Here is a 57,220-nt window from a genome sequence, read left to right as displayed (position 1 = left end):
AAACGATGAACCAGCTTGGCCTGGAAGTGCCCCGAAGCGAGGCAACGTATACAGTAGAAGGCGCTGAAAAGATCGCCAAGGAGATCGGATATCCGGTTGTGATCAGGCCTGCATATACCATGGGAGGAACCGGAGGCGGGTTCGCTTATAATATTGAGGAACTTCAAACCATTGCAGCCCGCGGCATTGCGGCCAGCATCATCGGGCAGGTCCTCATTGAAGAATCGGTGCTTGGCTGGGAGGAACTCGAACTCGAAGCAGTGAGGGATGCAGATAATAACAAGATAACAGTCTGCTTCATAGAAAATGTGGATGCTATGGGCGTGCACACTGGCGATAGTTTCTGCACAGCGCCTATGCTCACGATCAGGAAAGAACTGCAGGAACGATTGCAGGAATACTCATACAGGATAGTTGAAGCGATCGGCGTGATAGGGGGCACGAATATCCAGTTCGCCCATGACCCGGTGAGTGACCGCGTGGTAGTTATTGAGATCAATCCACGCACATCACGCTCATCAGCGCTTGCCTCCAAAGCAACAGGATTCCCGATCGCACTGGTCTCGGCAAAACTTGCAGGAGGCTTGCTGCTTCGTGACATTCCTTACTGGCGAGATGGAACGCTTGATAAATATACACCATCCGGCGACTACGTCGTGGTAAAGTTTGCAAGGTGGGCATTTGAGAAATTCCCCGGGTCGATCGACAAGCTTGGCACACAAATGCGGGCTGTGGGCGAAGCCATGAGTATCGGGAAAAATTACAAGGAAGCATTCCAGAAGGCTATCCGTTCACTTGAGACCGGACGCTACGGGCTTGGCTTTGCAAAGAATTTCAATAAACTTTCTCTTGAAGAATTGCGAAAGCTTCTGAAAGAACCTTCGTCTGAGCGCCAGTTCATCATGTATGAAGCGCTGCGAAAAGGAATGCCAGTAGAGGAGATGTATAAACTTACACACATCAAGCCCTGGTTCATTGGTCAAATGAAAGAGCTTGTTGAACTTGAAGAAAAGATCGTTTCATATAAGGGAAAAAGACTGCCTGATGAACTTCTCATAAAGGCCAAAAAGGACGGCTTTTCTGACAGGTATCTTGGCAGGATCCTCAATATCCCTGAAAAGGATATCCGGGAACATCGTCTTTCAGTCGGTTTAAAGCAGGCATGGAATATCGTACCAGTCAGCGGTGCAAAGAACGCGGCTTATTACTATTCTACATATAACGCCCCGGATGAGGTGCCTGTATCTGACAGGAAGAAAATCATGATTATCGGTGGCGGGCCAAACAGGATCGGACAGGGTATCGAGTTTGATTATACCTGCGTGCATGCGGCATTTACTCTCAGGGATATTGGTTATGAATCTATCATGGTCAACTGCAACCCGGAAACGGTTTCTACAGATTACGATACTTCTGATAAACTTTATTTTGAGCCTGTTACTGTTGAGGACGTGCTCAGTATTTACGAAAAGGAAATGCCTGAAGGGGTAATCGTGCAATTCGGGGGGCAGACACCCCTGAACATTGCAGCAGAACTCAAAGAGGCTGGCGTAAATATCCTGGGAACTTGCGTTGATAGTATCAACCTTGCAGAAGACAGGGAGCTATTCGCACAAATTATTGATAAATTGGAAATACCTGCGCCAGAGCACGGCACTGCAACTTCGCTGACACAGGCGCTTGTCGTTGCTGCCCGCATTGGCTATCCGCTTATGGTCAGGCCTTCTTATGTGCTTGGCGGACGCGGTATGGAGATCGTTTATGATGAGGAAATGCTCAGGAAATATGTGGCTGGCGCAATTGAGATCACGCCTGAGAAACCCATGCTTCTTGACAGGTTCCTTGAAGATGCGCTTGAATGCGAAGTTGATGCAATATCAGATGGCACTGATGTAATAATACCTTCGATCATGGAACATGTCGAACTTGCAGGCATCCACTCCGGTGACAGCGCCTGCGTGTTGCCTCCGATCGGGATAAAGGAGGAACAGATTAAAACCCTTGAAGAATACACAAGGCGAATAGCAATTGAACTTAAAGTTATCGGGCTTATAAATATCCAGTACGCAATACAAAATGGCAAAGTTTACATTCTTGAAGCGAATCCGCGTGCATCGCGGACTGTGCCCCTGGTGTCGAAGGTTACAGGCATATCAATGGCACGCCTCGCAACGCAAGTCGTGCTCGGTGAAAAACTGGAAAATATGGATAACCACAAGCGCACATATTCTCATTTCGGGGTCAAGGAAGCTGTTTTCCCGTTCAACATGTTCCCTGAGGTCGATCCGGTGCTCGGGCCTGAAATGCGCTCAACAGGTGAAGTTCTCGGAATGGCGGATTCGTTTGCCATGGCTTTTTATAAATCGCAGGTTGCAGCGGGGTTTACACTGCCGCTTGAAGGCTGCGCGCTGATCACCGTAGCGCCGGTTGACAGGAAAGGCGCGCTATCTATCGCAAAAGAACTATCACAAATGGGCTTTAAGATAATCGCAACTGAAGGTACTGCTGATTTTCTCAGGGAAAATATGATAGAATGTGAGTATGTCAATAAATTGCAGGAAGGGCGGCCTAATATCGAGGACCTGATGAAAAACAGGGAAATCCAGTTCGTACTTAATACTCCACTTGGTAAACAGAGCGTTCAGGATGACAGCTATATCCGTAAATCTGCTATTAAATACAAGATACCCTATTTTACGACCACGGATGCAGGCCGTGCAGCTGCCAAAGGGATCAGGGCTGCCCGTGAGAACCGTATCGAAGTGAAATCATTACAGGAATACCATAAAGGCGTCAAATAGGGTAATATATAAACAAGAATGTCCATCTTCGGGATATGGCTGGTGTAATATGCGAATTCTGCGGAAATAAGTTCGATACACGAGGGTTAGGCAGGCATCGTGCATCATGCCAGAAGAGGAAAGAAAAAGAAGAGATATCAGCCGGGAAACTGGATGGTAAAGCTGCCCAGAATGCAAAGATCAGGGACATATTCGAAAAGGTAAAGACGTTGGAGAACATGCTTGAGGACCTGTCGGACCAGCTTGTTAAGATGATCAAAGAGATTGAGTGAGGAATATGGAAACGGTTTTGAATAAAGACAGAACTCGCTTCAATTTATGTTGCTAATTATGTAAGGATACAATATCTTATCCTATAATAGTGATGCATAGACCTTACGTATTTAGAATAATAGGAATAGGGAAAATATCAATTTATTTCCCTAATTTCTTCAAACAGAAGAAGAACCCAAAGAGATTGCATCTGAAACTAAAGTCCCAAAAGCTATCAAGACAAAGGAAATAACATCAAAGCCCGAAAAGCCCGACAAAATCGCAAGTGTCAAACTATCATCTCCGGCACTTTGGGCTTGGGAGGTTTGGGCGGACTATAGACCCAGACTTTTTGCCTTCGTTTCATTGTATATTCGATTTATTGCTCATTGTACAAATACGATAGCTTCTTCCGTCTCTTTTAAATAAAAATCTTGCAAGGAATAAAAATTAGGATGCGTTCATCATAATTAAATATCTAATTATAATTAAATTTTATTAGTTTTGGCGGAAGGTTTTTATAATATAATGGACTCGCTTAAGTGGCAGGTGGTTTTACTAGATAATATAGCAGTAGGAGCCATCACATAATGGATAGGTGAAAAAATAGTTCTCTTAAAAAAGTAAAAAAATAGCTAAAAGGAATACCTGCATATGGAAAAGGTTAATGTGCGAATCTAAGCTTAAGGAGATAAACATGGGTAATATGGGTATTGTAAAATCTGTGCTTTTTATTTCAGTACTTTTTATTTTAGCAGTGGCATTTTTGTATGGATTGTTTGTGGCGATAATTTTGACAGTTGCAGTTGGAGCTGAATACGGTTTTTTAGCCGCACCGGTGCTTCCTCTATACATTGGAGTATCTTACCTCACATATCGTTTCATGATGAAGATATTTTTAAAGACTGGATAATAATTTAAAAAATCTTTTTAGAGATAAACACAAAAGACAAATAAGTCTGAAATGTAAAAACTATATCTGGATATCGAAATACGACTTCCAGATTTTTTTGCTCAAAAACGATAAAAAAGCTATAATAAAGAAAGAACTAACCAATGATCAATTTTCAAATAATAAGTTACTACGCTGTCATTTCTCAAATGCGGTGCGCCCAACTTGAAGGTTTGCCCTGCGGGAATGCTTGACCGCCTGCGGGCGGGAATAATATATTTCTGCGAGGGCGCAGAGAAACAAACCATCAAGAGGCGCACCGCATTGGTATGATAAGATTCCTTGAATTGACTTTCGTGAATAATACCCATAACTATATCAAAGAACCTGAGAAATAGGATTCCGGTTTCATTGGTTTTTTCCTAAAAAACGCTAGCGAGACAGGATAAGTGAATCGTATGTTAAATCCGGCATTCAATACAACTGATATTACGTTTATAATGATAGCGACCATCCTGGTCATGGTAATGACACCAGGACTTGCCTTCTTCTATGGAGGTCTTGTAGGTCGAAAGAACGCGATTACGATAATGATGCAAAGCTTTGTAGCACTGGGTGTCTCTACGATCATGTGGGTCCTCGTGGGCTATTCCCTGAGTTTTAGCGGAGATTATTACGGAGTTATCGGAAATCTTGATTATGCGCTCCTTTCGAATATCTCTGCTTCCACTCCATCACCAGTAAGTCCTGCATTGCCTCTTTATATTTTCCTTGCCTATCAGTTGATGGTAGCAGTCATTACGCCGCCTCTTATTACCGGGGCTTTCACTAATCGCGTCAGATTCAAGGCATACATCGTATTCCTTGTTCTCTGGCAGCTCCTGGTCTACTACCCGCTTGTCCACATGGTATGGGGAGGCGGCGCCCTGATGCAGTGGGGTGTTAAGGATTTCGGGGGAGGTATTGTCGTCCATGCAATAGCCGGGATGAGCGCTCTTGCAAGTGTTATTTATCTTGGAAACCGCAAAGTCAAAGACCTGCCGCACAGCATTCCCCTCATTGCTATCGGCATGACGATCCTGTGGTTTGGCTGGTTCGGATTCACAGCCGGGAATGCTTTTGCAATGAATGACGTTGCAGTTGTAGCATTTCTCAACACCGCGATCGCCGGGGGTTTTGCTGCATTTATATGGATGATGATGGATTGGAGCATGGAAGGCAAGCCAAAGCTTGTCGGATTCCTGACAGGGGGTCTTGCCGGGCTTGTTGTAATAACTCCCGCTGCCGGATATATTACGCCTGGCTCATCAATATTATTCGGTATTTTTGCAGGGACCATCTGTTACCTCGCAGTAATGTTAAAGAACAGGCGCAAATGGGATGACGCGCTGGATGTATGGGGTGTACATGGGATCGGCGGGTTCCTTGGCATAACGCTTCTTGGCGTATTCAGCACACTTTCGGTTAACAATGACGGAGCAAACGGTCTTTTGTACGGGGGGATCGAGTTCTTCAAAAAAGAGGTCGCAGCGGTTGCCTTCGCATCGCTTTATGCTTTTCTGATAACTATTCTGATATTCTTCATCATTGACAATACCATGTCGCTTCGCGTGTCAAAAGATATAGAAGAGCAGGGACTCGATAAGCATTTACATGGCGAGAAGGCTTATAATAAATAGCAATAAGTCGGTATTATCTTTTTTAGCAATTTTTTATACCGTTGCTTTTTTTTCAATAACAGGATCATAATAAAGGATATTACGGACTATTTTGAAATTATTATTAACAATATATAGTCCCTCAATTTCCTTTCCAGTTAAACCTGCTTTTAATAATTTTACTCTTTCTTCAATAGTTTCCAACATGAATCCTCAAGGTTACCAATTTTTTTTCAACAGTTTCAATTTTCAATTTTTCATTTTTAGATTCTCCGCATTATGTGCGCAAAACATCATCATCATACAGATTATCACAGATATTCGTCTATCTGCGATTGATATAAGTATACTGAAAGTTTATACAGTTATTAAGGTTTTAAAATCAATTATACGGTATATTATAGCATTTTTTAGTTTTTTATCGTTCAATAATTAGTTAATTCAATAAAACCCTATTTAGGCATCTTGATTGCTGGATCAACCCATAACCCAAAGCACCATTATGCTTGCACTGGAAGAGACATGCACACCCTCTCCATCCCATTCCAGACCTGCCCCCGGGGCTCTCTTTACTCCATTAAATATTTTTTACCTTTACCTGATCCCCAGAGCATTCGCAATCGGCGCCGGAGGTTTTATTGAGCTTCCCGGGGCTACTTCAACATTCCTTGCCCACAGGAAAAGGCATGTATGGTATGTTGTCGTGACATACATGGAAAGCGCGATCACAATGACGATCAAAATGGCTGCCAATAATAATGCTATTATCGGACCTGCGATATTGACCAATGAGAAACCGATAAAGATTGCAATTATAATGCCGATGAACGAAATAATTCCTGTAACAAGTCCTACCGCTATTTCACCAACTCCTATGGGAAGAAGATTCCTTTTGATGATCTGGGTTGTTCTTTCTACAGCGCTTCCAAGCTCCCTGTCTTCAATAACTATTGCAGGGATCATGAAATGAGTGCCAACAGTCCAGGCTTTTTCTATAAATCCCAGGATCATACCGGATAAACCCCCAACTCCAATTGCACCTTGTCCTCTTTGCGCCTTGCCTCTTAATACTCCCAGGATTATATTGACAATAGCTGAAATTACTGCAAGATATAATATAGTAAACTTATTTTTCTCTGTTGCAGCCCATGCCTCTGACATAGTAGCATCGCCGTCTTTAAAATAATCATAAACAAGAAACGCTGTCATTCCTGTGAAGAAGTATGAGATGAAATAATTTCCGAGTAAAACAAGAAAGGCAAAGAGATAAAATATATTTCCAAGCTTCAAGCCCGATTCAAGGAAAAGCATGATAATAACTGAAAATATAGTAAAAAACACCCCTACGAATATTGAATAGAATGAAGGTTTAATGACATCTGCATCTTTGCCTATTAAGCTGAAACTCTCCTTTATAAAGGAGAAACCTTTGAATACATTTTCAAACATAATTTTTCACGTTCCTTTTTTCAGATAAGTTAATTAATAATCATTTGTCGCAACCGACATCACTGTAATAACCAAGGTTGCAGGCATCTTTTTCGAATTCAGTCTTTTGTTTTTGCCCTGGTTTAACTTTTACTTTTTTGTCCTTCCCTATGACTGTCCCGTTATGTTTTCCACTAACCGCATCAATGATATTTTGCGGATTCTCTCCACTAAGTATAATGGTTTTAATATTACTTCGTTCGATGATCTTTGCTGCCAGAAGGTCTATCGGGGAATTGGCTCCTGCAACCATTTCAGTCTTCATTATGATTTCAATAAGCTGATGAGGCGTCATGGTTCCAAATTTTTTTGCATCTTTGTCCTTTTTCGGGTCACTCGTATATACACCATCAATGGATGTCGCGTTTATGAGCATATCTGCGCCGATATATTCTGCAAGGACAGCAGAAACAGCATCAGTAGTCTGTCCCGGAGTTACGCCTCCCATTACTATTATTTTGCCGGTCAAGCTTGCGGTTCTTGCTTCTTTATAGTTCAATGGAGGCTCATAATAGGCTGCATCGCCAATGGCTGCGATCAGAAGCCGGGCGTTTATGCGCGTAATATCAATACCTATAAAATCACAGGTGGCTTCATCAGAACCAAGATCTCGCGCAACTCCAATATATTCACGCGCAGCTTTTCCTCCCCCCGTAACAATAAACACCGCGTGATCCTTTCCAATCTCTTTAATCGCATTTGCATAGCTCTTAAAATTTTCAGGCTGCAATTCCTTTGCGAGAACTGATCCACCAATGGAAACAACGATCTTCATGAGCCCTCTCATTATTCTCTGGGGATATTAAATTTCTTATACAAAAGCCACTCCGAACAAATGGAGTATTATTACAATAATTGCACCTGGAATTCCCGCAAAGGCGCAAACAAGTAATGCTGGAAGAGAATAACTTATACCGAGATTAAAAATTACGTTGGCAGCAACAAGAATAATAAGCCCCAGCACAGCATTTATTATGAGATGAGTCGCAGTTTTTAATAAATAATATGCAACAATAACTCCTATTATCGCTAATAATACGATTATAATTTCAAGTGCCACAGTAGTTAAGTGGCTCTCCTTTTAATTAAACATTTCGATTACTTTTCTGGACTTGAAACTTCCAATAAATTCATACCAGTTTTGTACAGCCAATATGAAAGATATCAAAAAGACCATCTGGGCAAGATCAGCCAGATGATACACATTGAGGATCTCTCCTTCTGATATAAAGTTAATAATGAATTTGAATACATTATTTAATGCAAATGAAGCGCCTGCTATTGAAATATATATCCAGGTCTTCTGGATTATCGAATTATTGAGGAATAACCGTGCCCTCAGCAATTCTTTGTCCACTTTGCGCATCATTATAAGAATTTGTCCTATCATGAATATTATTATGAATGCTGCCCCGGCATTGTATAATACCATGAATGTGTCAACAAAATCCATACCGAATGAAGTAATCATAACGCCTCTTTTTCTAAACTGAAGTCATACTTAAGGTGGTATGTATATATGATTTATTGAACAAAACGTGTGAAGCATTAATCTTTAAGCCTTATTTCCCCCAGGGTCTCATATACAGGACCAGCTGGTGTCAGTGTACTTTTCTTGAGTAGAATGGATCCAACATTCATCATGCCAAGATCTATATGTTCCAATTTTTTCAAATTTCCAAGAAGTAAGGACTTGTCCCTTAATTGTTTAACACGGGCAAGGGTTGCATGGGGCGAGAAATGGTGATCTTTTTCGAATTTAAACAGCGAAAGTACACGTTCAACTTCGTCATGCAGCACATCAAAATTACCTTCTGCCCCAAGCCATATAACTTTTATATAAGCAAGTTTCGGGAACACTCCCACCTCTTTTATTTTCGCTTCGAATTGCCTGCAATTTATCTGTGATAACGCGGATAAAATGGAGTCGACATCACTTTCCTTGATATCCCCCAGGAATTTCAGGGTTATATGAACCTGTTCTGGCTCAACGAGTTTTATTCCAGGCATATCCAGGGCAGATCCGATTTTTTTTATTTCAGGAATAAATTTATCAGGCAACTCAACAGCTATGAATGTCCTTATCATATTGATCAATGTAAATACTCATTTAAGCAATAAAAATTATTTGATTCGATAGCTTGATAATAAAAAAGGTGTTTAAAGGATAAAAGGTGTAATAATAATGAAAAGAGATCTGATGGATATCCTGTGCTGTCCAATGTGCAAAGGCGACCTCGTACTTGAAGTTACAGAGGAGAATGAGAAAGAGATCGTTAAAGGGACGCTTTATTGCGGAAAATGTAAAGAGTATTATCCGATCGACGATGGTATTCCAAACATGCTGCCGCCGGAATTGAGAGAATAATTGTATTAAGTAATTACATATCAGTAATACTCATTCCTTACCACTCTTCAGATTGCGTTCTTCCTGATACACTAATTACAGTCTTCAAACCAATTATATCAACAACTAAAATACTGACTCTTACCAGAACTGAGAAGGCCATTCCCAGAGCCGGTGAAATTCCAAAAAACGAAAATACAAGGATTATTCCTCCTTCCATAAGCCCCAGGCCAGCGGGTGATAATGGAACAAACATCAGGATTGTAATAAGGGGATGAAGCAAGAAAAAAATAAAAAATGAAATTTCAATCCCGATAGCTTTTCCTAAAAAGTACCACTGCAATGCAGCAAATATCCATCCCATCGTATATAATATCAAGATTATATTTAAGCTGTCCTTGATCAGGATGCTTCTATCTTTAAAAGAAGAGAGATTTTCAGTAAATTTGTTAAGAAAAGGGATCCTAACCAGGAACTTTGATGTCATTTTTTCATTATTCCATGATACCAATAGCATTAATATCCCGACAACCAGGAGAATTACCGAACCTATTCCTGCATAAATAATGAAATTTTTTTCAATATTCAAATAAAAAGATAAATAAATTATAGCTGCAACAGCCCCTGCGACCTTAAGGATGAATTCAATCCCCTGTGGAGCAAAAATGCATGCCATTCCTTCTGTAATAGGAACGCCAGATTTTTTTCTTAATATTAAAGGTGTTAAAAAATAACCGCTTCTTCCAGGGGTTATATCTCCAATAATCATTCCTCCCATATGTGAAAGAAAAACGTCCTTTAATTTCATTTCGTGCCCTATTTTTTTAAGCAGATAAGATAAACGTAATGCAAGTATCAAATCCAGGAAAAGGTATGAGAGGCATGCCATGATGAAATAGCTTAAATCGGTTTTTTTTAGAACCTCAAATATCTCATTCAGGTTCAGTTTATTCAAAATAAAAGCAATAATGGATACACCAATAATGATTTGAATGAATAAATGAAGCTTCTTCATCTTGGGTTAATAATATCTTGAAGTGTTAAATGTTTCCCATGGGTTTTTGAAAAGATACATTTTTTGAACGCGGAATACGTATCATATCCCCATAGATCGCCCCGTATTTGCGCTTAAGTTCATTATATTTAAATTTTAGAAAAATGCTTAACTCAGGATGGGCTGTAGCATGGATATATTCGTCAGTATAAATACTTACCAGACTATCGAAATCCTTGCGTGAATTGCCGTGAGCATAATTTTTTCCTGAATACCGCCTTATATCACCATTAAATAAAGGAGAAATGTGATGCAATTCGTGCAGAACGGTCACCAGTTTTGTCTTTTGATCCCCGTGATTCAGGAAACGCGGTAAATGAAAATAGACAATGTACAGGATATTTGTTCCATTTATCATAACTTCCGGCGCTGCATATTCAATTCTCCTGACGGTTTTTGTTCTTGAACCTCCTTCAAAAAGCATAGGCCGCAGTTTTGCAACAACCCCATTCCTGTTGCCATTTGAAGGAGACATTGCAATAAGAATATTCTTAACCTTAATATGTTTGAAAAAAGGATGTGTTTTAACAATATCATCCACAAGCAAGGTCATATTGCCTGTGAAATCAAAACCTGTAACGCTATTTTTGCCTGTATTTCCTTGCAGCATCCTTTAATGCCTCAATACCTGGCAGTTTTTCACCGGCCAGGAAATCAATACAGGCGCCTCCACCTGTACTTACGTGGGAGAACTTGTCTGAAATACCCATCTGTTCTGCTGCTGCCGCTATATGACCGCCTCCTATCACGGAGAAACCCGATTTCGATCCTGCCTTGATTAGTTCACGAGTTCCCAGGGCGAAAGGTTCATTTTCAAATACGCCCGCAGGCCCATTCATTACTACGGTTTTGGCATCACTTATTTCCTGTGAGAATTTGACCATTGTTTCTATACCGATATCGTGGATAGGCAATTCAGGCCTCAGGTTACTTATTTTTTCTTCGATGCGTTCATCATTCTTATTCAATGCAACATCTACAGGAAGACCGATATTCTCCGGGAAACGTTTGAGAAGACTTTTTGCTATGTCTATCTGGGGCAGGTAACCCTGCTTATCGATAAAATTAATATTCGCATCTCCGATATTTACTCCGGAAGCTGCCAGGAACACATTAGCTACAACCCCTGTAACAAGCACCCTGTCTGCACATCCCCGCTCAAGCACGTTTTTTGTGACTTTTATAGAATCATCAACTTTTGTTCCCCCAAGAACATAGACGCACGGGCGCTCGCTGCATGATAATCCCCTGTTTAATGAATCAATTTCTTTTTCCATAATTCTTCCAGCTATACTTGGTAATGATTCTGTAAAACCTGTTACGGAAAGATGCGACCTGTGGGATACCGAGAATGCATCGTTCAGAAATATATCACAAACAGCAGCAAGGCGCCTTACCATATGGGTTTTCTTATGGTCTTTTGGCGCGCGTTCAATCGATTCTTCCGAATAGAAACGCGTATTTTCAAGCAGGATTATATCGCCCTTACTCATTTTTTTTATAGTATCAATAGCATGTGAACCAAAAATATCATCAATATAATTAATATTACGCTTCATCAATTTTGACAATAGCCTTGCATGAGGCTCCATCGTGGTAAAATCGCTCTTTCCGGGTCGGCTCTGGTGGGAAAGTATTACAACTTTTGAGTTTTCCAGTTCCTTCAAGGTTATATGGTGGCTCCTGAACCGGCTGTCATCAAGAATGATCCCGTTCGGATCCATTGGCGAGTTAAGGTCAAGCCTGCATAGAACCGTCTTCCCTTTTGTATTAATGTCATCGACAGTGAGGTAGTCCCTGGTCATATTGAGGTTGTTTAATTCTAAGAGGATAGCATTATAATTTACGGAATGATTTCATCATCAAAGATAAATTAGGCGGAAAAAAGAAATATATAATAAGTATTCTATATATGCGTATATAAACGTGGTTCATATTGAATAAAATGCAATTCAAAAGAACCAGCAAAAAATATGATAAAAATATCTTTAAGATATAAGGTCGCACTGGAACTTTATGCCAGCCTGTCTTTCTTTATTGCTGTTATAATACTTATTTATGCCAGTATTTATAGCTGGTTTGACGATAATATATTTATTCCATCAGTAATTATCGGGATTTTTCTTATCGCTTTTATTTTTTTCCTGAGAAACCTGATCCTGGATGTTAATTCCGTTAAATTTGAAAACGACGAAAGCAAAGAGGACCCGAATTTTGTAGAAATAAAACTAATTGATAAGATCACATTAGAACTTATATCCAGCATTTCAAATATTATAATAGCTACTGCAATTTTCATAATCGGAAATGTAACATCAGGAGGAGCTTATCCGGAAGTCGTTTTGATATTGTTCATAATAATTCTTTTTCTCCCATCGATAGTCTTATTGAAATCACTCATATTTGACTTCAATTTGATTTTCATGGACGTGAAACATCGTGAGAATTTTTTAAGTGAATTTGTAAATCGAAAAACCCTTGTTTTTTTTGTTATTGCTATTATTATAATTATTTTAGTATTTTCAAGCAATAAATTGGTCACATCAGTGGATAATTTATATCAAAAATCCATGTCAAGTGGTGAGGAAGACATAACTGATATATCCTCTAATTTATATATCACCTCTATTGCAGGAGAAAGAAAAAATATATCCAGAGGTCCTATTACTGGCCTTTCCATATATCTTGAGGCAATGGATCTGGATTTCAATTTTAATTCCATAACAGTGAAGTTTATAGACAAAAAGATCTCATCAACGTTGGAATACGGTACAAATGCTGATGAATCGCATTTTTATTATGAAGGGAAAAAGACCGGAAAAGGGAATACAATACTAAAAAAGGGTGATGTGGGAATTATCACGATCAACCTGTCATCGACAAAACAGGAGCTTTATTCTTATGAAAGGGGAACGGTACAATTGATCCTGGGTACTGGTAAAATAATTTCAAGGGATTTCAAAGTCCCGGAATTCAAAGGAGAGTCCATGATTTTATTGTATTCTTCAACTTAACCTATATATCGATCTCCACGCCATACACTTTCTCCGGGTTTTCTTTGTGGACCTTCCAGAATACATCCTCTCCCCATTTTCCAATGAGTTGTTTTGTCCTTCTTGGGACTGTTTTTGGTCCCAACACAGACCCTGGTCTTTCAAGGTCATCGATGTAATCGGTTTCCATCATGAAACGTGTTCCCTCGCCAAGGGCTGTTTCAATCGCATTTTCACCCGCCAGGACGCTGGGAAAAATTCCATGTTTTTCGCATATTTTAACCATGGGCGGTGAAAAGTGCTTGATTACTCTTCCATCAGGCAATCCCACGCTTCTTGCAATTCCCGCGATCCCGGCGAGCCCTTCTTCTGTCGCGCTTTCTGTATGAAGCTGCACAGCGCATCCTGCATCCTTTGCAAGCTCAAAACCGTAGCGCATTATATCATTTGATGCATCCCAGATTCCGGGCTCAACTTCATAATGCGGGCGCCCGGATTTTAATCCAACAGCCCGTCCTTCAACCACATATTTGCGCGCAATCTCAAGCCCGCCCCTCATTATCTCAACAGAGCGCGAAAGGCCAAGGCGCCCGTAGTATTTCGTAAGTTCGGCAGGATGCACGCCAAGAACCACAAAAACTTTTACTTTTTCAGCTTCCTGGGCACGCCGGGCGATTTTCAGGATTTTATCAAATACTTTCCTGTAATCTTCGGGTGAGTTAATATCGATACCCAGTGACCAGGGCGGGAGTGAGACAAGAACTATATGCGTGCCGCCCGCGCGCGCGAATTCGCGGACTGCGTCAAGGCATCGGCCTGAGGGGTTGAGGTGCATGTGGTTGTCGAGGATGGGGAGGGTCAAGATTAAAATTCCCCCGCCCATATCTCCATCTCCCCTGCCATCCGCGCCGCCTCCTCCACACATGCATCCAGGTCGCTGCGCTCGATGCAGGGCGCGAGTTTCTTGAGGAATTCTTCGGTTTTGTTGTTTTCTGGCATAATTTTCAATATTTGTTAAAACCCATATTAAGATTTAAATAGATAACCATCCTATAAAGATATCGAAATGGCTACAGTGTCCGCAATTGGAAAACATCAATCAGGATGGATTACAATATCAACAGATGAATATGAATCTATGAAGGAAACCATTGAAGTTCTGTCGGATATCTATATCATGGAACAGCTTGAAAAAGGTACGAAAGATGGCACAAAAGCCAGGGATTTTGAAGAATTAGCTGAAGAACTGGGGATTTAGAACTTATCTTTATTGTTCTTCACATATAAACAAGGATCAAAATGAAAATAATATATGACCCACAAACCGATTCACTCACTTTGATTCTAAGGGAAATGGCTGTCAAAGAAAGCGATGAGATTCGGGAAGGTCTCATAATCGATTATGGGGAAGATAACAAAATTGTGGCAATAGAAATGCTTGATGCTTCTGAAAATATATCTGACCCACAGGCTATTCTATACGAAATCAAGGGACAGAAAGCTGCACATAAGGCAATTGCATAAATCCGGTGATTCCATCTCCCTCGCCAGCCGCGCCGCTTCCTCCACGCATGCATCAAGGCCGCTGCGTTCGATGCAGGGCGCGAGTTTCTTGAGGAAATCTTCGGTTTTGTTGGTGTCTGGCATCAAGCCATCATTTTAGCAGACATACAAATTCATCTATAGTCAAGCCAGCATCCTTTATAATATCCCGTAGCATTCCCTTTTTTAGAAAGCGCTTTTACCGTTTCTTTTCCTGAAATAACAGGAAGCTTAGACACATTACACTTCCACTTCTACTGCTGCAATTGTCGGCATTGAAGGCGATGGCAGATTATCTAATTCAAGACTTTCCAAATAAGCTTCAATAGCCTCTTTAATGTTAGCCAGTGCTTCTTCCATTGTATCTCCTTGTGAATGACAACCCTGGAGAGCTGGACAACTAACTACATATCCTCTGTCTTCTTTATCTTCTCTGATTATAACAGCAAATTTCATTTATGAATTATATGAATACTGTTCGATATATACTTAACCAAAGAACATAAATGTCACGTGAACCAACGCATGGGAATAAATCTAAAAGATTCTACGCCCCTACCTCAATCTCCCTCAGCCCCATCACGCACACAACATATGTCCTCCAGATCGCCACGCTCGATGCAAGGCGCGAGTCTTGCAGGAGTTCTTCGGTTTTTTTTACATCTCACATTATTTTATAGATTTACATATTATTTCTTTTGCCTTTTCCGTAAATTATAAGTTCATTAATAAACTCTTGGAACATGATTAAGAGCATGGACCTTAACAAATACAAAAACCTTACTCGCGGTATCTCTGACACTTATGTGAACGTACATCCCATCCAGCGCGGGGGGGTATTGACAGCAGAAGCGCGAAAAGCCCTTCTTGAATTCGGGGACGGTTATTCGGTATGCGATTATTGTTTCGAATCAAGGGTAGACCTTGTTGATAAACCGCCAGTTCACGATTTTACCGGGGATGTCGCAGAATTCCTTAACATGGACGATGTCAGGTTCACGGCAGGCTGTCGCCATGCGAAATGGGCTGTAATGCACATGGTTTGCGAGCCAGGCGATACCGTTGTAGTAGATGCGCTTGCCCATTATACTTCATATCTTGCCGCAGAGGCGAACAAATTATGCATTGTTGAAGTTCCGCATAATGGTTATCCCATGTTTGAAATTGACCCGCAGGGATATGCCGTTAAATTCGAAGAGATAGAGCAAAAGACAGGAAAACTCCCTTCGATCGCGGTGCTCACGCATGTTGATTACAGGTATGGTAATATCGCTGATGCCGAAAAAGTTGGGGAGATATGCAAAGAATATGGTGTCCCGTTCCTCCTGAATACCGCTTATTCATCAGGAATAATGCCAGTTGATGGCAAGAAGCTCCATGTGGATTTCCTGTGCGGCTCAGGACATAAAAGCTGGGCGGCATCTGCCCCTATCGGAATACTTGCAACAACTTACGAATGGAGCACCAGGGTGTTCAATAAATCAACATGCCGCGGGGATTGGAGCGGGCGCGGATTCTCGAAAAAAGAAGTTGCATTGTTCGGCTGCTCGCCAGTGTTCGGGGCGCCAGTGGCAACGCTCATGGCCTCATTTCCCGCAGTTGTAGAACGGGTAAAGCATTGGGACAAAGAGGTCAGGAATGCACAGTATTTTGTAAACGAGCTTGAGAAAATCGAAGGGTTCCACCAGATGGGTGTCAAGCCAAAACAGCATCCTCTTATGAACTTTGAAAGCCTGCCGCTTCATGAGATCGCAGAGAAGGATAAGCGCAGGGGATATTTCCTGTATCATGAGTTAAAAAAGAGAAAGATCGTTGGTCTTCACCCAGGCATGAGCAAGAATTTCAAGATCAACACTTATGGCTTGAAGCATGAACAGATCGAATATGTAGCTAATGCTTTCAAGGATATAGCAAGAGAAAACGGAATAAAAGTCGAGGAATAACGATGAAATATGCAGAATTGTCAATGAAATTCAGGAAATTTTTTGAACTTCCTTCTTCACCAGTAGCTGTCAGGATCATTAATGACTCTTCAGAGAAAAAAACAAGCAGCCAGCCAATGCGCTTTTGTGAAATGGTAAGAAGAAGCGCTTTTTACGGGGAAAATTTCGTTTTTAGCGTAGAAGAACTCACCTGCACAAGCGCTGAACTTGCTCTTGGTTTCACGGAGCCAAGCTATGGCGAGGTCTATCCGCGAATAAAGCCTGCAAACACGAAACTCGTAAGTGTCAGCTCCCTTGAAAAGACTGAAAAAAAACCCGATGTGGTGATAATAATCGGAAATCCGCGAAAAATAATGCGCGTTTCCACAATACTTGCGCAATTGCATGAAAAACGACCTGTTGAAGTTAAATTCAAAGGAGAGTTCGCAGTATGTGGTGAATGTACTGCAATCCCGTTCATGGAGAAAAAAGTAAACCTGTCGCTTCTTTGCAATGGAGCAAGGATGTTCTCAGGCTACAGGGATGACGAGGTAGTAATGGGTTTTCCACTTGATGATTTTGTCCGGATCGCAGAAAGTACGGAAGAAAAAGAGATAACAAGCGCATTGTGCGGCTGCATAATGGATGATATTCCCGCAGGGGCAGTATCGGCAATCGAAAAAATAGGATTTGGAAAAGGAACAGACCAGTTCTTCGGCCGCTTCGGGAGTGAGATCGTACGATTATACACGCCAAAGGAAAAGGATGGAAAGATCACATCCCTCACACTGCATGTACCAATAAAATTCAAAGATAGCGAGACTGCGTCTTCTGCCAATGAAAAAGCAAAGGAAATCCTTGAGAAACCATTGCTTCACAGGGTAAGGGATAACTGGGTTGATATTGCGCTTCCCCTCGATCTCGGGGAAACGCTCAACAGGGCAAGCATGCGTGGTGAAAAGTTTGAAGCGCTTGTAAAAAGCGGCATTGACACGATATTAAAGGAAACCGGGAAGGTAAAGAGGAAAGCAGCATAATACTTTCACTTCGCACTTTAAAATAGTATATCATCTGTCCTGTCGGTATAGCGTTTTGAAACATTAAGGAGAGATAGCTATAAAGATTGTCATTGACCACCGTGAAATGCGTTCCAGGGTACCAGAAGCGCTTGTAAAACTTGGCGCAGAAATTGAGATCAGCACCCTGAAGACAGGTGATTATGTTGTAAGTGATCGCGTGGCATTCGAAAGAAAGACGGTCGATGATGTTTTCGCAACCCTGATCGAACGCCGGGAGCTTTTTTCACAACTTACGGACCTGGCGAAATCGTACAGGAAACCCATTCTGATCATTGAGGGTGAAGATATATTCTTCTTTTCAGGCAGAAGGATGAACCCCAAAGCGATACAGGGTTTTCTTAATTCCATTGCCCTTATGCGTATCCCGACTATATACACGCTTAACGAGGCAGAAACGGCGCAGGTTATCACGATGATCGCTGCAAAAGAGCAAATAGATAAAACCAGGTCTTTCAATTTACACGGAAAGCGCAGCCGTCTCTCACAAAGTAAAGCTAAAGAATATATTGTATCGTCACTTCCGGGTATAGGGCAGGTTGCTGCAAGGAATCTGCTAAAACACTTTGGCAGCGTGGAAAATGTCATGACGGCGCCGCTTGAGGAACTGATGAACGTGGAACGTGTTGGCTACAGGACCGCAAAAAGGATCAGGGAACTTTCAGGAGGGCGGTATGGATCAGAGTAAAATGAAAATAGAATTCAACGATAATGAAATAATCCTTTACAAAAAATTATCAATTATAGATTATTTGGTCCTGGATTTTTCGGAAATACTCGCAAGAAATAATATCCGTTATGTGCTTTTCTCAAGATATGTTTCTATTCTATTCGGTAATAATGAAACAAATGAAGAAAAGGAAGAACGAAAGGATATTGATATCCTGATCCAGAACATCTCATTTGAGAAATTTTTGAAATTGTGGCTTGAAATCGAAAGATCATACGAATGCAAAAACACAGGCGATCCCATTGATGCATACAATGCCTACCTGAAAAACCATCATGCTGTGAGGATTGCAAAGAAAGATAATCAAATTCCGGAGTTCAGGATAAAGATAGTCAAAAATGAAATGGACAGATTTACACTGAAATACCGGAAAAAGATAATACTGGGCGACAGGAATTTATTTATTTCACCTCTTGAAATGCAAATACCATATAACTTATTCAAGGGTTCTCCAAAAGATATTGATGATGCAAGATACCTGTACAAATTATCCAGGGAAAAACTTAACATTACAATGATGGAGAGGTTCCTTGGCGAATTGAAAATCCCCAAAGAAAGTATCGATGCATATCTCAAGATATAGATGAATATCTTAAGATATAGATAATATATTATACTACAGGGAAGATTTTGAATGTGGTTATGATTTGGATATAATTTTGGAAAATGCTTATTAAAAAATAAAATAATGTTACAATCCATCATGAAAAAAACGATTATCCTGACTTTTACGGCCTCAATCTCATATTTTATTATTTATGTCCTGCTGAAATTTTTTTTACAGAATGAAATCTTTGATTGGCAAAGTGCATTATTAGGTGCCATAATGTTCGGTTTTATCATTTTTATGGTCCATAATTTCGTTATCTGGACAAAGCCAATTCAATGATAAACTTGACTTCAATTGAATTACGATTAAATTGTGCGATATCGAGCTTTCTGCTTCTTTTGTAATTTCTTCAATATATTATACCACTCAAGCATAAAGAGAATTAATCCTGAAAGTGCCATGAATTCAAAAAATTTATAGGTTGTATAATCAGGTGCATTTTCCTCAAGGCCTTCAAGAAATTCATGAAAGATCATAAAAAATCCTGCTATGAATATAAATATGCTACTTCGGTAAAAACTTTTTTTATTGAAAATTATTTCATCTGAATTTGTTTCTTCCTTGTTTATGGATTTCCATGCCAAAATTATTTGAATAGCAAGAAAAACTGTAAACAAGGTAAGTATTATAATTACCCCTTCAATAATTCGATACAGAGTAATATCATCAATTATTCCACCCAATAATCTATCCATTTGAAGAGGTTATGATTTATTAATTTATAAAGATTTTCATAATCTTTCCTTCATAGAATGAATATTTTTAATTTTGTTAATCAGTTCATCCACATTCAAATGAAAGATATGGATGAAATACTTCGTTGTGACCTTGAACGACTACATTACCATAAACATCCACTAAAATACATCCAACACCAAAGTTACCTGAATCCACACCTTTTAATGCCAGCACATTTGTCAGCCAGACATATTTATCATCCGGATATGCGCCATTGAATTTGTAATTTAAAAGTCGTGTTCTCCATCTGCTGATCTTTTTATTTTCAAGACCGATCTTTGCAATTTCTTTCAGTCCTGACTCTTTGATCTTTTTATTATTCATTATTGAAAACCCTTCTGATAAGAATAAAAGTAAATAACAGGATTATAATATGTCAATATTTTCCATTCTCACCTGGCTCCCCCTCCTCCGCCTCCAAATCCACCGCCTCCGCCGAATCCACCACCGCCGCCACTGAACCCACCGCCACCGGATGAAGGCGGGGATGGCGGAGAAGTCATGCCATATGCGCCTCTAAAGTATGTCGGCATGTAGGTCACTGCCTGGATTTCAGGTATTTGTATATTAAGTTGTTTCATGGCTTCAACAACCTTATCCCCGATGCCGAGCGTTGTTGCATAGACAAGCCATTCCTGCCACATCTTTATATCCTGTGGTGCATATTTCTTTATTGATGCGAAATCAGAAAGGAATGTCTTGAAAGCATCCCATTCGAGTTTCTCTTTGTAATAATTTTCTTTCCATCTTCCGAAAAGCGAAGATGAAACAAATAACGGGGGAATAGTTTGTAGTAACAGGACGAGAGAAGTATATATACCAATGGATAAGAGATAAGAAGTAACGACCAGGACTAATAGGAAAAACCCGAATATCATCCAGGTATACTTTTTTCCGCTCTTTACAAATTCATTGGCAGCCTTTTTCTGAGGAACCTTCATTACATCATTCATATTATCCCGAATAATGATCAAATCATACTCAGCATCAGAACTCTTCGCCATGATCTTATTCCTCAAATTTTCAATTTTGTGTTCAAGTTCACTGGTATTAAATAAATTATTTTTTGAGTAATTCTCCAGAAACTTCAGCACCTTAATTTCATATTGATCTTCTCCAGCTTCATGCCCTTTTATGAGAGTTATCCTTAATCCCCCGGATTTTGTGTCTTCTGATCCTTTAATTCCCGGTATTTTGATCTTTGATTGCTTTTCTCCCTCAGTTTCAATTTTAATAATCTCTCGCTTATGCAGGTCAAGAAGTGTTGCATAAAATCCATTTTCATCGTAGTCAAAGGAATCTTTTCTAAAAACAAGATTCACGAGCCATGGCTTCCGATTCCTGGGAACAAAACTCAGGAATTTTGGCACAGTGAAACTTTTCTCCCTGCCGAATTTATAATAAATAAATGCAAGCAATACAGGAAACAGGAACACCATGGCTTTGAGAGCAGAACTTAATTGTGAAAAGATGGAATATCTGGAATTTGCTGAAAGTGTTTGTCGTTTAACGTCAGGTACCTCTCTGGGGAATCCGTCTATTCCTCCTGAACTCGCCGGATTGAGTAATAGCTCGATCTCAAAAAGTGTATCTTTCGGGCTTATACCTCTCACAATCCATGTATCACCTTCTTTCTTTACGTCCATTAAAGAATGTTCAAAAAGCTGAGAAATATAGCCCTGTGGGTCATGAATAGTTATTATTACCTTATTGTATGGCAGATGCTCGTCTGCGAGTTTTAAATTCAGATGGCAGTATTCCTTATCACATTCAAGAGGGGGATGCAGACTAAAAACATAGTTCATTTCATATTTTCCGGCATCGAATCTTACAGGGTTGTAGCTGCCTGCTTCGTTTTGCACAGCAAGGGATGAAATTTCATTTGCATATCGGGCATCTGCACTTGAAATGACTCTGGTGTTGCCTTGAAAATCCTTAATATAAGGAAATGTTCCGGGCGGCGAAGAGATACTGACAAGTTCTATGTGAGGATTTGTTTTTACTGTTGTATCATCTGGTATCCCGTAAGAAAGCGGTACTTTCCAGTCTCGATATAGCATCCTGTATTTGTCCGGTTCTTTGATCTCATAAACAAAATTTTCCTCAAGTGTTCCATTCAGGTACAGGTTCGCATTGTAAGTCTCAACATAAACATCCCCGCATCCTCCTAAACCGCATGCGTTCTCCATGCCAGGCAACCCTCCGGTCAGGTAAAGCCCGGCTAAACCTATCAGCGCTACGATAATCAATAAAATTACGATTTCCTTATTTTCATTCAACCCCAGCTCACCACTGGCTTTTTTAATTCCTCATCAAAGAAATCCAGATATTCCTTCTTGCTCATACCAGCCGAACGTCCAATGAATCTTGAAGGAATAGTATCCATCATGGTATTGTATTCCTGGATAATATTATTATAGGTATATCTGTGTCTTGCGATCTCATCCTCTATATCTTTGACCGAGGTCATCAGTGAAGTTACGGTCTCCGAGGTTTTTAATGCAGGATAATTTTCAGCAACTGCGATAATATTTCCAAGAATCCCGCGGCTTTCAACATCAATTTTTTTCAGTTCCCCCGTACCTGCTTTTCCCACATTTGCCCGCAGGCTCGTTATCTTCTCAAAAGTATCCTTTTCGAACTTGGCATAGCTTTTAACTGCCTCAACAAGCTGTTCGATCATGTCAAGCCGCTTTTTCATCGCAACTCTTGTCTGGGACAGTGTTGCATCTGCTGCATTCCTTAAACTTTTGAGCCTGTTATATGTGGAAAAGAAATAGAATACACTAACCAGGAATATTATTATAAGGACAGATACCACCAGTAAAATATCCATATATATTATAAGTTATTTCATGCACTATATAAAATTTCTGATGCTTGGTGACTCAATTCATTTTTAATCCTTTTTTGAAAGCTGCTCTTCCAGTTCCTTCACTTCCCCATCCCGCCTTTGATACCCCTTCTTCCCGATCATCCCTTTAGCCTTCGCAAAGTGTTCCCGCGCATTCCCTTTATCCCCCATATCCAGATACTCCCACATATTTTAGAATAATCCTATAATGCACTAAAGTTTTATATGTTACTAAACTCAATTATGGCGGATGATATGGCAGCTTTAAAAGAGCAAATGAGCCGATTAGAGATTGTCATTAATGAAATCGATCAAGATCTTCATATGGAAGTAAATCCACAATATCTAAAAAAATTAGAAAAAATAAAGAAACAGAAAGGCATTAGATTCAATAACATTGAAGAATTTGATGAATATTTTTTGAAATGAACCTTACTTCTTCAAGAATTGTAAAAATAAGTAATATAAATTTTTATTTCATTAAGAAAGTGTAAGTGGTTATTCCTCCACCCTCGCCACATTCATATTCCTCTCCAATCCCATCGCCTCAGCCACCGATTCGCATTTTGTCTTCAGAAGATACGCAATCGGTCTGAAATCATATTCAGACATTGTCTCGTAATTTGCCATCCCCTTACTGATAATAAGCGATGCATTCCTGAGCGCTTCCACAAGCTCTGGCGGCGCTTCCTGCAAGCACAGACCAATGGCATTTGAACCCGTTGTGAGCACCCTGTCAACCATTTTGTCAATACCAAGTTCCAGCGCTTCTTTCATGGTGACATCGTTCAGGATGGGCGCGCCCCTGACAACAAGGGTGATCCTGCCCCCGAGCTTTTTTATTTGCTCAAACAGCAGAGTGTCAAACACGATCTCCCCACAGTTGTCGGCAAGATAGACAACGTTGCTCAACATCGTTTTTATCTTATCTGAATCATCCACATCAAGCCCGTGTTTGATCTGCTTTTGCATCGCTTCCTTAGCTGTTGCTTTATCAGCGTCAAACCCGAGCACTCCGAAATCAAACGAGTTGCCGATAATTGATACAAGCACCGCGCGCCTGAATGAGTCTTTTTCAGAAACAAATTCCCTTCCCATGGGCAAAAGCTTCATTGCAGCCGCATTGCTTTCCTTTTTTTTCTCTGAATACGGGTCAATATCTCCAAGTATCCTGTATGCTTCCCTGTGGATCTTTGTGGAAAGATGCGTCGCCGCCCCGTCAACCATGTATTTCCTGAGTACTTCTATCCCTGCGATAATTACTTTTTTCTGCAATTCCACATCTTTTGTTGAAAGTTCTGCCTCAAACTGTACTCTTGATAATAAACACGGCGCACATCTGGGATGGGTCTTCAAAATATTTTCTCCTAAAATTCAAATAATTGTTTCTGCTTTGTTTCAGTCTGCACCTTTCTTTCTCCCATCCCTCTTAACATTTCTCTTGTTACACCAAAATCAGATAATATCCGTTCAACAGGCGGAAGTATCTGTTTATTTATATAATAATCAACATCAATAGGCAGGTTTTTCTTTTGCGCATATTCAGGGTCTTCGGCGCGGTCAACAAAGATCGCATTGCCTGCCACGATCACAAATGGTATCCTGTCACCGACATGTGAGATTATGCCCCTTTTCTGGAGCTTTTCTATTACGGTTATATGTGGCTGCCTGTTCCTGTAACTTTCAATTTTTTTTGTATATTGGCGTGTCAGGATAAGGTCGTCAAAAAGCGGGCTTGTGGAATCTATTGTTTTTATGCTATTTATCGTATTCTTGACAAGAAGAACGGCATCATCCACTTTTCCTTCCTTCAGGACAAGCTCAAGGACTTTCTCAATAGTCTTTGTGGTAAGCTCGCACCAGTCGCGGCGAACTGTCTCCATTCCCTTCACTTTTATCTTTTCCTTAAGACCCTTCGCCGTTTTTTCCTGGATAAGGAGAGCATAACGCTTCTTGGCAAGGAATATGGCGCGCCTAGCAAAAGAGTCAAAAACAAGCTCCATTGGCTTAACAAGAGAATCCGTAACGGTATTTGCGATTGTATTTCCCACAAGCTGCGCCTCATCAAAGTTAATCTCTTTATCAGCAAGATGCACAAAAACGCTGTCCGTATCTCCATAAACCACCGATAAACCAATACGCTTCCCGCTTATATTTTCATCTTTTTTGAAAGCTTTTCCGTCCTTCAGGATTATTTCCCTGATGTCCTTCTCTATCAAGTCTTTCGTTCTCAGGATATTCTCCCTTCCAAAGCTCGTTACTGCGCTTGCAAGGGTCAAGCTGTACAGCCGCGCCCTTGTATATCCTGAATAGCCGTAGAAACTGTTAAGAAGGATTTTAAGCGCAAGCTGTGTGGCATCCAGAACTCGTTTTTCCTCCTCATTTGCTGTTTTCATTTTAGCGCGCGTCTCCTGCCTGCGGTTCAGGAGGTCTTCAAGAATGGATGGCACGATACCTTTTACAACTTTGCTGGAAACAAAAACACCGCCTGTTGGCGCTACTATAACATCAGCTGGCCGCTCTCCCACAACCTCTGTGGTATAACACAGGTTATGCGCCATCATTATGGTCGGGTAGAGTGATTTGTAATCAAGGATGACGATATTCTCAAGAAGGCCTTTCTTTGGAGGCAGGACTTCAGCCCCGGCCAGTTCCTCGCCTTCATCATAGCGCTCATCGGACATTTCCCCTGTTGGGCGCGCAGGTAACACACGGTCATTTTTCATGTATTCACGAAGCATCAGGCTCTCCACCATCTGGGTCTGCCCGCCATCGAGAATATCCTGAAGCAGAGTCCCGCTCACTCTTGCAAGAGCGATATATTTATCGATAAGCTGGAGTTTCAACAGGAAAAGAAGTGCGAGTTCAGAGTCGCGTCTTGAATATTCGATGAATTTTGAAAGCTTTTCACCATTATCTTTCCAGTAATCTTCCATTTCAAGGAATGGTATTTCGAGTTTTTCAGAACCCAGCAATTCCTTTGCCGTATTTCTTAATGTATATTGTTTGAGCGAAAATTCCCTGCGAAGCAAAGGTAATACATCCACAGCAATGCGACCCATCACGCTTATTCTTGTAACATTCCCGATTTTCTTATAATAGAGATCCCTGCCATCTCTTCCTGCGATCGGCTCTATCCGTGCTCCTTTTCTATTAAGAGTTCTCATCCTGTCAACAATATACGGAATATCAAAACTGTTCGAGTTGTAACCCACGAGAATATCAGGGTCATATTTCTTTATTATTTCAAAAAATCGCTTCAGCATGGCTTCTTCGCTGCCACAACTCTCGGTTTCATCATCTGCTTTTGCATCCTTCCCAACAAGCACAAGTGTTTTCTTTCCTTCAAAATCAGGCGCAAAAGCAAGGCTTATTAACACAATCGGTGATGTTTCAGGCACCGGCATGGCGCCATTTAATGGCAGGCACTCAATATCGAATGCAAGATGGCGCAGTGGTGCGTTTTTCAGGATTTCAACAGGTTCTACATTCCCTGATGTTATTTTAAGGTCGCTTATGACCTCATTACTTATTGTATCCTTTTCCGGTTCTGCTTTTGCCCAACCCATGCCGCCAAGCCCTTTATCCACCATATACCTGTTCCTGAAAAGGATGTCTGTCTCATATATCTCATCAACCATTTTTCGGATATCATCGCGGATGATGGGAACGCTTTTCGGATCATACAGGATGATCTTTAGCATGCTTGTTTTATTCTTGAAATAACCCACCGGTTCAAACCGCTTTACTTGCTCGATCCTTTTTATATGCTCTTTAAACTTTTCCAGCAAAATAGTTGACAATTCAGGCTTTGCTTTTGCATAAAAATAAGGTTCAAAACCTGGCACATGGCAGCATATACTGTTTCCAGATTCATCTCTTCCATAAAGTCTTATTACAGGCAAATCATCGCTGTAGGTATAGTCAGCATTGAGAATCTGGAATTTCATGCAGGTTAGATTTGATTTAATGTGTTTATATGTTTCTTTATTTACATTGAGAAAATATTTTAGATAATCTCAACATACATCAACATTTTTAAATACCATGAGTAAATATTGTAACAAGGTGTAAAAATGTATTGCAGCAAATGCGGAACAATGAATCCGGATGACGCGGAATTTTGCTCAAAATGTGGCACCAACCTGAAAATCTCCACGGTTGCTGTAAACGTATCTTCCAGGGGTGAAATGGGGACTGAGAAAGATGTTGTCCTGCACAGGATCTTTGCCGTAATAATTGATTATTTTGTAATGGTATTTTTATCATTCAGTATTGTCGGTGCTTCAATTGTTCCCGGCCTTGCGGCGGGATCACCGATGACGGCCATGAGCGGTTTTTTCATGAGTTTATTAATTATAATGCTCCTCTGGATATTTTATGGTATATTATTGGAAACATGGAAAGGCCAGACTGTTGGTAAGATGATCCTCGGGATTATTGTTGTTAAAGAAAATGGAGAGCCATGTGACTTTTTAGCAGCGCTGTTGAGAAATGTTTTGCGGATAATAGATAGTCTACCTTCCTTTTACATATTGGGATTTATCGTTATGGCGATCACAGAGAAAAGACAGAGACTCGGGGATCGCTTAGCCGGAACCGTTGTTGTTAGGATAAAACATTAAGTCATCAAACAAAACCTGCTATCACATTCTTCCTGTATTCTGAAAAACTGTCCTCCAGTATCGCTTCCCTTGCCCCTATAACTAGTGACTGAATAAAGTGAAGATTATGTATGGAGGCAAGCCGAAGCGCCAGCAATTCGGATTCCTTAAAAAGATGATGCAGGTATGCTCTTGTATAGTTCTTACACATGTAACATCCGCAATTTTCATCTATCGGTGAAAAATCCATTGCAAATTTATTCCGCGCAATATCAATGCTCCCTTTTGATGTCATAAGTGTCTGATGCCTTGCATTTCGCGTGGGGAAAGCACTGTCAAAAATATCGATGCCGGATTCGATCGCATTTAATATCTCTATCGGTGAACCCACACCCATAAGATAGCGCGCTTTATCTTCAGGGACAAGAGGAACGCTAAGCTTCAAAACATCATTCATTATTTCCTTGGGCTCACCAATCGACAGGCCGCCTATCCCATAGCCGTCAAAATCCATCTCGATCAGTTCCTCAGCACATCTTTTTCTCAATTCTGCAAAAGTCCCGCCCTGGAGTATTGCAAAAAAGAGCTGTCCGTGATTTTGTTCCACATTTTTGGCCATGGCTGCCCACTTTATTGTCCTTTCCATTGATGCTTCAACAACTTTAAACTCACTACCGTAAGCAGGGCAATCATCAAGTATCATTGCCACATCGCTTCCAAGCAGCTTCTGGTTCATAAGACATATTTCAGGAGTATAAGAATATTTTTTCCCATCCCGCAGGTTCTTATAAATAATCCCCTCATCGTTGATCTTGAATGGAAAATCCTTTCGTATCATCTGGAAGCCGCCGCTATCCGTGAATATGCCTCCCTTCCAGTTCATGAATTTGTGCAGGCCGCCGCCTCTCTGAATAACCTCCATGCCTGGAGAGAGCAACAGGTGGAAAGCATTGCTTATCAGCACTTGTGTTCCCATTTCGTACAGTTCATCGGTTGTAATGGTCTTCACGGTCGCTTTTGTGGCAACGGGCATGAATGCAGGAGTATTGATGATGCCATGTTTTGTCATGAGTTTTCCTGCTCTTGCTCCTGTATTTTTATCTGTGTGGATAAGCTTATACATATTATTTATTCCCTTCCCTGAAAACAAGCATTGCATCCCCGAAACTGTAAAACCTGTATGAATGTGATATGGCTTTATTATAAGCCTCCATCAAGCGTTCCCGGCCTGCAAAAGCGCTCACAAGCATCAAAAGCGTGGATTTCGGGAGATGGAAATTTGTGATCATAGCATCGATTTTTGACCTGAACTGATATGATGGATAAATGAAAAGCTCACTGAACCCTTCTTTTTCTATTATTTTCCCATCAATGCATGAACTCTCAAGTGCCTTTACCGTTGTTGTTCCTGCTGCTATGAGTTTTCCTGTTGTCCCATTGATGATATCTGCATTTTCCCTCCGGACAGAAATATATTCAGGTTCCATTATATGGTTTTCTATATCCTGAGCCTGAACTGGCGTGAAAGTCCCGGGGCTTACATGAAGAGTGACATAAGCGATGTTGACACCTTTTTCTTTTATCCTCTCCAACAACTCGTTCGTGAAATGAAGACCGGCTGTTGGCGCCGCAATTGAGCCTTTTTCTTTCGAATAGACCGTCTGGTAACGGTTCTTATCATCGAGTTTTTGTTTGATATAAGGAGGCAGCGGCGCTTCCCCTATTTTTTCAAGAATATCAGGAAGATTCCCATTGCAATTGAAATTAACAAGATACCTGTTTGTATTGGGCTTCTCCAGGATCCGGAGCACTGTTGCTTCAAGCTCACCAAAATTAATTTTTGTACCTTCCCGGATGTTCTTCCCGCGTATCATGCATTCATAACCAGCGTCATTTCTTGAGACAACAAGCGCTTCCACATGACCGCCTGTACTTTTTTTGCCCATGAGTTTTGCAGGTATTACTCTTGAATCGTTAAGAACAAGGGTATCTCCGGCCTCAAAGTAATCCAGGACGTCGCAGAAAAAACGGTTCTCGATCTGTTGCCCCACCACCATTAATTTAGATGCATCTCTTGGTTCTATTGGAGATTGGGCGATAAGTTCTTTGGGAAGATGATAGTCAAATTCGGAAAGTTTCATTGACTGCTAAGTTTACATTGTTGTTTAAGTAATTTTTTATTTATCGCTGATAAGATGTTTAAGCCCAAGGTCTTCAAGCGTATCTCTTGTATCATCTTCAGAAGGCGTCATGAGCTTTATGAATTCTGAGACTGATTTATCGGAAACCCCGGATTCATCCTTGATAAGATAGCTTAGTTCCTGTTTTCCTAATTTTTTACTGAGCGCATCTTTATTGGTTGTATTTTTGATCAAATTGACAAGTTCATTGATCTGTGATGGCATTACAGTATCCTGCGGCCCATGGAATTTCCTGTAAAGCCTTTCTTTTTCAATCTCATCTCTCAGTTCATTTTCCTCAAAAACCAGTTTTGAAAGACGAAGATAATGTATAAAATCATCAATATCGGTTTTAGTGGGCTCCTGGAATCTTGAAAGTAAATCCTTTATTTCTCCATTTATTTTGTTCCAGCTGATTGTTTTTTTTATCTGGTCTTTAATTTTTTCAATTATTTCTTTTTCAACATTCTTCGCCTGACCGCCATATTTTAATGTCAGGTATTTAGCATAATCGGCAATATCCCGTTCAGTGGGTAATGTATTTTTATCCAAAAAAGTATATATTTCTTTTTCCATATCACCATCTAAGATAGGTTCCGGTTTTTTCTTTTTCTCCACAAAATCAAGGGTTTTGTTCCTTAATGTATTTCCAATATCGTTAGCCGTATTTTTTCCTGCCAGTATACTTATATTAATTTCCAGAAGGTCGATAAATTCCTTATAATCGCTGATATTTGATCCATCATTCAGGCTTTTCTTCGTCTTTACATTATTTACAATTCCACCTGCCAACTCCCCGAAATATACTTCCAGTGTCTGAATACAATACTTTTCAAACTCACTCGACTCGGCCATAATAATTGCACTCTTTTATGCGATGATACTTATATGATACTTATGATCATAATAGTATAAAAAGATGGTGATGGAGTCTCCATCATTTATCGGATCAAGAGCTCAAACTTTCTTCAATATTCCCCTTCCTGCAATCACACCAGTTGCCGCAGCATTCACAATATCCCTTGAAAGCCCTGCACCATCCCCGGCCGCAAAAAGATTCCTGATGCTTGATTCCATGTCACGGTTAACAACTACCTGCATCGAATAAAATTTTATCTCAGGGGCATATAATAGTGTTGAATCCGACGCTACACCCGGTATAATCTCATTTAATACATCAAGCCCTTCCCTTATATCTGTAACGATGCGGTGCGGCAGGGCCATGGAAATATCACCTGGCGTCACATCTTTAAGTGTATTTATTACCTGGTTCTTTTTAAGCCTGCTCTGGGTGGTTCGCCTTCCGCGACGCAGATCGCCCATCCTCTGGAGCACGGGTTTCCCACCGCCGATAGTTGTTGCAAGCTTTGCGATAGACCTTCCATAGCGTACTGTATTCTCAATGGGTTCGGTGAGTTCGACCCTGACGAGAAAAGCGAAATTCGTATTCTCCGATTGCTCATTCGTCATGGAATGGCCATTAGTGGCGATAAAATCCTCATATTCTTCTTTTACCACAAAACCCCTCTCATTAGTACAGAAAGTCCTCACAAAATCATCATATGTCTTTGTCTGGATGTGGAATTTGGGATCATGATTTATGTATGTTATCGGATCCATTATTATCGAAGGGACTTCAACCCTTACTCCTACATCAATGGGAGCATATTTTGCCTCAATTTTGTGTTTATGCAAAATCTCATCGATCCATTTCGCGCCTACCCTCCCGGGCGCAATGATAGTAAAGCGGGAGCTGATCCTTGTACTGTCCGATAGAACAACACCTGTGCAGGTATTTTCTTCTATGACCAGATCCTCTACTTTCGTACCAAGCAGGAACTCAACGCCTTTCTCTTTCATGTCCTTTTCAAAATTTGCAATAACTACAGGCGCATTATCAGACCCGATATGCCTCTGGATAATTTCAATGAACCGCGCCCCGACAGACGCTGCCCTTCGCTTTAGTTGCTCCACCTCGTCGCCTTTAGGAATATAAAGATGGTCAGGAGCTCCGTATTTCAGGAATACCTTATCCACATAATCAACAAGCTGCCATGCATATTCAGTATCCCCTGTTTGCTCGGCAAGATCCCCCCCGACGTCAGGGCGAAGGTTCAGGGTCCCATCAGAATATGTCCCTGCGCCGCCCACGCCGCACATAATATCGCATGGGTCGCAATGGGTGCAGATGCCGCGGCGCTTCATTTTGCATTCCCGCTCTTTAATATCACGGCCCATGTCTATGACAAGGACATCCATCTTTTCGGCAAGCTCATACGCTGCAAACATCCCTGCAGGTCCTGAACCTATAATAATGACATCATATTCTTTTTTCTGCATCATGATATTACTTCCGGAAGCGAATCAGTATCCTGTGCAACTTTTATCTCGCGAGCCATACGCCGCCCCATGGATAAATTTTCTTCTATAAGATCCGAATATGGCGAACCGGAAATGAAAAGATTAGTCCCTGCAACTATGCGGGCTGATATTTCAAAAACCTTCAATTCAAGTGTGTCTGTTACAACAGTTTCAAGACAGAATGGCCCGATCATGCCCCCGAACAACTCAAGTGATCTCTCCACTACCTTCTCCCCCATCTCGAAAATCTTGGGGAGAAGCGATTCCCGGATCATAAGAGGCAGGTTTCCTGTCACTACAAAAGTCGGATATATGCCAGCTTCTGCAAGCTCAGTCGGAGAACCGATCCTGAATATCTCATCAGCATTTGATTCAACACGCCTGTCGATGCCAAGCAGTTCAAGGGACCCAATACTCAGCTTATAGCCATCATGCTTAATTGGTGAATAGAAATAATGCATGTAATAACGTGTCCCGAGAACGAATTCCTGAATGGTGTATTTTTCAGCAGGATTGATCCGTTTCTGGAAATCAGAATAATTCTTGACAACAAAAAATCCCATTCCGCCTTTTGCGCCATAATACTTGACCATCATAGGAGAATCGATATCTTCCGGATTCTTTATCTGGCGCGGCATTTTTATTCCCGCTGATTCCAGCCATTTGCGGCTCATATCCCGGTCTGATTCCCATTCAAGAACGCTTCGGTTTCCGTATGTGGGAAGGCGCAGCTTCTGGAAATTTTCAGGGCCAAGATATTCCACGAAAGACCCGTGCGGGATTATGATCGCATTCTTTGCTGCAAGTTCTTTTGTTTTTAAAAGGATTTCCTTATAATCCTTTACAATGAAAAATTCATCCGGCTTTCCCTTCGGGAAGGCATCATAGAATTTTGGGGGCGATCCGACACTTATCCCGATGGTCTTGAAACCCTCTTTCCTGGCCCCGTCAAATATCTGAAGGCTGCTATGTGAACAAACAGTAGCAATAGCTATATTCTCCTTATCGTAGCCATCTAAAATCCTGAGTATCTCCTTCTTTTCTACCATTATGCACCTGTATAGTGCAACAGTTATATATTTTACCGGGTTAATTAATGTTATGGCTGATACTCTTTAGTCTCATTAGAAAAAACAACGAGCAGGTTTCAATTATTTCCATTCATACATTTCGACATGTGGGGTCTCACATTGCAGGCAGCTTCCGCACATCAAATTCACATTGAACTGTGGCGCTTTGCAATCCTCGCATGGTGTGCATACCTCACAACCCTTCTTGCATTGGCGTAAATCCATGATAATACATATTTTGCCATACTAAAAATAGATTGTGGTTCAAACCTCCTGAATAAATTATGAAGTGGTCATTCAGAATATAGTGGCATCCGCTGAACTCGGAGATGACCTGAATCTGAAGTTTGACCCTAAAGTAGTTCTTTTATTGTTCGGTTCCGGAAAACTCGTCATTACTGGTGGAAAGTCTCCAGAAGATTGCGAAAATGCATTACTTCGCATCAGGAACATTCTTTTCAATTTAAACTTATTGAGCCATCCCTGAAAGTAGTTTTGATCCTGCAACCACCTGTTACTTACTTGCCACAATAAGTGGGGATGGACCGGGCGCATCAATAATTGTCATATCCTTAAAACCTGCATCATCAAGCCATTCTGTGTATTCTGCCATCGTAAAAGTATTACCTTCCGTGCTGTTTACAAGCATATTTGCAGCAAACATCAAGGGAAAGACTGCACATTTACGTTCGTCATCAGGTATCATTTCAGCAATCAGAACTTTCCCACCATGCTTTAGCGCCCTGTGAACCCGATAAAACAATTCGCGGGTTTTCTCTGCTCCTTCTGTATGGCAAATATGCCCCAGTATGACAAGGTCATATTGTTTCTCATCGAAATCCACCTCTCTCAGGTCCCCCGGCAAAAAGGTGAATCTCTTGCCAAGACCAAATTTATTCACCACCTTTTTTGTTACTTCAAGCACATTCGGCCAATCAAGGGCTGTTACATTTGCACCTTTATCAACCTGTGCAAATGCAATGCTCCATGCACCTGAACCCGTAGCAACATCAAGTATATCCAGGTTTTTCCATGAAGAACCCGCACCAAGCGCTTCTGCTGCGGCCTTTGCGCAGGGATAGCTCATCGGAAAAATTTGAACCACCATCCTCTCAAAGAACTCAGGACCCTGTTCTTTTTCAATTCTCTTGAAGGGTTTGCCTTTCTTAGCCGCATCGGTCAGGTGGCTCCACGGCTCCCACAGATCATCCCCATGCTGCACAAAATCCCCGAAGTATGATGGTTTGCCTTTAACGAGGAATTTCTCCGAGAGCGGGGTAAGATCGTATGTACCATTGGATTTTATAAGAAAATCCAGCGATGTGAGCCCGTTCAGTATAATCTCCATACCTCGTTCGCTTGCTGATGCAGCTTTTGCAATTTCAATAACAGTATGGTTCCCTTTAGCAATATGTGTGAACAATTCAAGGTCTATCGCCGTAATTAGCACCCTTGTTGTTGCAAAGGCAAATGTTGTCTCAATTATCTTTTCCGGGTTTGGTTCCTCGCTATTCATATTCCTTTTTCTCCTATATTTTATCAGAATTTAGCAGCTTTCCATTCCGATTTCCATCCTGAGCCCTTCTGCTTTCAGTGAGATTTCCGGAATTGATCTTTTCCCCCATTATCGTTGCCCTGATATCTTCGATGACATAATATTTTTTCCATTCAGGCACGAGATGTGAACTACCCCCCTTTCGGGCTGGGGCTTCCTACGAGTATGCTTGTGGTGCTAGTTTCGGCACCATAAGCCCTGTTTGTCGTAGATTACCAACAAATTGCTGGTAGCCAGTCCACATGGCATTTTGTGATAGAAACCGTAACATGATATAGATAGAACTGTTCCTATCCCTATCAATCACGTTCCCGCAATCACAGTTCATAGTACGCTTCCAGAGAGGCATATCATGCTCTTTTCCACATACATAGCACCTCTTTGACGTTTTCCGCTCATCGATTTCTATTACTTTCTTACCTATAAGTTCTGCTTTGTAGGTTAGAAACCTAACAAACTGAGATAAATATCCATTATTTTGAGTTGATCTGTTGAGACTTTTCTTTGCCTTCACTGGTAATTTTGTTTTTGTCTTTTTAGATTGAGCCATTTTCTTGACATCAAGGTCTCCGATAATGATCGTATTGGCTCTGGTGTTATCTACCATCTTTCTTGTGAGTTTGTGCTGAATATCTTTTATCTGGTTGCTGCATTTTCGGGTTAACTTGTTTTTCGCTCTATCGAGCCTGTGCCAGTGCTTGCTTCCTTTTATGCAATGGTCTCTTCGTGCCTGGAGTTCATCGACTTTTGGATTCCAGTATTTATCCGGTCTTGGATTTGTTGCTTCAAAAAACTTTGATTCTGTGTTTATAGCAGTTATGGTCTTTGTGATCCCAAGGTCAATCGCCTGATATAATCCGTTGTCTACATACGGCTTTTCTGTTACTTCGTGGACAATACCCAGATAATATTTCCCATCTTTTTGAAATACAGTTACCTGGTATACCCTGCTATAGGTTCGCAATAACTCGAATACCAGAGGTATCTCATTATAAAAATGGGATAATGAGATTGTCTGGTCTTTGATCTTGAACCCGGATTGGTTATATATCATAGTAGTGAAATACGGCTTCCCTTTGAACCCCGGTGGATGTGCATTCTTATCACCGTTTACCCTCTGTTCTATGAACGAGCTATAATCCCCGTCTAACCCTCTCAAAACCATCTGTAGTACTTTCGAATATACTACCGAATATCTTGGGTACTTTTCTTTTATGGCGGGTAGATCATTCTGCTGTTTTTTGTAGTTTACCTTGTATTCTGTTTTACCCCATGGAAATACCTGAAATGAATCTCTCAAGTTATTGAGTACCCATTCCTTTCTTCGTTCAGCCAATGCAAAATTGTATAGTAGCCTGCACTGCTCAGACAAATGCCATAATACTTCTTCCTGTTCAGGTGTTGGATGTATCCTGATCTTTTCTGTTAGTTGCATACTATTACTCCCCTTGCCCTTGATTCTCAACATATTTATTCAACTGTTCCAGCGTTACCTGACCTGTTGTAGCTAAGAAATACGACGGAGACCAAAAGGCATCACCGCACAACTTCTCTTTTATCTCTGGGAATGTTCTTCTTATCTCCCTGGATGTTATGGTTTTTACTGCATTCAGGTACTTTGGAATTTCCAACGTAGGTTTTGACCTGAATATCATATGGAAATGATCTATGTCGCAACCAATATCCAGCACCTCTACATGAAAGGTTGTACTGATGTCATGTATTTTCTGTTTCAACAGATCAACGATCTTTTCATTACCAAAGACTTTTTTTCGATACTTTACAACCTGAACCAAATGATACTGTAAAGTGTATACAGAATGAGCACCGCGTTCGAGTTTGTATTGCATAGTTACCATTATTCATTTGAAACTATATGGTTATTTCGGTATCTGATGCACTTACCCAGGGGGCACGATTCATCCCCTCCCTCTCGGAAGGGGACTTCTCTACCCCTTGACCCAACGAGTTAAATAAAACCCTCACCTAAACAGCACAATATTAACAAATCTGCGTTTATCTGCGTTCATCTGCGGTTAATTGAACTTATATAAATCGCAAAAACCTATGGAAACTTATGAGCAAAATATTTGAAATCACCCATCGCGACGCAGCAGCAAGGATAGGTAAACTCGTTCTTGAAAAGGAATTGTCAACCCCTGCTATTATAAATCTTCATGAAAAGGATTGCCCGATAATCGATTCCGGTTCTGTCTGGAAAAGGGCTGTACCTGTCGAACAAAATGATAACAAAATAATCATTCTTCCTCATAAATCACTTCCCCTGCAAACAAGAGAAGAGATTATAATAGAGCTAAAAGTGCCACTTGATAATTCAAATCGGGCTCATACTGGCCTTGTTGTACATCCATTCACCAATGAATATCCGGAATCTGAACTTTATGTCCTCGGAACAGCAAAGCAGCTTGAGAACAGGGCACGGGAGCTCGTGGATTCAATCATCCGGCTAAAGGAAAACACCCGTGCGGACTCTCTTCTTTATGCTCCGGCCCTTGCTGCACCTGAAAACCTGGCACTGCTCCTTTATCTTGGAGTGGATCTGGTCGATGAGACCTTTCCTATTATCAAAGGATACCAGGATATTTATCTTACAAATTCAGGAGAATTCCACCTCGACAGGCTGCACGAATTCCCATGCGCATGCACAGTGTGTTCTTCAAAAACACCGCAGGAAATGCTCAAATTACCCAAAAAAGAGCGCGCCCAACTGATGGCACAGCATAATTCCCTGAAGCTTGGCGAAGAACTTCGATCCGTCCGCGAACACATCCGGTCAGGAAGTCTTCGCGAGTATGTGGAACGACAGTGCAGGGCGCGCCCATGGCTGACAGCAATGCTGCGTTTGATGGATATGCAATATGATTTTCTTGAAAAAAGAACTACGATCCTGAGATCAAATACACTGTATGCAAATACCCCGGAATCACTGAACAGGGTCGAGATAAGAAGATTTGCGCAGCGTGTATTGGAACGCTATACTGCGCCTGATCTTGATACGCTTGTGCTTCTTCCATGCTCAGCCAAAAAGCCGTATTCGGTCTCCCTCTCGCACCAGAAATTCATAAATGCTCTTGGTAAAAACCGCAAATTTGTCCATGAGGTAATAATCACTTCCCCGATGGGAGTTGTCCCGCGCGAACTTGAATTGATGTATCCGGCAGCGCATTACGATACTCCGGTAACGGGTCACTGGGACCTTGAAGAGAGAGCATGGGTGGGAGGATGCCTGCGGCAATATCTTCAAAAAAATAAGTACAGGAATATTATAGCACATGTGCATGGCGCATACAGGGAGATTTGCGAATCCGTAGCAGACGAGCTTGGGCTTGAATTTATTTATACGGCTGATACTGGTGTAACGTCACATGAATCTCTTAAGAGCCTTGAGCTTGCTGTTTCAGGACTTGAACTTAAAAATACCAGAAAAAGAACAGCAGAGCAGGGAAAACTTGACATGATGCGGGCAACTGCGGATTACCAGTTCGGAAAAGGAGCAAGCGACCTGCTTGTTCCCGACGATGCAATTATCAGGGCACCGTTCCCCAAATTTCAGTTATTTGCAGGAAAGCAGCTTGCAACATTGATCCCCCAATATGGAGCTCTTGCACTTACTGTTGACGGCGGGATACGTCTTCGCGATCATCCGTATTACAGAGTAACGATAGGCGATTTCATTCCGCACAGCAGCATCCTTGCGCCTGGAATAATGGATGCTGATCCGCAGATACGCCCCAATGACGAAGTGATAGTTATTGGCGAGAGATTTTTAGGGGTCGGAAGGGCGAACATGAGCGGATGGGAGATGAAAGGATGCGGGAAGGGCATGGCTGTGGAGTTGAGGCATTCGACGAAGATTGATAAGTGAAATAAAAGTGGTAATATTGTGAAATAGCAGTTTAAACCATATGTAAATGCTTGTCACAGAGAATATTTGAAGTGAACAGCAATATCGATATTCGAAGAACACTGGTTTCACTTTTATGCAACCGTTTAGCATGTGGTCTTGCATAAAAAGTATTAGTTGTTTCATCTGTAGTAAGACTTGGGCGCAAAATATGCGCTCTAAATATAGAGGTGATAATATGAAGAAATCAATATTGATTGGAATATCTATTGTAACTGTACTTGGGATACTTATTGCAGCAGTTGCACTGGGCTTTGGCAATCCAGGAACAAAGTCCAATTCATTTGCTAATACTGAAGTTAATGAGCCGGTAAAGAAGGAAGAAGTCCAGATGACACTGGCAGATACAGGGATTTCTGATTCTGATCCTAAGATTGATATAAAAGGGGCAATCCAGTATGCTCAGTCGAATGTCTCATTCAGGATTATCGAACCATCGTACATTCCTTCCGGCTATAAGTTCGAAAGTATAGAGGGAAAAAAGTTCAAAGGAGCCACAACCGATATCGATATGGCGTCGTTTTCCTACAAAAATGAAGATGAACAGTTAACTATTAAAGAGACACTAGTGATAAAAACCGAACCGAAAACAGAACAATTCACTCGGCAAGACACCAGAGAAATCGTAGATATAAATGGAATTGAAGGTCGTTATTCGGAAGAGAACGGCATAAAAATAATTGGCTGGAAGATCGGAAACCTCAGCTTGAGCGTTATGAGCTGGAAGAACGAAGGTCAGAACCAGACAAGCAGTTCCCTCAATAGAGAAGAGATGATAAAGATGGCAAGGTCTATCAAATGATCCTGCCATTGAATTTTTTCTGGATATGATCATAAGTGGCTCTTTGATGGGAGCAGGCTTCTGATTATTCAGAATTCATTGAATGAACAACTATCGTCTGGAAGAACCATCACAGCAACATCACAGATAACCGAATCAATAAAAACAACTCCCAGAGCGCCGGATTTTGGCGCAACGCTTGCAACAGGGATTCTATATACAATCTATTTATTTAAAAGGAGGTACAATTGATAGCTCAGGCTAAGGAGCAAGTTCGATGATTTCAAGAAAAACAGGGACAATGGTGCTGGCAGGCGCTGTGCTGATGGTAGCAGGTGTTATCGTCACAAGTATGCTGCTTGCTACAAAACCATCAATTATCCAGATAAATGATGGGTCTTTCAAAATCCTTGAACTTCCTTACACTTATACCAGGAACGACGCGTATGTTCTTGTTATCGGCTCCACAGTCGGCGGCATGATGCTCTCGTATATCTTCACAAACCTGCTTGCAGCAGGAAAAAGCGAGGTTAAGGACATGATAATAATAGAAAAACCAGTGGAAATCCCGGCTCCCCATACGGATATTGCTGCTATTGCAGAGCATGTCAACGATGAATCGTTATTGATCGATGCTGTCTTAACCGCACTTGAGGGTGATGAGAAGAAGCTGGTTAAAGAAATAGCAGACAACGGTGGTGAAATGCTCCAGAACGAACTTGTGCTTTCACTGGATTTCTCAAAAGCAAAGGTTTCAAGGATGCTGACCGATCTTGAAAAAAGAGGAGTGGTGGTTAAGAAGCAGTATGGTCTGACCAATAAGATTGCCCTGGCTGATAAGCTGCGAGGTGAGAAAAATGAGAAATAAAATGATAACTGGAGCGATAATAGCAGCAGTATTGCTATCCGGGATGGTGCTATTCTGGTATTTTACACCTTCAGAAATCAGCATTGTAAACATAGATGCGCCCAAAGAAATCGCGATAGGACAGTTGGATGAGCTTAGAATCAATCTGCAAAATAATGCTTCGGAGGATGTAAATGTAACAATAAACGTGAAAAATGCATTTGTAGATGAAAAAGGGGAAAGTTTAAAAGGATTCACAATTCTGGCATATGGAAATTTGAGTAATATGTCCAATTATAAGTCTCTCAATGCAGTCGATAGACCCCAAAAAGAAGTTCTATTAAAACCGGGCAGTAATATCATACTTGTTAGCATAGGATACCAGGTACCAGGCGCACAAAAAGTCGAGGTGGAGGTATACCAGCAGGGAAAATTCGCAGATTCAAGAATAATCGAACTCAATGTTCTCAAGCCGACAATTGAGATTTTTCTTGAGAAATATAAGAGCACAAATGGAACCAATGAAATACACTCTGTTTATGGTTATTTGCGACTAAGAGGAAAAGGCTATGCTCCGGGTGTAGCAGTCAATATCTCGGTAATTGATGAAGAAACAAATAAAACAGTTAAGACGGTTACAAGAGGATATTCTTTACACAGTGAGGAAGACATACCATATTCCTCTCAACCCCTTGTGATCTGGCAGAACCGTATTTTCACCTACGACCCGGTGACGGGGGCAAAAATAGATACCCAGACCGATACATATTCACCCATCGTAGTTATTGAGCTTGCTAAGGATGAATCTTCCACAGAGAAATATGCAAGGTCTCCTGTTGTGGTAAAAGGCAAGATGGGAGATAGATACAAAGTGGTTGTAACCGCAACGTGGGTAGACCAGTTTGTGAGTTCTGAAATGAAGATACCTTCATCCCTTGCGACTTATAAACTGCCGTATCCGTATGGAAGAAAGGTTCAGAAGTGAGCGGTAATAAAAGAGAAAAATTTGAATGTTTACATGGATAGCTATAACGACGGATCCATTCGAAGTTTAAGAAAATCTTGTATGAGTTAGATGTGTAGATGATTGTCATTGAAATTATTTGTAGAACTACCCTGAAAGTACTACAAAATCACAGGAGAAAACTTGGCCAAATTGACATTCGAAAAAGTGAAAGGTATGAAATGGATGAAGTGTGAGAGTGAACCATCCAGAATTTTTCAGTCGATGCTACTTGTCTCAACCATTGGATTTACGATACTATCAGGATGCGTATCACAACAGCCCGGGATATTAAAAGTCAATCTGACAGACTATGACTCCCTCGAAAGAATTGAAGGTAATGTTACAATCCCCAATATTGTAATAATTGGCGTTGAGTCGATTAGCTCGCCTGTTTATAGGGGAACGTCGACTAATCTCAAACTTTTCATAAGCGGTAACAATATCACCAAAGGAACTGGGATCTCCCTTGACTATAAAACACTGCTGCTGCACACGGATGGTCATTTTGAATCCAATTCCGGCGTTGTTGAGTTAATCCCCGATAAGGAGATGTTGGTCTTCAAGCAAACCATCAAAGGATGGGATGTACCCGAGAAGCTACTGTATTCCAATCTGACGATCAATATAAGTCCTAAAGCTGCTGATGGAAGTTATTACATACTTGTGGCTGCAAAATATAAAGATTTACAGGTCGGGAACGGTATATTGTCCTTTAAGATCGGTAAAGGCACAAAGATGGATTTGCAGGGGAGAAGCGAAGATGAAGAGAAGCTGCTGCATATGGGAACGTGGAACATAGGTTATGAAAGATACGAGTCCCCTCCCTTAAATTATACTGAAAAAGAGGATGCGAAAGCAATAGCAATCAATGATTCATATCTAAAGGGCAGGAAGTATAATATCACCGAAATTTCATCAGAGACCTACGATCTTCAGAATTTTTATGGCTTTTTGCCTGTTGTCACTGTGGACATTGGAGAACCAGATAGACCTGGAGAAATAGTCCGCTATACAATCGACCTTGAAGAAAAGAAAATATTTAAAATGGCCATAACTCCACGAAAGCCTCTTGTGAAATATTTCGCAGGAAAGGCTTTTGACGAAAGTGCCGGGAACCTTACGAAACGATGGAGTGGGGAGAATTTTACAGGCTTCTGGCATGAGCCTGGGACAAATACCTCAACTGAAACACTGGTAATAGATCAAAACGTATTGAATACCACCCACAGGGTTATAGAGAAACATAACCTGATATATACAACAAGCCCGGTACTTTTGAAGTACAATGTCTATGCACATGCCAACATAACTCCGTCCGGCATAGATGGTTATTATTCTGCAATCGGCTGGCTGGGTGAAAAATATGTGTGTTTGCCTGGAGACAGGCTTGCGAGGATAATTTTAGAACAAAACGCTACTGAACTGAAAACTATGGTCACAGGGGAGACATGGAAATTTGGAGAGGGGTATAAGATTTATATCAATTCAATAGCTGCAAAGGCTACTGGAAGGCAGGGATGGTTTTCACTTTTTAAGGATAATAATATAATTGAAAATGTAATTTTCCCACAGATATATACTTATACCTATCCAGGGGATGCAAATTACAGCATTCCAATCTTTGTTACTTACATTTCCAACATGCGCTCGTTACCTGAATCGGATGCAGTAGATTTCAAATATGCATGGCTCAGGTCCCAGGATATTGTCGAGATCGGGAAAGGCGTTACCTTCGGCGCCATGGAAGTAATTTCTGTTGAAAACGGTACAATTGAACTCAGGAATAAAGATCCGATTGATCTGTCTCCTGGAAATGCTACCCATTTGATGGGGGATATCAGCATTCAGGTTGAGAATTCTAAAACTGGTTTAATATTTTATCCAATTAAATGGAGAGTTTGAACTTCCATATGCTTAGTTCAGCTGTAGCTATGCTACATTTTTATTGAAAAATATGAGTAATGGTAGATAACGGTTCGCAGATACAGGTTACCCAAGATTTCCACCTATTCTATTAAATACTTTACCAGGTTGCCATGAAAATTCCTTTCCCAAAATCATTCTTTTCGCTCTTTTTATTTCTAAAAATCCATTTTCTTTGAGAAATTTGATACCTTCAATATTATCAATTGGTAAAACTCCTTTGTTTATGATTGAATATCTTAATTTCATTAATTCAATCCCAGCCTCTACATTATCAGCAATAATCAAACCTTCTCCTAATCCTGGTATATAATAACCAGTTAGCTTTCCATTTTCTTGATAAACATAAGAATTCTCTAATTTATCATTTAACAATACTCTTCTATCTTCGCCTGTTACAATTTTATCTAAAAAAAATATATTCTCAATATTTGTGTTTGTATATTGAACAACATTTTTTGATCTATAATAATCTTTTAACGGTTCTTTTCTTTCAAAGAAAACATATTCTGTTTGTTCTTTAAAACCTGCTTTTTTATAAATCGGATATCCCATATCAGTTGCAATCAATGAAATTGTTTCAAAACCAATTTTTTTAAAATTTCCCAATAAATGGTGAACTATCAAGCTTCCTATTCCTTTTCTTCTAAATTCCGTATTTACTATAATATGAGCTAACCAGGCTGAATTATTCAATAAGATCGCAGTTCCTATACCAACAATTTTATTTTCAATAACAACTTTAATTGGTCTGCAAAAGGGAATATTTAGATAATGTTCGAATATTGGTATTATATCTGGCCAGCCATCAGGTTGTAATTCTCGAAGATAGTGAATATCATTTTCTATTATTGGTTCAACAATCATGTTTGTTTTCAATTAGTTTTTATCCCTCTTTTGTTTTACAATTTTGGATAACAGGATCAACACAATCAAAGTGCATATTTGGTTTATATTTTTCGCGTTCACGACGAATTATTAGAGGTAGTTGTTTATATCCTTTATAATTTGGGCGGTGAGCGCTTCGCACGCTCTTTTTTTCATGATGATGTCTGTAGTGGTCAGCAACATTTAAGTGCATACGAACATTTACTATTTTAAATAGAGTAGGAAGATCATGTTAATTAAGAATAACAGGAATTTGAATCAACAACTACACAATTTAGCATCTATTAATGGAGCTGACCATTTTGGTGTTGCAGATCTTTCACAAGCCCATACGGCTATACTTGAACAGGGAGGCAGTTTCATAGCTGGCTTTCCTTTCTCAATCTCTATTGGGATATCCCTGCTTAATCCAATTGTTGATCTTTTGCCACAGCGAAATGAAAAAGCGGTAAGAGTGAGCTACCGTCATAACGCTTATGATATAGTTAATTTACGGCTGGATCTTGCAGCTTCGGTTATTAGCGGTTATCTCCAAAAATCCGGGTTCAGGGCCTTACCGATTCCTTCCTCAAAGCGTGTAGATGATGAACGTGTTTGTGCATCTTTCTCACATAAGCTGGGTGCTGATCTGGCCGGACTGGGATGGATCGGAAAGAGCTGTTTATTTATCACGCCAGAATGCGGACCAAGAGTCCGTTGGGCAACTATACTGACTGATGCACCACTTGAATCTACCGGAAAGATGCAGCAGGAACAATGTGGAGATTGCAAAGAGTGCATTGACATTTGCCCGATACATGCGATCACAGGGAGACCATTCAGATCGAACGAACCACGAGAAGAAAGATTTGATGCAAGAAAATGTGACCAGTATTTTGATTCCATGGAAGAAAAAAATGAGATAGCAGTCTGCGGGTTGTGTTTGTATGTGTGCCCATACGGAAGAAAACAGAAAATATGAATGAATTGTTAAACTTTAAGGGATTAACATAGAAGTATCAGGACTTCAACACTGAATACATATCACTGACACTTTTCATGACCTTGAAACCCTTGTCAGTGATCATGTAATCACCGCGCTCATGGCGCTGCAGGATCATCCCGCTGTCAAGCAGTTTTTGCAGGTGGAAAAGCAGATTGCCCCCGCGAAGCCCTGTAAGTTCGGAAAGCGCGGAAAAGGTTTTTGTTTCTATTGCTATCGCTTTTAAAATTTGCAGGCGCTGTTTATTGGATAATGGTTCAAATATGCCGGCTATGAATCCTTCCGGAACAGGGGATATCTCATGTTTTTGTTCTTCATTTGAGCTGTATATCTTGAGAGAACGCATTAAATTGACCTGGTTCCCAAAGAGGCCCTGTACCTGTGAAAAGCATTTCTCGCACTGCTTTGATGGAGCATTACTTCTCATGTCATTTAATTCGGATTGGGTTTTCAAAATAGCATCTTCACTGACATTTTCATTCTTTAATAGACCTGCATTCTTTTGCAGGAATCCTGTAAAGCTTGATTTACATGTATCCCTCATATCACATTTTTTGACCATGTTGCTTTCAAGACCTTCTTCAATGTCATCAATAACGTATCCTATGATCGCATTTGTAAAATTAGTCCTGGAACCCGAAAGAATGTGATCAAGGTGCTGCTGGCCTGATCTTTCCATAAATCTTTTCATATCATTATGTATCTCATAGAGCTTTTCTTTTATTTCGAGGAGATCCTTTTGAGACTTTTCTTTTTTATCAGCCATATACGAGTTGTTTTATTATATCAGTTTAAAAAGGTTTCTATTACAACTATCAAGGTTATATTTGTATATTGAATTGAGGTGTAATAAATGCCAGAATGGAAATACACGAACAAAAAAGTAACAGGTGAGAACATGAGCGTCAAAGAAGAGATCCATGCCCAGATCGTCGGGGCACTCAAAGGTGCGAAATTCCCGATAGAGACACCGGAAAAGCTTATTTCTGCATTCCCTGACGGTGCGAATTGCGGATGTAATCGTTCAAAGAGCAGGGCTTTAAGCCCTGTTTTTTTAATGGGCGATCAGCATTTATCTGCAAAAATTATATAATATTCAATATATAGATATCCTGCGGCGGTACGATATGTGCCTCTGTTACCATTCCGGATTTTACTATATGCTTTTTGCCAGTAATATTTTTCATATAGGGAACAAGCTCTCCTGGCTCCCTCGTCACAACTTCACCCCGCAGTCGCCCGCGTGCTTATGAAGATCGAAGCCGCAAGCTCCATGGTCAAAGCTCAATAAATTTCCGCCACGATCTTATTCCATTCAACATTCTCTTTTTTCTCAGCGCCTGATCGATCTTCTCAGGAAACAAACCTTAGTTATCGGAAATTTATCGGCACTGTTTAGAAAAGGTATCGATCCATCCCGCGAGCGGGGCGAAACCGCTAACTGTTTCTTCGAGAAGTTCAGCTCAAACGGCACTCCTGGACTTGAGACAACCATCGAAGAAGTGATCGTCAAGACCTTTCACTCTTTATGTACCGAGATTATCAAAGAATTCAACTATTGAGTCTCCATATCATGAAATTAAGGATCGCCGCAAAACTCACCCAGATTATATATGGGATAAGCAAAAGACCTGCTGTTCTTGATATCTTCATGAAAATCATTATTGTAAATGCTATTGATATCCACAGGATAGAAATTTCTATCAGCCCGGAAAGTGGGGACCGGAGGCCGAAGAACGCTGCCGACCACAGCACGTTCAGGATCAACTGGACCGCAAAGATGACAAGAGCATTTTTGACCTGTTGACCTTCAAGACCCCTTCGCCATACCAGATAAAGCGAGATACCCATCATAACGAAAAGAGTGGTCCATACCGGAAAGAATAACCAGTTCGGAGGGGCAAAAGAAGGTTTGGTGAGCGTTGCATACCATGTCGGTATCGCCGGGATCGTAAAAAACGAACCAAGAAAACCCGCGAAAAGACATATTGTAATGCTTACGATCAGTTTGACCGACTCATGTACATTCTTGTTTATCATGTATTATCTCCCTATTTTGAACTGATTCATAGCTCTATCTTCTATCAACCAGGCGCTTTGGTCTGCCCTTTATCCGGTAGAGTTCCAGATCCCGAAGACCTGCAAAGTTGAAAATGATCTTGAACATTCCTTCTGCATGTACTTGCTCAAGGAGCGGCTTATATCTGAAAAATGTCCGCAGGAAGTTCTCTTCAACAGCTTTTCTGTCACACTTATCCCTGTCAAGACATTCAACGCTCACTCTCAAAATCGTCTCTCCTTCATCATCGCCGCCATAAAGGAATGCCTCATATTCCCCTGTAAGGTATTCCATATTCTCGCGCTGGAATACTCCCCGCTCCACATCCACACGGTTAAAGGGAGTTTCTGCGACCCAGAAGGTCTCAGATTCACGTTGGGGATTCATGATCTTCATATGAGTCCTGCCGCAGGCGCATCGTTTCCTTGTGATCACAGCTGTAGTGTCTTCGGTATCATAGTTCAGCAACAGGGTACCGGATTTTCCACCTACTGGCAAAAGCGTTGTAAGGACGATCCTGCCGCAGTCACCATCGCGTACAAAGTTTTTCAATGCAGGATCATAGATGTCAAGGTGAACCAGGTCTTCAGGCACGTGGAGCCCACCCAGATCGGTGCACTCACCGCACATCGTTCCTTCCGTGCTCCCGTAGGTGTTATAGACCTGGCAACCCCACATCTCGGCAAGGTATGCACGCGACTCATCGGCAAAACTCTCCCCTCCGACAACAAGGCGCCTGATACTTGATTCCTGAGGAAGGATATTTTCATTTTTCATCTGCCTGGCAAGAGCCAGCAGTTTGAAAACGCTCCCGACTATCCCGGTGGGCTTATAATTCTTTATGACGCGGGATGGAAATGTGCACTTTCCTATCGGGATGATCGTTATACCAATTTCACGGGCAGCAAGGGTCATTGTATTGGCGCCGATGTTCATGCCATATGACGCACAAACAACCACCCTATCGCCAGGGCCAAAACCCTGTGAGACAAAGCTCCTCGCATATTTTTCAGCATACCGTTCCCAATCCTGCCATGTGAGAAAGAATGCTTTTGGAGTCCCGCTTGTTCCTGATGTCTCATGAAGTGTGAAAACCTCCCTCCAGTCTACACTTCTGAACTGGAAATCTGTACTTTCCGGCGGCTGGTACTCTCTTATTGTTTTGCCAGATATTATGGGCAATTCCCGAAGATCTTCATGTGTGCGCACATCGGATGGATTTATTCCGTGCTCCTTGAACCACTTTTTATAGAAAGGCGAGTTTTCGCTGGCATACTTGACAGTATAGCGTATACGCTCTTCTATTAGCGAATCAAGATCTCCCCTACTCATGGTCTCTATTTTTTCATTAAAGAACACAATAACAGATACAACCTCAAGAATAATATGGTTTCCTATTGATATGCAGGCGTTAACTATATCATTATCGTAGAGCAGTTTTAATAGGATGACAGTGCAAGCCCGTTACTTATTTTATTGCCATTTCAATTCAAATAAACCCCAATACAATAAAATAAAAAAGTGTCAGGATGGGTAAAGTAAAATATGGAAAAGCAAACTGAGAGCAGTAATCTTTCTACAGTATCGCTTGTAAGGTGCCAGACCTATGGTCAATCAAATATCGATGCTGCGGTTGAAAAGGCACTGGAGCTTATTGGCGGAATTAAAAGCTATGTTAAACCCGATGATCGTGTTCTTCTGAAGATAAATCTCCTGACAGGTGATGTTCCTGAAAAAGCAGTTACCACCCATCCGGCGATTGTTCGGGCTATGATACGTCAGGTTAAAGCAGCCGGGGGCATCCCCCAGGTTGGCGATTGCAGCGGCTATGAGGGGGGGCCAAATTATAAAAGATACATTGCAGCATGTCGTAATACCGGTATTATGAAAGTATGCGAGGAAGAAGGAGCCCGGATCCTGCATCTCAGTGCAGAGTCTATCGAGGTAAAAAATCCCGGTGGCCGCATATTCAAGAGCTTCATTTTATCAAAGCAGGTCCAGGAAGCTGATGTGCTGATATCTTTACCAAAACTCAAGACCCACGGGCTGACATTATTTACCGGAGGGGTGAAAAATAATTTCGGCTGTGTAACAGGTCTCAATAAAGCAAAAATGCATCTTCGTGCCCAGGACCCGGAAACATTTTCCCAGATGCTTGTGGATCTACTTGGCATAGTGCGGCCTGAATTGACAGTAATGGACGCAGTTGTTGGTATGGAAGGGAACGGACCCAGCAACGGCACGCCAAGACAGGTCAATGCAATTCTGGCAAGTTGTGACCCTGTGGCACTTGATGCAGTGGCCTGCAAGATGATCGGTATAGACCCGTTCATGGTACCTTCCACCCGCCTGGCACACGAACAGGGCATGGGAACTGGAGATATTTCCCATATCGATGTATCTGGAGAGGATATGAAGGACATGCAAATTGAGGACTTCAAACTTCCTTCGGGTACTGCATCATTTTTCCGTGCAAGGGGTCTGATGCGTTTCCTTCGCAGTATGCTGGTTGCAAAACCTGAACTGGTAAGACAACAATGCAAAAAATGCTGGATATGCATGGAACACTGCCCTTCTGGTGCGATATCAAAAAAAGAAGACTATCCTTCATTTGATCATAAGAAATGTATCAGATGTTACTGCTGTCAGGAACTGTGTCCAGGTAATGCCATTGAATTAAAGACTCCTTTTCTGGGCAGGTTTGTGAAAAATTAAATTATATTATCAAGGTCATAATTTTTTGCATTAACTGCAAGAAATGGCTCTTGACAAGGGTTGTAAAAAGCGTGATTTTTCCGCTAAAGCGTGCCAGAGCGCCCGGAATGTCCATTGTGCGGAAGCAGGATTATGGCTGCGCTTAAGCCATGGGAAGAAGAGGAAATAAGATCGCGAAAAAGAAGAGGTAGGACAAATCAGAAGAGGAAAGAAAAAGAATGGCGCAGGTTTTCAAGAACATGAACCTTATTCTCTTGCACGAGAAGACTGTTGCGATTGCGCTTGCCTCAAGGGGTATGGGCATGAGATTGCTTCAAGGGTTATCGGGAACTGAGGGAGGATAAGGAGGAGTTCTACAGGGATATTTTGATCGTTGAGAGGAATTATGCGAAGACGAAGAGGTTCTGGGAGTGGGGGGAGGATGTGAAGCATTTTATAGATAACCACGAACTGTGTCTATTCCATATTTTTTCTTTTGATCATAAAATTCATCCAATTCAATTCTACTCGCAATTCTATCTGTAGAGCCACTTCTAACATAGATGCCTTTATCCCTTAGTGTATAGGGCTTATTCGTTCCCTCATTAATTCTAATGACAATTATCGATCCATCATCAGTTGTAACCTTTTTTATATCTGGCGCAATAAACGGGTCACATCGACTTTTGAGACTACTTACTATTGCTTCTTCAATTTTATCCTGGTCACATCCTACAATGTTTGACTTATCATCCACACCAATGAGTATAGTTCCTCCTTTACCATTGGCAAAGGCTACAACTGTTTCTGCAAACTCTTCTTTATCTTTATTATTCAGTTCTCTCTTGAACTCAACATACTGATTTTCACCTTGTTTTAGCATCGTAAGAATATCACTTTCTTTAATATCGATTACTACATCTTTTGAGGGTGAACTTGGCCAATTTAAATGAATTCTTCTGAAATCTAGAATTTCTCCATCGTTCCTTAATAAATAAACGCTTATCATATCAGGTATGAAATCAATATGGATACTCTTGGGATTTTTATCAATATGAAAATCTTCGATTTTTATATGCTCTCCCTTTTCATAGTACAGTTTTCCGACAAGCTCTCCTTGATGCACACCGTTAACAGTTATTTCCAAATTCAGATGATTTGAGCCTATTGTAAGTTTGTCAATCTTGAGTTGATAATTTGGAATAAAAATAAAAATGCTGCTTGGATGATTTTCTAAATCAAAACCAAAATAATACTTTATTGCTTTTTGAGCGTATGGGAAGTGAGGATACTGGGGGCTAACAAGTGGTTCACTCGGTGGATGGCCCCGTTCATTATCATCTAATCTGAAAATATAATTATGCATAGGCCAATCATTCTTATACGCATCATCGTTGCTGGAACGATAGCGCCAATATGTATCGTATTCAAAAGTTCCAGTAGCTTTTACATCAGGGCAGTCGTTGATTTTTAAATCTCCTCTCAATATAAAATCATCAAGCATAATTAAAAAATCATCAATAGTAATACTGATCTTGTTTAAAATAAAGCCATCATATTCTAATTTTTCGGAGATTTTTTCATCTGTATTTGATAGAATAATTTTAGTAAATGCATTTTTCCAAGAATCTTGAGCTTTAGAAAGTGCTGTTATAACCAAAGCTGATTTGTAAGTTCCTTCTCGTTTTTTTATTAAGTTTTTTATTTCATCTCTGATTTGTTGATCAGCAGGGGATAAAGTATTATCGTCTCTCATACATACACCATTTGTTATTGTTTGCCTGACTGTTTCAGATATTCAATCTATTTTCTATACCTTGTTTTAATTCTTGTAGCCCTTCACTATTTTTTAAATATTTTAAAACTCTATGATGTCGAAGGTCAAAAGGAATATCCTCAATATTTTGAGTTATTGGAATCACATTTTTCCCTAAAGTATGAGCAATACCAGCCTCATAAAACACATTTGAATTTTTTCCTGAAAAATCTACAATAACAATTGAAGAACAATAAATTAACTCAAAAATATCTTGAATTATAGTGCTATTATTCCAAAGGTCATCTACCCGACTGCATTGCATATTAACATTAGAACAAGCTGCCTTTATAGTTTCAAGGACCTTATCAAATTTCATATCAAATGGCATCATAACAGATACTAAATTATTTACAACAGACCTTTTGGGAATAGTGAATACTGAAGGTGAAAAGGTAATTACTGTTTTCACTTCTTTTATATTAATTGAGGTCGAAATAAAACCATCTATAACTTTACAAAGAGTTACATTACCTGTATTTTTATCTTTTTCAACAATTAGATTTTGTGATTTGAGAAGTTGATTTACTTGTTCTATTGCTCGTTCGTGATTTAAATCTATAAAATTAGTTGGATCTAAAAGGTGTTCTATAACTCTTTTTAATTCCGGCGAAGGGAAATCAGGCTCTAAACTCGGTTTCTTATTTAACTCTTCTAAAACGTTAGCAACCCACTTACTCCTCCAAGGAGCTTCATGGCGATAATCCAAGTCGATTCCTCTAAAAAACGAGGTCAAAAAAGATGTTGAACGGTATGGAAAATTCTTAGGAGGATTATCTCCACAAATCATATCCGACAAAGCATCTATCACGCTTGGTTTTAATTTGGTCATTGTTTATCTACTCATTTAATTCTATTTAAGATAAATCTGCGCTTTCTACATATTGCTCCCATATTATTTCATCATCTCCAAATCTCCCACCGCCGATTTCTGCGCCCCCTCTGTTCGAAAATTTGCGGTTGACTTGAAACGGCTAATTTGCAGGTAAATATGGTGTTAAAATGCGGCTGTTCTTTGCGTTGTTTTATGCGATATTCACCGCAAAGCTCACAAAGAGCGCAAAGCTGTGGCGTCCTTTGATTATGTGTTCATGCGCCGCAAATGGATTTCACATCTGCGTTTATCGGCGTCCATCTGCGGTTCCAAATTTTCAAATCCATTCATTGATGCTGAAATATCGGCGCCGATAATTAAATAATATAAGTATATTAAATATTGGGCGCAGGACAGGAGGAATGAGGAGCAGAAAGACCTTTTTAAAAATCACTTTCACACCGCTATGCTAATCCTTTTAGACTCCAAAGACATCTTAACAAAACAAGAAAAATACCTATAAGAGATATAAACATGAATTCAAAGGATGCACTTGTTGTTTTTGAGGGAACTAAAATACGGCGAACATGGAACAACAACGAATGGTGGTTCGTTTTAGAGGATATAGTATATATTTTAACCGATTCCAGCGACCCCAAACAGTATATTCAAAAGATGAAACAAAGAGATGAACCCCTGGCAAAAGGGTGGGTACAAATTGTACATACCCTTACAGTAGATACTCCGGGAGGGATGCAAAAAATGAATTGCGTGAATACAGAAGGAGCATTCAGGATATTACAGTCCATTCCATCCCACAAAGCCGAACCTTTTAAATTATGGCTCGCAAAAGTTGGCTATGAACGTGTGCAGGAGATAGAAGACCCGGAACTGGCACAAAAACGGATGAAGGATATCTATAAATTGAAAGGCTACTCCGAGGAATGGATCGAGAAAAGAGCAAGGGGGATCGCGATAAGGGATGAACTGACTGACGAATGGGATAAAAGAGGCGCAAAATCCAGACAGGATTACTCTATTTTGACTGCTGAGATATCAAGAGCTACTTTTGGATTGACACCCGCCGAATATAAACGATTAAAAGGATTGAAGACTGAAAATTTAAGAGACCACATGGATGATATTGAATTGATACTCACAATGCTTGGCGAGGCTACTACTACACGATTTACACGCGACAGGGATTCACAGGAGTTCCCTGAGTTGCGAAATGACGCAAAAGATGGCGGAGATGTAGCGGGAGCGACACGAAAAGATATCGAAGGAAAATTGGGAAAAAGCGTGGTTTCAAGCGATAATTATCTCGAAGCGCCGGAAAAGACAAAAAGAATAGGAAGAAGTTCGAAAATTTGCGGTTGACTTGAAACGGCTAATTTGCAGGCAAATATGGTATTAAACTGCGGCTGAGCTTTGCGTTATTTAAAGCGATTTTCTATGCAAAGTCCGCAAAGCTGGGGCGCCTTTTGATGCTGGGGTCATGCGCTGCAAAGGGATTTCGCATCCGCGTTTACCTGCGTTCATCTGCGGTTCCATATTTCCAAAACAGTTCATTGATACTGAAATATCGGCGCCGATAATTAAATAATATAAATATAATAAATATTTGGAGCAGGAAAGATGAATGATTTATGATTTACACCTTAACTCAGCTTAATCAACAGTATTAAAATCTTCAGATATATCTCTCAGATCATTCATGAAACGATTATCTTTCACCGCTGTTTTTAGTTCTTGAATTTTCTGTTTGAAACTATCCTGCCTTTTTTTCATAATTAAAATTACTTCCACAATTTCATTTTCAGGAAAATCCTGAGGAACCTTTATTTTTAGTTCATGATTTCGGGGTATCCTTAAAATTTGTTTAACAGCTTCCAAGTCATTCCTCCATTGATTTGAATTTCATCTGATGTTTTATATAGTAGATTCTTCTTTACATAAAGCTACACACTTCATACACTTAAAAAATTTTGTTAATATCTGAAACGCCCTATAAAAATTGCTGTTTGCGCAGGAATTTGAACCTTGTGTTCTCGCATGGAAAGACCGCGACGATCGCGCTTGCTTCAAGGGATATAGGCATGAGACTGCTTAGAGAGTTATCGGGAAGCTGAGGGAGGATGAGCAGGAGTTTTACAGGGATATTTTAACTTGACTTTGTTACATTAATACTTAATTCTTGTAAGACACTGTCTTTAAAGAGTTATACCTGCCTGTCTTCCAGAAAAAGTCATGAACCAAAATAAAAATATTCAATCACCTTTACTTTTTCCTGTAATTGTCCAACAAAGAACAAGAGAGTTATCACTAAACACAGTTGGTTGGTATAGTCGCTGATTTATCTTTGTTTATTTCTACGGTGATGAGATTTTCTTGCTGATAAACGTGCTTTGTGTTTTTGCAGGATAATCGCCAGAATTTCCTCTTCTGTAACCTCTTTTCTTGGCATTATGACTTCAAGAATTTCCTTAACATCCTGAACTGACGTAATAGGAGCCTTTTTACCAAATTCAATCTGTAGTTCCATAATAAACAACATAGCAAGTAGAGTCATTACCATATGATGGTGCCAGGCTGTCCAGCCTCTTACCTGATAATCTGCCATTTTGGTATTACCTTTTGCATCTTGTAAAGCCCGTTCCATCCAGTACCGACTACATGACATTCGACCCAGTCGCTCAATGCTTGTATCGGCAGATGCATTTGAGAACTGGTATTTTGTTTCGTTATCTCCTTCATCTTTACGAATGATAAGCCAGGTTTCTTTTCCAGGCAGTTTATTCTCGACAGGATACACACGCAGACATGCAAGTTTGCTCCAAAGCTCTTTTCTCTCAGTCTCTCTGAGAAAAACACGATGATATTTGATGTCTGGATGATCTATCAGTTTCTGTACTTTCACCGGTTCTGGCTCTGCTTGTGCTAATTTTTCTATTGTAGGATTGCGTCCACGTGCTCCTTTTTTCTCAGGAATTTCTGTTTTTGGTAGATTCAACCATACCTGTGTGTCGCAGGGAACATCAGCGATATAGATCAGTTCACTGTTATCGATCTCACTACGCAGCCATGGCTGTTCTCCATAAAAGCAGTCCATTCCAATCCATGCAAACGGAACTCCACGCTCTCTTGTATCTAAGATCATTTCCAAACCAAGTTCTGCTTTGGTTTTGAATGTAACATCGTCAGGTACACCACATTGAATGCGGCGAACTGGATCATTTGCCCAGTCTTCAGGAAGGTACAACCTCTCATCAATCAAGGTTCGTCGATTTCCATTGGTGTATCCAAGATAAACGCCAACCTGGCAGTTATCCACTTTCCCCAGACGACCACAATATTGCCGCTTCACTCCAACAGAATTCATACCGGATTTTTTGAAGCCTGACTCATCGATATGAATCGAACCGTTGTTTTTATCTCCGATTAACTGTGTTACATCTTTCTGGATTTGATCAATCACAGGCTTTTCATCCCAGGGCGAATCTGAGATGAAATTCTGAAGCACCTGATTGTTTGTATCAGGTACGTTTCTGGCATAATTTACCATGTTGCCTCTCCCTTTCTCAAGAAATATCCCCTGAAGATATTGAAATGATTGTTTCCCTAAGCTGCGTGTCTTCGTTTGAAAACTTAATATATATTTCTTATGGAACTGCTTTAGCCTATTGGTTGATACTTTTAAAGACGGAGAGGTTCTGGGAGTAACTATTTATGAATTCAATCACTATATTTTGAATATGAGTAAAGCAGTACAGGAATGGTTGATTGAAAATGCACTGGAGCAGTACAGGGATAGGAAAATAACGATCGGCAAGGCGGCAGACATGGTTGGCATTCCTATTCGTGAGATGATAGCTACCGCTGCAAAGACGGGAATACCATTCCAGTACAATATTGACGACCTCCAGGAAGATTTTCGTGCAGCAGAGAAGCTATGATAGTCAGCAATTCGACAATATTGATCTATCTTGCAAAGATTGGCAAACTCAATTTACTTAAAAAATTATTCACTGAGGTTTTCATACCTGTGGAAGTATTCAATGAAGTAGTCGTTAATGGAAAAGAGCAGCAGCATATTGAGGACGGCTGGATGGCAACGTCTAAGGCTTCCACATTTTGAGAAAATCCACCCTCTCAAAATCGCCATCGTTGGTCGCAATATTTTCAATTCCGCAAACCCTGCAACAAGCGCAATGCAGCGCATCAGAAAATAATAACCCATATTCCATCGAGATATCCAGTGTCTCATCCAGATGTTTAGAGGTATCGATGATCTTGAATCCATAATCGTTAAGGACTTCCCTGCTTGCCTTAAATGGCTGATCCAATTTTTTAATATAATCCGGATTGCTCTTAAGAAATTTTATGGCCTCCTGAGAAGTCAATTTCTTTTTGGAGTAAACTTCAAAAAGCACAAGTTTATGGAAAAACTCATCAAGTACTGTTGAGTTAATATATCCATCAACTTCTCCATATTTAGCCCTTCTTAGAAAATCTTCGCATGTTTCAGTATAGCGAGTATTTGTAAAAGCATAAATCAGAATACTTGTATCAATAAAAACTGAGCCTTTTGCTAACTGCCCTAACCCCAATCAAACCAGCTCTTCTATATCTTTTTCTGCAATCTCCAGAACAATATCTTCAGGAACATCTATTTTGGTTTTAACGATTGGCTCTTTTTTCAGTTTTACTAATATCTCTTTTTCATTAGATTTTAAAGGCCTATTAAGCAAGAGCGTT

Annotated in this window: 66 protein-coding genes (2 of these 66 only partly in view); 28 read left to right on the top strand and 38 right to left on the bottom strand. The window is 40.6% G+C overall.

All coding sequences use genetic code 11. The annotated features are described in order from the left end of the window. The 4 genes from carB to CL181_RS14205 form a co-directional block, all read left to right on the top strand. Nucleotides 1–2,801 carry the 3' portion of a carbamoyl-phosphate synthase large subunit gene (gene carB / locus CL181_RS14220; RefSeq protein WP_097299978.1) on the top strand. Its footprint begins 400 nt before the window's first position, so 2,801 of the gene's 3,201 nt are visible here — the last part of the coding sequence; the start codon falls outside the window, past its left edge; the stop codon is at nt 2,799–2,801. 35 nt (nt 2,802–2,836) lie between these two features. After that, on the top strand, nt 2,837–3,073 hold the full coding sequence (locus CL181_RS14215; RefSeq protein WP_097299977.1) for a hypothetical protein: 237 nt from the start codon (nt 2,837–2,839) through the stop codon (nt 3,071–3,073). Nucleotides 3,074–3,720: 647 nt separating this feature from the next. Next, the gene (locus CL181_RS14210; RefSeq protein WP_141398922.1) at nt 3,721–3,966 is read left to right on the top strand and encodes a hypothetical protein; all 246 of its coding nucleotides are present in this window, start codon (nt 3,721–3,723) and stop codon (nt 3,964–3,966) included. A gap of 437 nt (nt 3,967–4,403) precedes the next feature. Beyond that, nucleotides 4,404–5,624 (top strand): ammonium transporter, encoded by a 1,221-nt coding sequence (locus CL181_RS14205; RefSeq protein ID WP_097299975.1) that lies wholly within the window; start codon nt 4,404–4,406, stop codon nt 5,622–5,624. Nucleotides 5,625–5,657: 33 nt separating this feature from the next. Here CL181_RS14205 and CL181_RS20515 read toward each other — a convergent pair whose 3' ends face one another. The 6 genes from CL181_RS20515 to thpR all read right to left on the bottom strand — a co-directional run bounded on the left by CL181_RS20515 (nt 5,658) and on the right by thpR (nt 9,179). Further along, nucleotides 5,658–5,810 carry a hypothetical protein gene (locus CL181_RS20515; protein WP_176505236.1) on the bottom strand — a complete coding sequence of 51 codons (153 nt, stop codon included), beginning with the start codon at nt 5,808–5,810 and terminating at the stop codon, nt 5,658–5,660. Nucleotides 5,811–6,197: 387 nt separating this feature from the next. Then, nucleotides 6,198–7,052, bottom strand: coding sequence for a DUF6159 family protein (locus CL181_RS14200; RefSeq protein ID WP_097299974.1), 855 nt, complete (start codon nt 7,050–7,052; stop codon nt 6,198–6,200). 40 nt (nt 7,053–7,092) lie between these two features. After that, nucleotides 7,093–7,866 (bottom strand): UMP kinase, encoded by a 774-nt coding sequence (gene pyrH / locus CL181_RS14195; protein WP_097299973.1) that lies wholly within the window; start codon nt 7,864–7,866, stop codon nt 7,093–7,095. A 36-nt stretch (nt 7,867–7,902) separates the two neighbouring features. Further along, the gene (locus tag CL181_RS14190; RefSeq protein ID WP_097299972.1) at nt 7,903–8,151 is read right to left on the bottom strand and encodes a pro-sigmaK processing inhibitor BofA family protein; all 249 of its coding nucleotides are present in this window, start codon (nt 8,149–8,151) and stop codon (nt 7,903–7,905) included. A gap of 21 nt (nt 8,152–8,172) precedes the next feature. Further along, nucleotides 8,173–8,562 carry a hypothetical protein gene (locus CL181_RS14185; protein WP_097299971.1) on the bottom strand — a complete coding sequence of 130 codons (390 nt, stop codon included), beginning with the start codon at nt 8,560–8,562 and terminating at the stop codon, nt 8,173–8,175. A gap of 77 nt (nt 8,563–8,639) precedes the next feature. Then, nucleotides 8,640–9,179, bottom strand: a complete 540-nt coding sequence (thpR, locus tag CL181_RS14180) for an RNA 2',3'-cyclic phosphodiesterase (RefSeq protein ID WP_097300010.1) — start codon at nt 9,177–9,179, stop codon at nt 8,640–8,642. Nucleotides 9,180–9,276: 97 nt separating this feature from the next. Here thpR and CL181_RS14175 point away from each other — a divergent pair, with 97 nt between their 5' ends. Beyond that, the gene (locus CL181_RS14175) at nt 9,277–9,459 is read left to right on the top strand and encodes a methytransferase partner Trm112 (RefSeq protein ID WP_097299970.1); all 183 of its coding nucleotides are present in this window, start codon (nt 9,277–9,279) and stop codon (nt 9,457–9,459) included. 37 nt (nt 9,460–9,496) lie between these two features. On the opposite strand, the gene CL181_RS14170 is transcribed toward CL181_RS14175, so the two are convergent. The 3 genes from CL181_RS14170 to CL181_RS14160 are packed head-to-tail and all read right to left on the bottom strand — an operon-like array spanning nt 9,497 to nt 12,297. Further along, the gene (locus CL181_RS14170; RefSeq protein WP_097299969.1) at nt 9,497–10,453 is read right to left on the bottom strand and encodes a lysylphosphatidylglycerol synthase transmembrane domain-containing protein; all 957 of its coding nucleotides are present in this window, start codon (nt 10,451–10,453) and stop codon (nt 9,497–9,499) included. 25 nt (nt 10,454–10,478) lie between these two features. Then, entirely contained in the window at nt 10,479–11,102 is a 624-nt protein-coding gene (locus CL181_RS14165; RefSeq protein ID WP_097299968.1) for a hypothetical protein, read from the bottom strand. Beyond that, nucleotides 11,074–12,297: a phosphoglycerate kinase gene (locus tag CL181_RS14160; RefSeq protein ID WP_097299967.1), complete on the bottom strand. Its 1,224-nt coding sequence runs from the start codon at nt 12,295–12,297 to the stop codon at nt 11,074–11,076. Before CL181_RS14160 ends, CL181_RS14165 begins: the two co-directional genes overlap by 29 nt. A 168-nt stretch (nt 12,298–12,465) precedes the next feature. Here CL181_RS14160 and CL181_RS14155 point away from each other — a divergent pair, with 168 nt between their 5' ends. Further along, on the top strand, nt 12,466–13,506 hold the full coding sequence (locus tag CL181_RS14155) for a hypothetical protein (RefSeq protein ID WP_097299966.1): 1,041 nt from the start codon (nt 12,466–12,468) through the stop codon (nt 13,504–13,506). A 1-nt stretch (nt 13,507) separates the two neighbouring features. Here CL181_RS14155 and CL181_RS14150 read toward each other — a convergent pair whose 3' ends face one another. Further along, nucleotides 13,508–14,368, bottom strand: a complete 861-nt coding sequence (locus CL181_RS14150) for a TatD family hydrolase (protein ID WP_097299965.1) — start codon at nt 14,366–14,368, stop codon at nt 13,508–13,510. Further along, entirely contained in the window at nt 14,350–14,484 is a 135-nt protein-coding gene (locus CL181_RS21215) for a hypothetical protein (RefSeq protein WP_255251582.1), read from the bottom strand. The genes CL181_RS14150 and CL181_RS21215 overlap by 19 nt, the downstream gene beginning before the upstream one ends. A gap of 67 nt (nt 14,485–14,551) precedes the next feature. On the opposite strand from CL181_RS21215, the gene CL181_RS14145 reads away from it, so the two are divergent. Both CL181_RS14145 and CL181_RS14140 read left to right on the top strand, forming a co-directional pair. After that, nucleotides 14,552–14,743, top strand: coding sequence for a hypothetical protein (locus CL181_RS14145; RefSeq protein WP_097299964.1), 192 nt, complete (start codon nt 14,552–14,554; stop codon nt 14,741–14,743). Nucleotides 14,744–14,784: 41 nt separating this feature from the next. After that, the gene (locus CL181_RS14140) at nt 14,785–15,009 is read left to right on the top strand and encodes a DUF2283 domain-containing protein (RefSeq protein WP_097299963.1); all 225 of its coding nucleotides are present in this window, start codon (nt 14,785–14,787) and stop codon (nt 15,007–15,009) included. A 258-nt stretch (nt 15,010–15,267) separates the two neighbouring features. Here CL181_RS14140 and CL181_RS14135 read toward each other — a convergent pair whose 3' ends face one another. Further along, nucleotides 15,268–15,483 carry a type II toxin-antitoxin system HicB family antitoxin gene (locus CL181_RS14135; protein WP_097299962.1) on the bottom strand — a complete coding sequence of 72 codons (216 nt, stop codon included), beginning with the start codon at nt 15,481–15,483 and terminating at the stop codon, nt 15,268–15,270. Nucleotides 15,484–15,782: 299 nt separating this feature from the next. On the opposite strand from CL181_RS14135, the gene pscS reads away from it, so the two are divergent. The 4 genes from pscS to CL181_RS14115 all read left to right on the top strand — a co-directional run bounded on the left by pscS (nt 15,783) and on the right by CL181_RS14115 (nt 19,338). Continuing rightward, nucleotides 15,783–16,970 carry an O-phospho-L-seryl-tRNA:Cys-tRNA synthase gene (gene pscS / locus CL181_RS14130; protein WP_097299961.1) on the top strand — a complete coding sequence of 396 codons (1,188 nt, stop codon included), beginning with the start codon at nt 15,783–15,785 and terminating at the stop codon, nt 16,968–16,970. Nucleotides 16,971–16,972: 2 nt separating this feature from the next. After that, the gene (locus tag CL181_RS14125; RefSeq protein WP_097299960.1) at nt 16,973–17,986 is read left to right on the top strand and encodes a DUF169 domain-containing protein; all 1,014 of its coding nucleotides are present in this window, start codon (nt 16,973–16,975) and stop codon (nt 17,984–17,986) included. Between the two features lie 73 nt (nt 17,987–18,059). Continuing rightward, a complete protein-coding gene (locus CL181_RS14120; RefSeq protein ID WP_320410183.1) occupies nt 18,060–18,713 on the top strand; it encodes an ERCC4 domain-containing protein in 654 nt (217 codons plus the stop codon). Next, nucleotides 18,700–19,338, top strand: coding sequence for a hypothetical protein (locus CL181_RS14115; protein ID WP_097299958.1), 639 nt, complete (start codon nt 18,700–18,702; stop codon nt 19,336–19,338). Before CL181_RS14120 ends, CL181_RS14115 begins: the two co-directional genes overlap by 14 nt. A 332-nt stretch (nt 19,339–19,670) precedes the next feature. Here the strand turns inward: CL181_RS14115 and CL181_RS14105 are convergent, their stop codons facing one another. From CL181_RS14105 to CL181_RS21210, 5 genes are all read right to left on the bottom strand, one after another. Further along, nucleotides 19,671–20,060: a hypothetical protein gene (locus tag CL181_RS14105; RefSeq protein WP_141398921.1), complete on the bottom strand. Its 390-nt coding sequence runs from the start codon at nt 20,058–20,060 to the stop codon at nt 19,671–19,673. Between the two features lie 85 nt (nt 20,061–20,145). Then, entirely contained in the window at nt 20,146–20,427 is a 282-nt protein-coding gene (locus CL181_RS14100; protein WP_097299955.1) for a hypothetical protein, read from the bottom strand. Between the two features lie 68 nt (nt 20,428–20,495). Then, a complete protein-coding gene (locus CL181_RS14095) occupies nt 20,496–22,382 on the bottom strand; it encodes a DUF2207 family protein (protein ID WP_097299954.1) in 1,887 nt (628 codons plus the stop codon). After that, on the bottom strand, nt 22,379–22,939 hold the full coding sequence (locus tag CL181_RS14090) for a LemA family protein (RefSeq protein WP_097299953.1): 561 nt from the start codon (nt 22,937–22,939) through the stop codon (nt 22,379–22,381). Before CL181_RS14090 ends, CL181_RS14095 begins: the two co-directional genes overlap by 4 nt. Nucleotides 22,940–23,002: 63 nt before the next feature. Continuing rightward, a complete protein-coding gene (locus CL181_RS21210) occupies nt 23,003–23,128 on the bottom strand; it encodes a hypothetical protein (RefSeq protein WP_255251581.1) in 126 nt (41 codons plus the stop codon). Between the two features lie 72 nt (nt 23,129–23,200). Between CL181_RS21210 and CL181_RS19820 the strand changes: the two genes are divergently transcribed. Further along, entirely contained in the window at nt 23,201–23,386 is a 186-nt protein-coding gene (locus CL181_RS19820) for a hypothetical protein (protein ID WP_141398920.1), read from the top strand. A gap of 69 nt (nt 23,387–23,455) precedes the next feature. On the opposite strand, the gene CL181_RS14085 is transcribed toward CL181_RS19820, so the two are convergent. Continuing rightward, on the bottom strand, nt 23,456–24,313 hold the full coding sequence (locus CL181_RS14085) for a DUF89 domain-containing protein (protein ID WP_097299952.1): 858 nt from the start codon (nt 24,311–24,313) through the stop codon (nt 23,456–23,458). 11 nt (nt 24,314–24,324) lie between these two features. After that, complete coding sequence (locus CL181_RS14080) at nt 24,325–26,907, bottom strand: DNA-directed DNA polymerase (protein WP_097299951.1); 2,583 nt, start codon at nt 26,905–26,907, stop codon at nt 24,325–24,327. Between the two features lie 126 nt (nt 26,908–27,033). On the opposite strand from CL181_RS14080, the gene CL181_RS14075 reads away from it, so the two are divergent. Then, nucleotides 27,034–27,582 (top strand): RDD family protein, encoded by a 549-nt coding sequence (locus CL181_RS14075; protein ID WP_097299950.1) that lies wholly within the window; start codon nt 27,034–27,036, stop codon nt 27,580–27,582. 4 nt (nt 27,583–27,586) lie between these two features. Here the strand turns inward: CL181_RS14075 and tgt are convergent, their stop codons facing one another. The 5 genes from tgt to CL181_RS14050 all read right to left on the bottom strand — a co-directional run bounded on the left by tgt (nt 27,587) and on the right by CL181_RS14050 (nt 33,151). Then, on the bottom strand, nt 27,587–28,684 hold the full coding sequence (gene tgt, locus CL181_RS14070) for a tRNA guanosine(34) transglycosylase Tgt (RefSeq protein WP_097299949.1): 1,098 nt from the start codon (nt 28,682–28,684) through the stop codon (nt 27,587–27,589). 1 nt (nt 28,685) lies between these two features. Further along, nucleotides 28,686–29,702 (bottom strand): tRNA preQ1(34) S-adenosylmethionine ribosyltransferase-isomerase QueA, encoded by a 1,017-nt coding sequence (gene queA / locus CL181_RS14065; protein WP_097299948.1) that lies wholly within the window; start codon nt 29,700–29,702, stop codon nt 28,686–28,688. 36 nt (nt 29,703–29,738) lie between these two features. Next, nucleotides 29,739–30,596 carry a hypothetical protein gene (locus CL181_RS14060; protein ID WP_097299947.1) on the bottom strand — a complete coding sequence of 286 codons (858 nt, stop codon included), beginning with the start codon at nt 30,594–30,596 and terminating at the stop codon, nt 29,739–29,741. 102 nt (nt 30,597–30,698) lie between these two features. Beyond that, nucleotides 30,699–32,084 carry an NAD(P)/FAD-dependent oxidoreductase gene (locus CL181_RS14055; protein WP_097299946.1) on the bottom strand — a complete coding sequence of 462 codons (1,386 nt, stop codon included), beginning with the start codon at nt 32,082–32,084 and terminating at the stop codon, nt 30,699–30,701. Beyond that, the gene (locus CL181_RS14050) at nt 32,081–33,151 is read right to left on the bottom strand and encodes a formate--phosphoribosylaminoimidazolecarboxamide ligase (protein WP_097299945.1); all 1,071 of its coding nucleotides are present in this window, start codon (nt 33,149–33,151) and stop codon (nt 32,081–32,083) included. The genes CL181_RS14055 and CL181_RS14050 overlap by 4 nt, the downstream gene beginning before the upstream one ends. A 310-nt stretch (nt 33,152–33,461) precedes the next feature. On the opposite strand from CL181_RS14050, the gene CL181_RS14045 reads away from it, so the two are divergent. Beyond that, nucleotides 33,462–33,659 (top strand): hypothetical protein, encoded by a 198-nt coding sequence (locus tag CL181_RS14045; protein ID WP_255251580.1) that lies wholly within the window; start codon nt 33,462–33,464, stop codon nt 33,657–33,659. Between the two features lie 27 nt (nt 33,660–33,686). On the opposite strand, the gene CL181_RS14040 is transcribed toward CL181_RS14045, so the two are convergent. Genes CL181_RS14040 through tnpA form a run of 4 tightly spaced genes read right to left on the bottom strand, consistent with a single transcriptional unit; the run spans nt 33,687 to nt 36,586 of the window. Beyond that, complete coding sequence (locus CL181_RS14040) at nt 33,687–34,688, bottom strand: methyltransferase (RefSeq protein ID WP_097299943.1); 1,002 nt, start codon at nt 34,686–34,688, stop codon at nt 33,687–33,689. A 13-nt stretch (nt 34,689–34,701) separates the two neighbouring features. Beyond that, nucleotides 34,702–34,848 (bottom strand): hypothetical protein, encoded by a 147-nt coding sequence (locus CL181_RS20510; protein WP_176505234.1) that lies wholly within the window; start codon nt 34,846–34,848, stop codon nt 34,702–34,704. Between the two features lie 36 nt (nt 34,849–34,884). Continuing rightward, nucleotides 34,885–36,162, bottom strand: a complete 1,278-nt coding sequence (locus CL181_RS14035) for an RNA-guided endonuclease TnpB family protein (RefSeq protein WP_097299942.1) — start codon at nt 36,160–36,162, stop codon at nt 34,885–34,887. A 4-nt stretch (nt 36,163–36,166) separates the two neighbouring features. Beyond that, nucleotides 36,167–36,586 (bottom strand): IS200/IS605 family transposase, encoded by a 420-nt coding sequence (tnpA, locus tag CL181_RS14030; RefSeq protein WP_255251579.1) that lies wholly within the window; start codon nt 36,584–36,586, stop codon nt 36,167–36,169. A 218-nt stretch (nt 36,587–36,804) separates the two neighbouring features. On the opposite strand from tnpA, the gene arcS reads away from it, so the two are divergent. From arcS to CL181_RS14005, 6 genes are all read left to right on the top strand, one after another. Continuing rightward, nucleotides 36,805–38,613 carry an archaeosine synthase subunit alpha gene (arcS, locus tag CL181_RS14025; RefSeq protein ID WP_097299941.1) on the top strand — a complete coding sequence of 603 codons (1,809 nt, stop codon included), beginning with the start codon at nt 36,805–36,807 and terminating at the stop codon, nt 38,611–38,613. Nucleotides 38,614–38,830: 217 nt separating this feature from the next. Beyond that, on the top strand, nt 38,831–39,454 hold the full coding sequence (locus CL181_RS14020; protein WP_176505233.1) for a DUF4367 domain-containing protein: 624 nt from the start codon (nt 38,831–38,833) through the stop codon (nt 39,452–39,454). A gap of 78 nt (nt 39,455–39,532) precedes the next feature. Then, a complete protein-coding gene (locus tag CL181_RS20505) occupies nt 39,533–39,685 on the top strand; it encodes a hypothetical protein (protein ID WP_176505232.1) in 153 nt (50 codons plus the stop codon). 25 nt (nt 39,686–39,710) lie between these two features. Then, entirely contained in the window at nt 39,711–40,301 is a 591-nt protein-coding gene (locus CL181_RS14015) for a hypothetical protein (RefSeq protein ID WP_097299939.1), read from the top strand. Then, nucleotides 40,291–41,265, top strand: coding sequence for a hypothetical protein (locus CL181_RS14010; RefSeq protein ID WP_097299938.1), 975 nt, complete (start codon nt 40,291–40,293; stop codon nt 41,263–41,265). Before CL181_RS14015 ends, CL181_RS14010 begins: the two co-directional genes overlap by 11 nt. 162 nt (nt 41,266–41,427) lie before the next feature. Continuing rightward, nucleotides 41,428–43,188, top strand: a complete 1,761-nt coding sequence (locus tag CL181_RS14005; protein WP_097299937.1) for an S-layer protein domain-containing protein — start codon at nt 41,428–41,430, stop codon at nt 43,186–43,188. 87 nt (nt 43,189–43,275) lie between these two features. On the opposite strand, the gene CL181_RS14000 is transcribed toward CL181_RS14005, so the two are convergent. After that, complete coding sequence (locus tag CL181_RS14000; protein ID WP_141398919.1) at nt 43,276–44,088, bottom strand: GNAT family N-acetyltransferase; 813 nt, start codon at nt 44,086–44,088, stop codon at nt 43,276–43,278. 238 nt (nt 44,089–44,326) lie between these two features. Between CL181_RS14000 and CL181_RS13995 the strand changes: the two genes are divergently transcribed. Then, a complete protein-coding gene (locus CL181_RS13995; RefSeq protein ID WP_097299935.1) occupies nt 44,327–45,058 on the top strand; it encodes a 4Fe-4S double cluster binding domain-containing protein in 732 nt (243 codons plus the stop codon). Between the two features lie 37 nt (nt 45,059–45,095). Here the strand turns inward: CL181_RS13995 and CL181_RS13990 are convergent, their stop codons facing one another. Beyond that, nucleotides 45,096–45,845: a winged helix-turn-helix domain-containing protein gene (locus CL181_RS13990; protein ID WP_097299934.1), complete on the bottom strand. Its 750-nt coding sequence runs from the start codon at nt 45,843–45,845 to the stop codon at nt 45,096–45,098. Between the two features lie 87 nt (nt 45,846–45,932). On the opposite strand from CL181_RS13990, the gene CL181_RS13985 reads away from it, so the two are divergent. Next, a complete protein-coding gene (locus tag CL181_RS13985; protein WP_097299933.1) occupies nt 45,933–46,172 on the top strand; it encodes an MTH865 family protein in 240 nt (79 codons plus the stop codon). A gap of 458 nt (nt 46,173–46,630) precedes the next feature. Here CL181_RS13985 and CL181_RS13980 read toward each other — a convergent pair whose 3' ends face one another. Beyond that, complete coding sequence (locus tag CL181_RS13980) at nt 46,631–47,119, bottom strand: TspO/MBR family protein (protein WP_097299932.1); 489 nt, start codon at nt 47,117–47,119, stop codon at nt 46,631–46,633. A gap of 34 nt (nt 47,120–47,153) precedes the next feature. After that, entirely contained in the window at nt 47,154–48,524 is a 1,371-nt protein-coding gene (gene ftsA / locus CL181_RS13975; RefSeq protein WP_394336513.1) for a coenzyme F390 synthetase, read from the bottom strand. Between the two features lie 159 nt (nt 48,525–48,683). Here ftsA and CL181_RS13970 point away from each other — a divergent pair, with 159 nt between their 5' ends. Further along, nucleotides 48,684–49,853, top strand: a complete 1,170-nt coding sequence (locus CL181_RS13970; protein ID WP_097299931.1) for a DUF362 domain-containing protein — start codon at nt 48,684–48,686, stop codon at nt 49,851–49,853. A gap of 218 nt (nt 49,854–50,071) precedes the next feature. Further along, a complete protein-coding gene (locus CL181_RS21205; protein WP_255251578.1) occupies nt 50,072–50,197 on the top strand; it encodes a hypothetical protein in 126 nt (41 codons plus the stop codon). An 89-nt stretch (nt 50,198–50,286) separates the two neighbouring features. Here the strand turns inward: CL181_RS21205 and CL181_RS13965 are convergent, their stop codons facing one another. Together CL181_RS13965 and CL181_RS13960 are read right to left on the bottom strand one after the other, a co-directional pair. Then, nucleotides 50,287–51,588 carry a helix-turn-helix domain-containing protein gene (locus CL181_RS13965; protein ID WP_097299930.1) on the bottom strand — a complete coding sequence of 434 codons (1,302 nt, stop codon included), beginning with the start codon at nt 51,586–51,588 and terminating at the stop codon, nt 50,287–50,289. 34 nt (nt 51,589–51,622) lie between these two features. Further along, nucleotides 51,623–52,480, bottom strand: coding sequence for a hypothetical protein (locus tag CL181_RS13960; protein ID WP_097299929.1), 858 nt, complete (start codon nt 52,478–52,480; stop codon nt 51,623–51,625). Nucleotides 52,481–52,996: 516 nt separating this feature from the next. On the opposite strand from CL181_RS13960, the gene CL181_RS13955 reads away from it, so the two are divergent. Then, nucleotides 52,997–53,842, top strand: a complete 846-nt coding sequence (locus tag CL181_RS13955) for a Bro-N domain-containing protein (protein ID WP_097299928.1) — start codon at nt 52,997–52,999, stop codon at nt 53,840–53,842. Between the two features lie 291 nt (nt 53,843–54,133). On the opposite strand, the gene CL181_RS13950 is transcribed toward CL181_RS13955, so the two are convergent. Together CL181_RS13950 and CL181_RS13945 are read right to left on the bottom strand one after the other, a co-directional pair. Next, nucleotides 54,134–54,358, bottom strand: a complete 225-nt coding sequence (locus tag CL181_RS13950) for a hypothetical protein (protein WP_097299927.1) — start codon at nt 54,356–54,358, stop codon at nt 54,134–54,136. A gap of 460 nt (nt 54,359–54,818) precedes the next feature. Continuing rightward, on the bottom strand, nt 54,819–56,117 hold the full coding sequence (locus CL181_RS13945; protein ID WP_255251586.1) for an IS701 family transposase: 1,299 nt from the start codon (nt 56,115–56,117) through the stop codon (nt 54,819–54,821). Nucleotides 56,118–56,217: 100 nt separating this feature from the next. Here CL181_RS13945 and CL181_RS13940 point away from each other — a divergent pair, with 100 nt between their 5' ends. Further along, complete coding sequence (locus CL181_RS13940) at nt 56,218–56,418, top strand: UPF0175 family protein (protein WP_097299925.1); 201 nt, start codon at nt 56,218–56,220, stop codon at nt 56,416–56,418. Continuing rightward, on the top strand, nt 56,415–56,600 hold the full coding sequence (locus tag CL181_RS13935) for a hypothetical protein (RefSeq protein ID WP_097299924.1): 186 nt from the start codon (nt 56,415–56,417) through the stop codon (nt 56,598–56,600). Before CL181_RS13940 ends, CL181_RS13935 begins: the two co-directional genes overlap by 4 nt. On the opposite strand, the gene CL181_RS13930 is transcribed toward CL181_RS13935, so the two are convergent. Next, on the bottom strand, nt 56,581–57,072 hold the full coding sequence (locus tag CL181_RS13930; RefSeq protein WP_097299923.1) for a PIN domain-containing protein: 492 nt from the start codon (nt 57,070–57,072) through the stop codon (nt 56,581–56,583). The two genes, CL181_RS13935 and CL181_RS13930, sit on opposite strands and share 20 nt — an antisense overlap. Further along, nucleotides 57,073–57,220 carry the 3' portion of a hypothetical protein gene (locus CL181_RS13925; protein ID WP_097299922.1) on the bottom strand. The gene runs 38 nt beyond the window's last position, so the window shows 148 of its 186 coding nt (coding positions 39–186); its start codon lies beyond the right edge, outside the window — the gene reads right to left on this strand; the stop codon is at nt 57,073–57,075.

It is taken from the genome of Candidatus Methanoperedens sp. BLZ2 (genome assembly GCF_002487355.1).
In the GTDB taxonomy this organism is placed as follows: domain Archaea; phylum Halobacteriota; class Methanosarcinia; order Methanosarcinales; family Methanoperedenaceae; genus Methanoperedens.
This window is presented reverse-complemented; position numbering and strand designations above follow the sequence as displayed.

Bases quoted from the DNA above. Each gene is read 5' to 3' on its own strand.
- CL181_RS14215 (WP_097299977.1), top strand. From the start codon at position 2,837: ATGGCTGGTGTAATATGCGAATTCTGCGGAAATAAGTTCGATACACGA.
- CL181_RS14210 (WP_141398922.1), top strand. From the start codon at position 3,721: ATGTGCGAATCTAAGCTTAAGGAGATAAACATGGGTAATATGGGTATT.
- CL181_RS14205 (WP_097299975.1), top strand. From the start codon at position 4,404: ATGTTAAATCCGGCATTCAATACAACTGATATTACGTTTATAATGATA.
- CL181_RS20515 (WP_176505236.1), bottom strand. From the start codon at position 5,810: ATGTTGGAAACTATTGAAGAAAGAGTAAAATTATTAAAAGCAGGTTTA.
- CL181_RS14200 (WP_097299974.1), bottom strand. From the start codon at position 7,052: ATGTTTGAAAATGTATTCAAAGGTTTCTCCTTTATAAAGGAGAGTTTC.
- pyrH (WP_097299973.1), bottom strand. From the start codon at position 7,866: ATGAAGATCGTTGTTTCCATTGGTGGATCAGTTCTCGCAAAGGAATTG.
- CL181_RS14185 (WP_097299971.1), bottom strand. From the start codon at position 8,562: ATGATTACTTCATTCGGTATGGATTTTGTTGACACATTCATGGTATTA.
- thpR (WP_097300010.1), bottom strand. From the start codon at position 9,179: ATGATAAGGACATTCATAGCTGTTGAGTTGCCTGATAAATTTATTCCT.
- CL181_RS14175 (WP_097299970.1), top strand. From the start codon at position 9,277: ATGAAAAGAGATCTGATGGATATCCTGTGCTGTCCAATGTGCAAAGGC.
- CL181_RS14170 (WP_097299969.1), bottom strand. From the start codon at position 10,453: ATGAAGAAGCTTCATTTATTCATTCAAATCATTATTGGTGTATCCATT.
- CL181_RS14165 (WP_097299968.1), bottom strand. From the start codon at position 11,102: ATGCTGCAAGGAAATACAGGCAAAAATAGCGTTACAGGTTTTGATTTC.
- CL181_RS14160 (WP_097299967.1), bottom strand. From the start codon at position 12,297: ATGACCAGGGACTACCTCACTGTCGATGACATTAATACAAAAGGGAAG.
- CL181_RS14155 (WP_097299966.1), top strand. From the start codon at position 12,466: ATGATAAAAATATCTTTAAGATATAAGGTCGCACTGGAACTTTATGCC.
- CL181_RS14150 (WP_097299965.1), bottom strand. From the start codon at position 14,368: ATGGGCGGGGGAATTTTAATCTTGACCCTCCCCATCCTCGACAACCAC.
- CL181_RS21215 (WP_255251582.1), bottom strand. From the start codon at position 14,484: ATGCCAGAAAACAACAAAACCGAAGAATTCCTCAAGAAACTCGCGCCC.
- CL181_RS14145 (WP_097299964.1), top strand. From the start codon at position 14,552: ATGGCTACAGTGTCCGCAATTGGAAAACATCAATCAGGATGGATTACA.
- CL181_RS14140 (WP_097299963.1), top strand. From the start codon at position 14,785: ATGAAAATAATATATGACCCACAAACCGATTCACTCACTTTGATTCTA.
- CL181_RS14135 (WP_097299962.1), bottom strand. From the start codon at position 15,483: ATGAAATTTGCTGTTATAATCAGAGAAGATAAAGAAGACAGAGGATAT.
- pscS (WP_097299961.1), top strand. From the start codon at position 15,783: ATGGACCTTAACAAATACAAAAACCTTACTCGCGGTATCTCTGACACT.
- CL181_RS14125 (WP_097299960.1), top strand. From the start codon at position 16,973: ATGAAATATGCAGAATTGTCAATGAAATTCAGGAAATTTTTTGAACTT.
- CL181_RS14115 (WP_097299958.1), top strand. From the start codon at position 18,700: ATGGATCAGAGTAAAATGAAAATAGAATTCAACGATAATGAAATAATC.
- CL181_RS14105 (WP_141398921.1), bottom strand. From the start codon at position 20,060: ATGGATAGATTATTGGGTGGAATAATTGATGATATTACTCTGTATCGA.
- CL181_RS14100 (WP_097299955.1), bottom strand. From the start codon at position 20,427: ATGAATAATAAAAAGATCAAAGAGTCAGGACTGAAAGAAATTGCAAAG.
- CL181_RS14090 (WP_097299953.1), bottom strand. From the start codon at position 22,939: ATGGATATTTTACTGGTGGTATCTGTCCTTATAATAATATTCCTGGTT.
- CL181_RS21210 (WP_255251581.1), bottom strand. From the start codon at position 23,128: ATGGGGGATAAAGGGAATGCGCGGGAACACTTTGCGAAGGCTAAAGGG.
- CL181_RS19820 (WP_141398920.1), top strand. From the start codon at position 23,201: ATGGCGGATGATATGGCAGCTTTAAAAGAGCAAATGAGCCGATTAGAG.
- CL181_RS14080 (WP_097299951.1), bottom strand. From the start codon at position 26,907: ATGAAATTCCAGATTCTCAATGCTGACTATACCTACAGCGATGATTTG.
- CL181_RS14075 (WP_097299950.1), top strand. From the start codon at position 27,034: ATGTATTGCAGCAAATGCGGAACAATGAATCCGGATGACGCGGAATTT.
- tgt (WP_097299949.1), bottom strand. From the start codon at position 28,684: ATGTATAAGCTTATCCACACAGATAAAAATACAGGAGCAAGAGCAGGA.
- queA (WP_097299948.1), bottom strand. From the start codon at position 29,702: ATGAAACTTTCCGAATTTGACTATCATCTTCCCAAAGAACTTATCGCC.
- CL181_RS14060 (WP_097299947.1), bottom strand. From the start codon at position 30,596: ATGGCCGAGTCGAGTGAGTTTGAAAAGTATTGTATTCAGACACTGGAA.
- CL181_RS14055 (WP_097299946.1), bottom strand. From the start codon at position 32,084: ATGATGCAGAAAAAAGAATATGATGTCATTATTATAGGTTCAGGACCT.
- CL181_RS14050 (WP_097299945.1), bottom strand. From the start codon at position 33,151: ATGGTAGAAAAGAAGGAGATACTCAGGATTTTAGATGGCTACGATAAG.
- CL181_RS14040 (WP_097299943.1), bottom strand. From the start codon at position 34,688: ATGAATAGCGAGGAACCAAACCCGGAAAAGATAATTGAGACAACATTT.
- CL181_RS14035 (WP_097299942.1), bottom strand. From the start codon at position 36,162: ATGCAACTAACAGAAAAGATCAGGATACATCCAACACCTGAACAGGAA.
- tnpA (WP_255251579.1), bottom strand. From the start codon at position 36,586: ATGGTAACTATGCAATACAAACTCGAACGCGGTGCTCATTCTGTATAC.
- arcS (WP_097299941.1), top strand. From the start codon at position 36,805: ATGAGCAAAATATTTGAAATCACCCATCGCGACGCAGCAGCAAGGATA.
- CL181_RS14020 (WP_176505233.1), top strand. From the start codon at position 38,831: ATGAAGAAATCAATATTGATTGGAATATCTATTGTAACTGTACTTGGG.
- CL181_RS14015 (WP_097299939.1), top strand. From the start codon at position 39,711: ATGATTTCAAGAAAAACAGGGACAATGGTGCTGGCAGGCGCTGTGCTG.
- CL181_RS14010 (WP_097299938.1), top strand. From the start codon at position 40,291: ATGAGAAATAAAATGATAACTGGAGCGATAATAGCAGCAGTATTGCTA.
- CL181_RS13995 (WP_097299935.1), top strand. From the start codon at position 44,327: ATGTTAATTAAGAATAACAGGAATTTGAATCAACAACTACACAATTTA.
- CL181_RS13990 (WP_097299934.1), bottom strand. From the start codon at position 45,845: ATGGCTGATAAAAAAGAAAAGTCTCAAAAGGATCTCCTCGAAATAAAA.
- CL181_RS13985 (WP_097299933.1), top strand. From the start codon at position 45,933: ATGCCAGAATGGAAATACACGAACAAAAAAGTAACAGGTGAGAACATG.
- CL181_RS13980 (WP_097299932.1), bottom strand. From the start codon at position 47,119: ATGATAAACAAGAATGTACATGAGTCGGTCAAACTGATCGTAAGCATT.
- CL181_RS13970 (WP_097299931.1), top strand. From the start codon at position 48,684: ATGGAAAAGCAAACTGAGAGCAGTAATCTTTCTACAGTATCGCTTGTA.
- CL181_RS21205 (WP_255251578.1), top strand. From the start codon at position 50,072: ATGGCGCAGGTTTTCAAGAACATGAACCTTATTCTCTTGCACGAGAAG.
- CL181_RS13965 (WP_097299930.1), bottom strand. From the start codon at position 51,588: ATGAGAGACGATAATACTTTATCCCCTGCTGATCAACAAATCAGAGAT.
- CL181_RS13960 (WP_097299929.1), bottom strand. From the start codon at position 52,480: ATGACCAAATTAAAACCAAGCGTGATAGATGCTTTGTCGGATATGATT.
- CL181_RS13955 (WP_097299928.1), top strand. From the start codon at position 52,997: ATGAATTCAAAGGATGCACTTGTTGTTTTTGAGGGAACTAAAATACGG.
- CL181_RS13940 (WP_097299925.1), top strand. From the start codon at position 56,218: ATGAGTAAAGCAGTACAGGAATGGTTGATTGAAAATGCACTGGAGCAG.
- CL181_RS13935 (WP_097299924.1), top strand. From the start codon at position 56,415: ATGATAGTCAGCAATTCGACAATATTGATCTATCTTGCAAAGATTGGC.